A 57671-nucleotide genomic window follows, 5' to 3' on the forward strand; every position below is an offset into this window, starting at 1 on the left:
AGGCGGGGCACACGGACCCCAGGCGGCCCAGACTTCATCACCATGCGGTTCATCCCCGCGCAGGCGGGGCACACGCGGCGAAGGTGACGCGCGTCGCCGGCGACTGCGGTTCATCCCCGCGCAGGCGGGGCACACAGCTCACGGAGAGCGCGGCGAGATCCGCCAGGCGGTTCATCCCCGCGCAGGCGGGGCACACGATGTCGGCATGACGCGCATCTCGGCGCTGGCGGTTCATCCCCGCGCAGGCGGGGCACACCTTCTCGGCGATTTCGGCGAAGCGCTGCAGCTCGGTTCATCCCCGCGCAGGCGGGGCACACTCATCCGAATAAGCATTTGATTCATTGCACGATTTGCAATGTCGAAAAAGCTACCGGTTTTTGCAGTACGCTGACGCTCCGCTTCGCATCTGACGCCACGGGCCCAATCCCGGCCGCAGCGGCGTCATCTCAGGCGATCGGCACGCCCGGGCCTTTCGGCGGCTTGAAGCGCACCAAAGTAAGACCATCGAAGTCGATCGCCTCGCGACGGTTCTCGCCAACGGTCTCGAAGGCAAAGCCTGAATCGGTCGCAGCACTCCAGGCGATGACGGCGTTGCCCTCGCCGATCATCTGGCCGACTTCCTTCCAAATGCGCTCACGCGTCCGCTGGGAATAGACCCCGACATAGACACCGGCGCGCACTTCGGCGAGCCAGAGCGACAGCCGGCCACGCAGGCGTGGCGGCGCGTTCTCAACCACGATGACCATCATCGCCGGCCGCCTCCTTGCGCGGGATCGCGGGATCGGCGGCCTCGGGCGCGTCTTCGGCCTCGTCGGGTGGCGCAAGGCCGCCGGCGCGCAGGATGGCGTCGATGTCGGGAATGACGCGTTCGAGCAGGCCAGACTTGCGGAACAAGTCGCGGCAGGCGATGCGCACCTGGCGTTCCGGCGAGCCCTCGCCGCCCTTGCCCTTGGCGATCTTGGCCGCGGTGGCGAAGGCGGCGGGAACCACGATTTCAAATTTGTAGAGGTCGGCGATGTCGTAGACGAAGCTCTGCGGCTTGCCGCGATGCAGGAAGCCGATCGCCGGGGCATAACCGGAGGCGAGGATCGCCGCTTCGCACAGGCCATAGAGGCAGGCGGTGGCCGAGGACAGGCAGCGATTGGGAATATCGGCCTTGTCCCAGTCGCCCTGATCATAGCGCCGGGCCTTCCAGTCGACGTCGTGGCGCTGGGCCAGCAAGCGATAGATCTCCCGGACCCGCACGCCCTCCATGCCGCGCAACTGGTCGACCGAACGCCGCGCCGGCGGCTCCTCGTCGAAGCGGCGGCGGTACATCTCGCGCACCACGTTCAGCCGCGCCGCTTCGTCGAGGGCGTTGCGCGCCTGGAACAGCAGGCGTTCGGCCCGGGCGCCGCCCGGCTGGCCGGCCGCATAGAGCCGCACGCCACCCTCGCCGACCCAGACCAGCAGGCAGCCGACCTGGGCACAGAGTACGACGGCGGCATGGGAGACACGGGTGCCCGGCTCCAGCATCAGGCAGGCGAGGCCGCCGACCGGGATCTGCACCCGCACCCCGGTCTGGTCGACCAGGACGAAGGCACTGTCGAGCACGTCGAGCTGGCCATATTCCAGAAAGACAATGGCCGAGCGGTCCTTCAGCGGGATCGGGCGCAAGGGCACGAATACCGGCTCGGCCATGATGCGTCAGTCGCCGAGCGGCCTGAGCAGCATGAGCCCGAGCCCATAGGCGCGGCCCTTGCCGATGCCGGCGCGCAGGGTCGTCTCCAGAGCGGCGGAATCCTCGACGGTCAGCACGCCCTCGAAATCGACCACGGTGAACTCGGCCGGATGCGCCGAACCCTTCGCCTTGTCCTTCTCCTTCTTGCGGGAAACCTTAAGCAGATCATAGCGCTTCGCTTGGCAAAGCTCCGGGTCGAAGGTGACGCCCATGCGCTCGCCGCGCGCGGTCAGCCAAGCAAGTGCTGCGGCCTCCCGCTCCTCCGGCGTCAGCGGTCGCCCGACCTGTTTCTTGGCATGCAGCAGCACGTCGCGCACCAGGCTGCGCGCCCGCCCCGGCTGGGACAGGCTGACGGTCGGATTGGCCCGCAGCGAAAAGCCGTAACGCCGCCCCTTCACCGGAGCCGGCTGATAGGGGCGGCTCTTCAGGCTCCAGATGGCTTCCTCGCCCGCCGGCTGGCGTTGCGAGACGACCAGGAAACGCCCCGGCTCGGCCTCGCGGAACAGGAAGTCGCGTTCGGCATCGGGGTTGTCGCCGAACAGCAGCCAGACCAGCCGGTGGGCGCTGTCCTCCACGCTGCTGTCCAGCAGCAGGCGGGCATAGGCCCGCGCCTGCGGCGTATCCCGGCGCAATTCGGCGAGGGTCAGGAAGCTCATGCCGCGGCCTCCCCGGTTTGCGGCGCGGCGAAGATCAGGCTGCCTTCGCGGCGATCGGAAAACTGCCAGAGGCCGCGGTCACGCACGGCGTCGCGCCGCTGGCGGATGGCGCCACCGGCTTTGGCCTGTCGCTCCTCATCGGCAAGCCCGGCATCCCATTCGAACCAGATGGTGCGCTGGCGCTCGACGCGGCGCGTCACGAACCACGGGAAGCGGAGCTTGGCGTCAACATCCGCCTCCAACCCATCATAGGCCGCGAAGGCGGCCTGCAAGCCACCGACATTGACGACATAGGGCCGCGGCGGCCGGCCCAAGGGACAGGCCTTGCGACCGATATAGGGGATGAAGCACGGCTGTTTCAGCGCCCTCGCCAGCACGTCCAGCGAAGCGACCGCATCGCCCTTGCGCCAGAGCGCGACGGTGGCGGCGGCCTCCAGGCGATAAATGCGCTCAGACAGAACGGTGTTGAGTTCGTCCTTGTCTTCGAGCTCCTCCTGGCGGGTGCGCCATTGGCCGTTGCGGCGCGCCCTGGGCGCCTGCGCCGTATGATAGTCGCGCAACGGCCTGCCGGGCACGTCGACACGCACGGCGAAACCGAGGCCGATTTCCAGCGTGAGATGCGCCGCGGTCTCGTCGCGCATGAGGCCGAGCGCACCCGCCACAAGACCGAGGATCGCGGATTTCGACGGAGCGTCCCAGATGCCGCGCCGCTCGCCCACGGCGATGTCGCCGAAGGCGGCCATCGGCCCCGCCAGGCGAAAGACCAGGAAGTCGCGCTCGCTCATGGCCTCAGGCCCCGACAGCCGCGCGGCCAGCGGCGACCAGGTCGGCCAGGCTGCCGTGGCCATCCGCCGCCACCTTCATGTCAGTCACTTGCAGAACTTCATCATAGGCCGAGGCAAAGCCATTCCGCAGATCGGTCAGGCGCTTGTACGAGGCCTCGAAATGATCGTTCTCGCCGGAGCCCGCCCCAACCGGATGCTGGAAGGCCGAGGCGAGGCTGCGCGGCGTCTCCTTGCCGGTTTCGAGCAGCGCGTAGCGGGCCTTGGCCCGGCTGGCGAAAGCGTTCTGCTTGCCGCTGGGGCTGACGGTCGCGGCCGCGCGGATCAAAGCCTCCACCGCATCGGCGGCGAGCGCCTTGTCGCCCGAGAGATTGTCGACCAGCAGATCGGCATTGAGGCAGATATAGAGATAAAAGAGCCCAGCACCGAATTCCTGCACGCCGATGAAACCGGCGCCGCGATCGGCCTCGTCATCAGCATTCTTGATGTCGTCGACGGCGGTGTAATAGTCGTCCTCGACAGTGGCGCGGTGGGTGGTGAAGGCATGGGCCACCTGGACGGCGGCCTCGACATTGAAGCCGGAATTGTCGGCCAGCATCCGGCCGAACATGGCGATGTCGGCGGCGCGCGGCTTGTCCTTCAGCACCAGCACCTCTTTCTTGTCGAGCTCGGCCGAGGCGGCCAACCGGTCGGCAAGGCCGGCGATGGTCGCCAGTTCGTCCGGGCCGAGATGAACGAGCTGTTCGGTCGTCGCCTGCCCCTTCTTCACCTTGCCCAGGCTGTCATGTTCGATCACCGCCTCGGCGCGGGCCTTGGCGTCTTCCTCGCTCAAACCACGCGCGACGAGCGCCGTGACCAGTTCGCGGGCGAAATGCTGCGAGCGCTTGCCGAGTGCGCCCGGCAAGCCCTCGATGAATACATCCGAGGTGCGGAAGGCACGCTTGAGGCTCTGCGAGGAAATCCTGAGGCGTTCGGCGCCGCCGAAATTGAGCGTCTTCGGCCGGCCGGTATCGTCGCGGTTGAGATTGGCGGCGGCATAGGGCGTGAGCAGGTGCAGTTGCAGGAAGCGGGTCATGGAGAGGCAGGCTCCGGCTTGGCGATATCGGTTTCGGTCGGTTCCAGGCCCTCGGTGTCAAGCCCGTAATAGGCGCGCGCCCAGTCGCGGCGCACGCGCGGCACATGCCGCCAAAGCAGCAGCGAGGCGCCGAGTTCGCCGACCGGCGCCTGCCGGTCGAGCAGAGCCGAAAGCCGGCGCGCCTCACTGAACAGATCGCCGGAGGTCGAAACCCGCATCAGCCGCAGGAAACGCACTTCCTTCATCTTGCGCGCATCCTCATCAGGCCCCCCGAGCATGGCGGCCGTCTTGCGCTTGGCGGCATCCTGCCTGATGCGGGCGAGCGTCACTGCGGCGGTGACGAGATCCGCCTCGCAGTCGTCCGGCAGATCTGTGATGGCCCGGATGCGCCGATAGAGCTTGCGAAAGCCATTCTCGCCGAGCGCCAAGGGCACGTTCGGTTCAAGTCCCTGGCCAAAATCCGCCATGTCGAGCCGGCGCAGACGGGCAAGGGCTGCCCGATCCGCCCCGCGGGCGTCATTCTTGCTGTCGGTCAGGTCTTCCCACCAGTCCCGGAAGACCGTCTCGATGAATTGGCGGCGATCGTCGCGCATCAAGCCGGCTCCTTGGCTTTCGTGGCCTTCGGCGCGGGGCTCAAATTGAGCGCGCGGCGAACCTCGGCCTTGGCATGGTCCGAAAAAGCAAAGACGAGTAGCTGGCGCGCCGACAACAGGCGGCGCGGATTGGCATCGGTCATTCCGTTGAGATCGACCGTGTCGTCGAAGATGGACAAGGCGCGATGACGCAAGGTACCGCGCCAATTCTGCTTCAGATCGATGGTGGGAGCAGCGCCGTGCTCGAAATGCAGCGTGAGCCTTCCCAGCAGGTCTCTGAAATCGGCTTCGGTCTCGCGCCAGAACCGTTCGGCGGGTTCCGGCAGAGCATCCAAAGGCAAAGTCTCGGGCAGCCGATAGGAACCGTCCCTGGCCTGGCCGTAGAGCGCGATCTTGACGGCGTAGCGCAGTGTCCGGGCGGCGGCGTCTGCCCCCGCGATGGTTTCGCTCAGGGCCTGGCGCAGGTCGCCATGCGCTTCGTCATGCACCTTCACCCAGGGAAAACGGGCCTCCAGCCATTGCCGGGCCTTCATATTGTCCATGTCGAAACCGAAAGCCTCGATGCCTTCGCCACCGGCGGCCAGCAGATCGTCCACCTCCAGGCGCCGATCGCGCCAAAGGCGCAGCGGTTCCGCCGGTTGGTCCTCCTCGCCCTTCAAGCCCCACCAGGCGATCCAGTCGCCATAGTCCGACGGCCCGGCATGGGGATGCAGCGGCAGCTTTCCAGCCTTCTTGTCGTTCCGATAGGGCGACAGGGAGTGTTGCCAGGAAAGATAGTTGGCGCCGTAATTGAGCGTGCGGTAGCCGACCGCGCCGCGGCCCTCGCTACCGCTCAGGGCGCAGGTCATGTCCTGGGCGAAATCCAGCCGGATGCGTCGTGGGCAGGCGAAGAAGGCTAGCGCCGGGTGACGCCCCTCGGGCGCGACGATCTCGCCCTTGGCCGAAGTCATGGTCGGGCGGAGCCACGGGAAGATCCGCCCGGGATCCGCGGTGCCCGCATCCGGATCGGCGTCTGGCACGTTGGCCCAGATCCGATCCCACAGGGTCGCGACCGCGAGGCGCTTGCGAACCAGGGCCAGCAAGGTCGTCAGCGGGCCACCGCCACGCAACGAAGTACGGTGGCCGGCGCCGCCCGATGGCGCATAGGTCTGCAAGGTGATCAGCGCCGCCGCCGCATAAGGCAGGCTCAGGCCGCTTGCCCCGCCGCGTTTGACGAAGAGATCGGCATTGTTCTTCAGCGTGTTCTCGCCGGGCGCATCGATCAACAGGCCGCTCAGCGGCTTCATCTCCGCCGCTTCCAGTGAATCGAAATCCTGGAAGGCGCGCGGACCGTCACCATCGAAATCGAAAGCCGGGACGAAGAGTGCGAAAGCCGCCCGCAGGCTGTCGGGCGACGGCGGAGCGCGAAAGTGGTCGGCCCACTCGATCTCGTCTCGCGGCGCCATGGCGAGCCAGGTGAGGCCGATGAGCCATTCCGTCAGCGCAGCGTTCCAGTCGGCCCGGGGGAAGTCGAGGGCGACGATCGGGTCGTCGTCGAAACCGTCAGTGACGACGCAGGGCGCGACGACGGCACGCAGGCCGGACGCGCGCCTGACTTCGAGCCAAGCATCTACGATCAAATTGAGTGGCATGGCGAGCTCACAGCTACATCCAATGATTGTTCTTATGGAACGAGCCCACTCACTGCTACGTAATATGACGCTACGGTAGACAAAGGCCGTGGCTCGCGTCAAGCACCCTCAACTCCCTCCTGGGTTAACCTCAAGGTTCAAAATTCTGGATTTTATCGTCCCTGAATTGGCACGGAACTCTCAATCAATCGGAATCAACCTTCAGGAGAAACAATATTATTTATCAATTATTAGGAAGCAAATCGCACCCGAGGTCCTACCTCCAAGCCCGCAACCTGCAAATAGCGTCCCCAAATAACTTCGAGCTCTCCGAGCAACATTCCCCGACACGGCCAGTTGCTCGGCCTAACGGCACGCCACTTCCGTGGCGGTCGCCAGAAGATCATTCCAATCGTTCGGCGGATCACCCTCGTCGAGCCGACGCGCGAAGACGGCATAGGGGTCATTGCGCGCGCCTGCCTTGCGCAAAGTGTTTTCGTCGTCGACCAAGGCATAGATGATGATGCGACCTGCGTGGCCCCCCTCTCCGCTCATGCCGCATCGTCCGCGTGCGCGTCGATCCGTGGATGCACGCTGACGGAGACTTCTACTCTCTGGTCGAAGCGGTTCGGGATCGTCATCAAGCGATCGATGGTGAAGCGATCAAGCTTCGCCTGGCGAATGCGAGAGAAGTCAGCGGCGGCGATAGCGGTCATCTCCTCTGCGCGCCGGACAGTGAGTGCGCGCGTATCGAGAACACCGATGATCTTCGCAGCCAACAGGGACTTCAACTGCTCGGCATCGGCATTGGGATGACCGAGGTCACGGGAAACGTTGCCGCTACCACGCACCAATTCGAAATCGTCCGTCATGACAGCACCTCTTTCAGCCTCTTCAGGGGCTCGCGCGCAACAGATCGATGTCCTGCCTCGGCGTTTCGATACCGCTCTTGGACTTCTTCTGAAAGGCATGGACGACCCAGATGTCCTCGCCGATCTGCACCGCATAGACGACGCGCCGTGCGTCACCTCGATGCTTCAGTGCGGCCTCGAATACATCAGCCCCAAGTCCATGGAGCGGTTTGGCAGCATCCGCTTTCGTTTCATCGGCTGCGATGGTGAGTGCTCGGAGCGCATCTGTTTGCACGATCCCCGGAAAGGCATCGAATGCTTTGCGCGCGGCCTTGATCCAAGAAATCGGGCGCGTCGCGATGTCCATTGGGACGCCTTAGTCAAATTTGACTACACACAAGGCTTCAGCCTTGAGATTTGCATCTAATGGCTCGTCCCGCGCGGACGGGGCACACGGCTCCCCGGTGCTCGACGCGAATTTCAAGATCGGTCTATCCCCGCGCAGGCGGGGCACACCTCGACCCCGGCTCGGCGGGCGGCGGTGAGGGCGGTTCATCCCCGCGCAGGCGGGGCACACTACGGCATCAGACAAGTTTTCGATCCTGGCGTCGGTTCATCCCCGCGCAGGCGGGGCACACGGCAAGCTGAATGTGAGGCTCCGGCTGGCGCTCGGTTCATCCCCGCGCAGGCGGGGCACACGTGCCATCATCCTCGATGACGACGGTCAGATGCGGTTCATCCCCGCGCAGGCGGGGCACACACGATAACGCTTCGCATCGCTCGACTGGCTGGCGGTTCATCCCCGCGCAGGCGGGGCACACGGCCGTCGTTGCCGCACTATAGACGGCCAATTGCGGTTCATCCCCGCGCAGGCGGGGCACACGACCAGACCCATTGCGTCGTCTGGAATTTGATCGGTTCATCCCCGCGCAGGCGGGGCACACTTCATCAGCAAAACCAATGAGTTGCGAGAAAGCGGTTCATCCCCGCGCAGGCGGGGCACACCGCGTAATGACGCCGTCATTGACGTCGGTGGCCGGTTCATCCCCGCGCAGGCGGGGCACACCGATCGGTCGAGAGACAGGACGACGTTGGCTGCGGTTCATCCCCGCGCAGGCGGGGCACACGCGATCACGGCGCCGGCGATCTCTTTGCCTGCCGGTTCATCCCCGCGCAGGCGGGGCACACTCGGCGCGCGCCGTTGACGCATTCTCCAGGATCGGTTCATCCCCGCGCAGGCGGGGCACACGGAATTCGTGTTCAGCCCGAGACCAAAGAGGCCGGTTCATCCCCGCGCAGGCGGGGCACACATGGCGCCGCCCAGTCCCTACGACGGTGTCACCGGTTCATCCCCGCGCAGGCGGGGCACACGTGAGCACCAAGACCATCGGGTTGAACGTCGTCGGTTCATCCCCGCGCAGGCGGGGCACACGCGCGGCCACGGGGGTGGTTGAGCGTGATGAACGGTTCATCCCCGCGCAGGCGGGGCACACCTCGCTCGCTGCAATGCAGCGAGACAATGATCCGGTTCATCCCCGCGCAGGCGGGGCACACCATTTCCACACGACGCTTCAGCTCGAGGAGGGCGGTTCATCCCCGCGCAGGCGGGGCACACCACAGCTCGGGACAGGCTTGGCTGCAACCGCGCGGTTCATCCCCGCGCAGGCGGGGCACACGGTCGCGGTCGCCAGGTCGCCGACAATTTTTCCGGTTCATCCCCGCGCAGGCGGGGCACACGTAATCAGAGTCTGAATGCCGTCTGCCGTGCCCGGTTCATCCCCGCGCAGGCGGGGCACACGCATCGACGCCAAGGATGCGCTCGCCCTGCAACGGTTCATCCCCGCGCAGGCGGGGCACACTCGAGATCGATCTCGTTGGTCGAGCCCGGCGGCGGTTCATCCCCGCGCAGGCGGGGCACACCGCAGCGCCGGCGGCGGGGCGGTCAGTAGCTCCGGTTCATCCCCGCGCAGGCGGGGCACACATGGCCAGGACGACATATTACGTGATGCAGCCCGGTTCATCCCCGCGCAGGCGGGGCACACGCGCAGACCGACCAGCACGGCCCGCATGCGTCCGGTTCATCCCCGCGCAGGCGGGGCACACTCATCCCGATAAGCGTTTGATTCATTGCATGATTTGCAACCTCGAAAAAGCTACCGAATTTTCGCGGAGATCCCAGGGAGCCCGCGCGGGCCCTGTCGCGCGACAACTGCCGAGCGCCCATCAGCCAAATGCGCGAGGGTGAGCCGGCTTGTTCTATCCGATGGATCGCGGCGCGCGATTAGTCCCACATGCGCAAGGTCAGCCGCTATCCGACGGTCTCAAGACCGGTGGCGCGGGAATAACGCACGGCTTGTCGCCGCCCCCGCGCATCGGTCCAGGCGCCGTCCCAGGTCCCGGGTGAAGCCCCAGGCGTCAAAGCCAGAATGGGCGGTGGATCGAAACGGCCTGCCCAGCTCTGCTGCGCCGCAGTGATCGCGGCGGCGGCCAGATCCGGCGCTTCCGTTTCGGCAACTCGGTTCGCCCGCACGGCAATCTCCGACAAGCGCCAGGATCGCATCTCCGTCTCGGCTTCGCTCCAGGGCCGCAAGCTGCCATCGGCCCAGCGGGCGAGACGCAACGTGCGGGTATCCTCGCCGAGACGCGTCGGCGTCTTGTCGTCGCTGTCCCACGCGCCGGCCTCGCGATGGAAGCGATCAACTTTCAGGACATTGAGATTGCCGATGGCCCGCTCCGCCTGACGCTTGGCCTCGGCGCGCAACGCGCTGTCGTCGAGACCAGGTGGATAGGCGACCGCTTCGGCGCCAAAGACGGATTCGATCAGGTCGCGCGGCGAACCGCTCGCCAGCGGCAGGCCCCCCTTGTCGGCCAAGACACGCATGGTGCGCCAGAGCTGGCCGGCATCGGGATAGACGAAGCATGCGTGGGGAAACGGGCCCGCATACCAGTCCGGTCCGGCATTCTCGGTCGCCTCGGGCCCGACGACCCAGAGCTCCGGCGGCGGGCGCCAGGGTCGATGACCATGGCGCTGCAGCCGGCCCGCCCGCTGGATCATCAGGTCGATCGGGCAGAGATCGGTTGCCAGATAGTCGAAATCGAGATCAAGGCTCTGCTCGACGACCTGGGTCGCCACCAGGATCCGCCCGCGCCTGGCCCGCGGACTACCGTCGCGGCCGAAACGGGCCAGCGCCTCGCCTTCCCGCTCCATTCGGTCGCCAAGGGCGAAACGCCCGTGGAACAGATCCACCGTCACATCCTCGCCGGCAATTGCCCTCAAATGATCGAAGGCCGCCACCGCATCCTTCACGGTGTTCCTGACATAGGCACAGCAGGCGCCGCCACGCGCCGCCTCGACCAATGCGGCCATGACCTCACCCGGCCGGTCGAAGCGGCGCATGGGCAAGTCGCGGCGCGTGCCGCGGGCGGCCGCGAGCGGCGTCTCGGCGAGGCCGGCCGCGCCGACCTCGGTGACCAGCGGAAAGGCCAGGCTGCGCGCCGCGATCGCAGGCGAGCCGGCATAGATCGCCGCAAGCCTCTGACGCTGCGCCAGCGTCAAGGTTGCCGACAGGACGATGGCCGAGCCGCCCAGCGCATGGTGGAACCTGAGCAGCTGTTCCAAGCCGGCCGCCATATAGGGATCGTAGCTATGGGCCTCGTCGACGACCAGGACCCGCCGCGACAGGGCGGCCAGCCGGAGCGATTGGTGGCGGCTCGGCAGAATCGCGAGAAGCGCCTGGTCGAGCGTGCCGATGCCGATCTGGGCCAGAAAGGTCTTGCGGCGGTCGTCGGCGACGAAGGCCGCGCAGGCCGCCTCGCCGCTGATCGCCTCGGCCCCCTCGCCGCCATAGGACCGGATCTGGTCGCGCCCGATGGAAGCCTGGAAGCCGTCGTTCAAATCGCGGGCGCTATGGGCCAGGACCAGCGACGGCACGATGCCGTCGGTCGCGAAAAGCTTGCGATAGATGCGCTCCAGCCGGGCGTGAAGGCCATTGGCCGTCGCCATGCTGGGCAAGGCCCAATACAGGCCTTCGGCCGCGGTCGCCTGCATCAGCCGATGGGCCAGGATGAGCGCCGCCTCGGTCTTGCCGGAGCCGGTCAGATCTTCGATGAGGTATAGCCGCGGCCCGCTACCCGGCCTTTGCCGCTCGGCCCAGGCCTGCAGGGGCGAGGCGACGGCATCCGTGCCCAGCAGCGTCTTGAGATCGACGTGTGTCGCACTCGCCGCTTCCTCGAGGCGCGCTTGCGTCACCGCCACCTCGGCGCGCTGTCGGGCGAGAGCCCAATAGGCTTCGAGCTCATGGACCGGCGGCTCAAAGGCGAACCACTGCTGGTTCGAGCCGATCCAGTCGGCCAGGATCATCAGGCCGGCGACGCGCCAGGTCTCGGCATGATTGCCGACACGCTGCGCATCGGGCGCGCCGATCAGTGTCACCACGGCGTCGATGAAAGCTTGGGCATCAGCCTGTGCGTCGTTCGACATGGCGTTGCGCGCCCCCGTCGACTGCGCGACCGGGGCGCCATGATGGGCGAAGGCTGCCGCCATCCAGCGCCGCAGCGCGCTGAAGCGCCGGTCGTTCAGTTCATACCAGAGCACCGCTCCCATCTCGCCGTGCCCCCGCCGGTCATCGGCGGCGAAGGCGCCGGGCATCAGCTCCTGGTGCAGGGCCGGCGCCTTCTGCTGAAAATTCTCGGCGAACTTGCCGAGATCGTGCAGGGCGGCGGCGAGGATTAGCCGGCGGCGCGTCTCCGCAACAGACAAATCCGATGCGCCCGCGATCGCCGCGAGCCAATGTGGACGCAGCTCGAGCAAGGCGCCCATGGCCGCCGCGACGTCGAGGCTGTGATAGGCCAGGGGATGCCACGGAAACGCCCCTTCAAGCGGGCGGGCCTTGCCCCAGTACCGCGCCAGGTATCGCGGCATCCCGACATCTGCCCTCGTCGCCTGCATCAGGTGCACCCTGCGCTTTCCGCTATCGGTCGCTGAACGGACCGTCTCTGCCTGCTCGATTCATGTCTTGATCGTCGCATTCAAAACGATGCCGTCAATGCGACAGAATACTCCTTCGAACAGTGATGACCTGGGGCGCTCTCGGCGCGAGCGACAACGGCCCGGAGCCCGGCAGGAACGGCCCGCGCACACCGCTCACATTCCCGTTCAGCGCGCCGGAACGACTTGGGCGCGCGGCGCATCTCCTATAGGAAGGCTGCTGCACGTCCGGGTGATGTGCCGGAGCCTGCGACGAGACCGTTCGAGACCATGACCGCCCAGCCCAGTCTGTCGGAGGCCGAAACCGCGGCCGATGCGCCGGCCCCGCCCGACCGATTGCTCGACCATCAGGGCTTTGTGCTGTTCTGGGTTGCCCGCGTGCTGTCGGCGCTCGGCTACCAGATCGCCGCCGTGGCCATCGGCTGGCACGTCTATGCCAAGACCGGCAGCGCCTATGCTCTCGGCCTCATCGGCCTTGCCCAATTCGTGCCGATGGTGCTGCTGACCTTCGTGGTCGGCCATGTCGCCGATCGGTTCGACCGGCGGCGCATCGTCATGCTGTGCCAGGTCATCGAGGCGGCGACGCTTGGCGTCGTCACCCTCGGCGTGATCGGCGACTGGCTGACGGTTCCGGCCATCTTCGCGGCGGTCGCCGTGCTCGGCGCCGCCCGCTCGTTCGAAAGCCCGACCTTCTCGGCGCTGCTGCCGGCGCTGCTGCCGACCGACCTGTTGTCGCGGGCGCTTGCGATCTCGTCCTCGGCAATGCAGACGGCGACGATCATCGGACCGTCCGTCGGCGGCCTGCTCTATGCGCTGGGCGCCGGCCTGCCATTGGGGCTGGCGGCGATCTGCCTTGGCGCGGCGGCCATCGCCACGGCGCTGATCAAGGTGGAGCGCACGGCGCCGAGCCGGGAGCCGATCACCTTGCATTCGGTGTTCTCGGGCGTCCTGTTCATTCGCAGCCGGCCGCTGATCCTCGGCACCATTTCGCTCGACCTGTTCGCCGTGCTGCTCGGCGGGGTCACCGCGCTCCTGCCGATCTTTGCCCATGACGTGCTGCAGACCGGCCCCTGGGGCCTCGGGCTCCTGCGCTCGGCTCCCGCCGTCGGCGCGATCCTGATGTCGATCGTGCTGATGCGGCTGTCGATGCACAGCCGGGTCGGCCTGAAGATGTTCGCGGCCGTCATCACCTTCGGGCTCGCCACGATCGTCTTTTCAGCCTCGACCCATCTCATCCTCTCGCTGGCCGCGCTGGCGGTGATGGGGGCTGCCGACAATGTCAGCGTGGTGATCCGCAATTCGCTGGTGCTGCTGTCGACGCCGGACGAGATGCGCGGCCGGGTCAACGCCGTCAACTCGCTGTTCATCGGCACCTCGAACCAGCTCGGCGAATTCGAATCCGGCATGGTCGCCGGGCTGATCGGCGCGGTGCCCGCCGGCATCATCGGCGGGGTCGGCACCGTGCTGGTGGCGCTCGTCTGGATGAGGCTGTTCCCGGCGGTGCGCCGGGCCGAGACGCTGACCGGCTAGAGCTCAGCCCGGCACTCCGGCCCGATTGACCTTGTCGCGGGAAAAGCCGGCGACCTGCTTGTAGCGCGCCGCGATGGCCTCCAGCTCCTCGCGGCTGATGACCTCGTTGATATCGGCGAAACCGCCGGGGGCGCGCTGCTCGGCCAGTTGCATCACCTGTTCCGGGCCGTTGCCGCGATTGGCCAGCACGATCGCCGAGGTCGGCGGCCGGCGCTCGGCTTCATAGGCCGCCAATGCCTCGGGGGTCGGTCCCTGCGAGGCCAGGGCCGCGGCAAGCGCCTCGGCATCCAGGATCGCCTGGGAGGCGCCGTTGGAACCGATCGGATACATCGGATGGGCGGCATCCCCCATCAGCGTGACGCGGCCGAACGACCAGCGCTCCAGCGGATCGCGGTCGACCAGCGGATATTCGTAAATCGTCGTGGCGCCGGCCATGAGGGCGGGAACATCGAGCCAGTCAAAGCGCCAGCCGGCGAAGGAGGGAGCGATGTCCTCGAGCCGGGCGGTGCGATCCCAGTCCTCGGCGCGCCACCCCTTGGAGCGGTCGAATGACAGCTCGGCGATCCAGTTGACCCGCACCGGCCCGGCGCCATCCGGGCTGGTGGTCAAGGGATAGCAGACGAATTTGCGGTCCTGGTGGCCTGCCATGATCATGGTGCGGCCGGACAGGAACGGCACGGCGGCCTCGGTGATCGCCCGCCACAGGACGCGCCCGTTCCAGATCGGGGCCCCCTCCGCCGGGTAGAGCCTAGCCCTGACCGCCGAATGGATGCCGTCGGCACCAATGAGGATGTCGCCCTGCAGCCGGCTTGCCAGCTGGCCGGCGCGGCCGGCGAAAGACGCCTCGATCCCGCCACCAGGCATGTCGGCGACATCGACGAAGCGCTCGCCGAGCCGAAGACTGCCGGATCCCAGCCGCGCCACCACCTCATCCCGCAGAATGGCCTGCAAGGTCCCGCGATGAATGGAGAACTGCGGATAGTCGTAGCCGGCATCGAGGCCGCGCGGCTCGCTCCAGATCAGCTGGCCGTGCCTGTTGAAATAGCTCAACTCCTTGGTGCGGACGGCCGCGGCGGCAAGCTTGTCCTGCAGGCCGAGCCCGGTCAGCACGCGCACCGCATGGGGCAGCAGGTTGATGCCGACACCGAGCGGACGGATCTCGCCGACCTGCTCGTGCACGGTAGCCGCGATGTCTCTTTGATGCAGCGCGAGCGCGGTGATCAGGCCGCCAATGCCGCCGCCGGCAATGATGATGGACAAGCGATATCTCCCATTCCGCGATGCCGCGCCGGTTTTCCGTCGCGTTCGGCCCTGACCCGCTGTTAATATATCCCTCGTATGGTCGATAGTCCCGATGAGGGATTGTCTTGCCGGCAGAGTGCCCGATATGCGAGCGGAGGGGTGACGCTCGCTGCGGGCTGCGAAAGCGAAGTCATGACAGTTGACGTTCCGACGCTCTACATCGTCATCCTGACCAATTGCGTGGCGATCGGCCTGGTCTGGCTGTTCGTCATCCGCGCCCATCCGAGCCTGATCGCCGGACGCATCTGGATGGCCGGCGCCTTCATCGGCGCGGCCGGAGCCGGAGCCTCCATGCTGCGCATCGGGGCCGCGCCGCTCCTCGCCATTCTCGTCGGCAACGGCCTGCTGATCCTGGCCTCCTGCCTGAGCTGGATCGGCACACGCCAGTTTCTCGGCGAAAGGCTGCCCTGGCGCGCAACCGCCGCCGTCACCCTCGGCTCGCTGCCGGCGCTGGCCATGTTCACCCTCTGGCACGACGATATCGCCGCGCGGATCGTCGTCTATTCGGTCGGCCAGTGCATTCCGCTCGGCTTCGCCATGGCGGATCTGCTGAGCCGGCGCGAGGGACGGCGCACGCCCGGCATGATGCTCGCGGCCACCGCCATGGGCTTCGTGGTCGTCGGCGACGTGCTTCGCGCGGTGCTGGCGACGACCGGCACGGGCGGTCCGTTGAGCTTCCTGAACTTCAACAGCGTCCAGTCGGCCTTCCTGCTGACCACCCTGTTCGGCGCCATGGTGTGGAATTTCGGCTTCCTGCTGATGACCATCGATCGGCTGAGAAACGAAATCATCCACCTCGCCGTGCTCGACGACCTCACCGGCATCGCCAACCGACGCCGGTTCATCCAGCGGCTCGACGAGGAATGTTCGCGCTCCTGCCGGACCGGCCAGCCCTTCGCCCTGCTCGCCATCGACCTGGACGGCTTCAAGGGCATCAACGATCGCTACGGCCATCAGGCCGGCGACGCCTGCCTGCGCCAGTTCACAGACGGGGCGCTGTTGCGCCTGCGGGGACACGATCTCCTGGCCCGCACCGGCGGCGACGAGTTCTGCGTCATTCTGCCCGCCACGGGTCTGAAGGCCGCCGAGGCCGTCGCCCGCTCGCTGGTCGAAAGCGCGCGCGAGCAATGGCTCGACTGGGAGGGCGAAGCCGTGCGCACCACGGTCAGCATCGGGCTCGCCGAGTGGTCGAAGCGCATCGGCCGCGATACCGGCCTCTTGATGGCCTTGGCCGACGAGGCGCTCTACGAGGCCAAGCGGGCCGGTCGCGACACCTTCGTCGCGGCCCGGCGCGACCGCTTGTTCAAGATGCTCGACGCCCAGAACAAGCCGGCGACAGCCGCCGGCATTTGACGGCCCACGGAAAACACCGGCCGCAGGGCGCTGCCACGGATTTGCGCACCGCCCGGCAAACGCCTTCAGGAACAGGCTCTTAACACATGCCTTGTATTGCTGATGCCAGACAAATGCTGCGTCGGCGGAATGCATGGCATTCGTGACGGCGCAGCCGCGCGCAGCGGGGCGGGAAGCGGTGCCATGATGACGGTCGACGTTCCGACACTGTGTATCATTACCGTCGCCAATGGGTTGGGGCTCGCGCTCGTCTGGCTGTTCGCCAGCCGGGCCTATCCGAACCTCGCGGCCGCCCGGACCTGGATGGTGGCGGTGCTTCTCGGGGCCACCGGCGCCGCGACCGTCGCGCTGCTGCGCGAGGCCATTCCGCCCCTGCCGGCCATTCTCCTCGGTACCGGCCTGTTGAATCTCTCCCTGTGCCTGACCTGGGCCGGCACGCGGCAGTTCCTCGGCGAGAAACTGCCCTGGAAGGCTTGCCTGGCGATCACCACCACCGTTCTGGTCGTGCTCGGCACGTTCACGCTCTGGCGCGACGATATCGCGACCAGGATCGCGTTGTTCTCGATCGGCCAGTGCGTTCCGCTCGGCCTGGCCATTTCCGACCTCATGAGCCGGCGCGACGGGCGGCGCACGCCAGGCATGGTGCTGGCGGCTTTCGCCATGGGCTTCGTGGCCCTGGCCAATTTGCTGCGGGGTGGGCTGGCGCTCGCCGGCATCGGCGGCGAGGTGAGTTTCGTCACGCTCAACGCACCGCAGTCCGGCGCGCTTCTGGCCGCCCTGTTCGGGGCCATGGTGTGGAATTTCGGCTTCCTGCTGATGTCGATCGACCGGCTCAGGAACGAGATCATCCACCTGGCCGTGCTCGACGACCTGACCGGCATCGCCAATCGGCGCCGGTTCATCGAGCGGCTCGACGAGGAATGCCAGCGCGCCAGCCGCACCGGCCAGTCCTTTGCGCTCATCGCCATCGACCTCGACGACTTCAAGGGCATCAACGATCGCCACGGCCACCAGGCGGGGGATGCCTGCCTGCGTCAATTCGCGACCGGGGCCTTGGCGCGGCTGCGCGGCCACGACCTGCTGGCGCGCATCGGCGGCGACGAATTCTGCGCCATCCTGCCCGCAGCCACGCCGGAAGCGGCCGAGGCGGTCGCCCGGTCGCTGGTCGAGACCGTGCGCGATCAACGCCTGGACTGGGAAGGCCAGACGCTGCGCGCCACCATCAGCATCGGTATCGCGACATGGTCGAAGCGCGTCGGCCACGATTCCCGCCTTCTGCTGGCGCAGGCCGACGAGGCGCTCTACGACGCCAAGCGCGCCGGACGCGACACCTATGCGGCCGCCCGGCGCGAACGTCCATTCGAGCTCATGGACGTGCGGCGGAGCCCGGCGGAGGCGACCGCAGCCTGACTTAATCCAGCGACGACAGGGGCCGGCTGACCTCCTCCAGCGACTTGCGCTCGGCCGCCACCCCGAAGCGCAGCATGACCAGGGCCGCGGCCATCATCAGCACCGCGCCGAGCAGATAGCCCGCCGTCAAGGACAGCCGCGAGCCGGTATCGATCAGCGCCCCGAACAGCCAGGGCCCGGCAACGCCGCCGATGCCGGTGCCGAAGGCGTAGAAGATGGCGATGGCAACCGCCCGAAGCTCGAGCGGGAAGGTTTCGCTCACTGTCAGGTAGGCGGAACTGGCGGCTGCCGAGGCAAAGAAGAAGATCACCATCCAGGCCACCGTCTGGGTCGCCGCAGTCAGCCAGCCCACCGCGAACAGAGCCCCTGACAGCGCCAAAAGCAAGCCCGACATGGCATAGGTGAAGGCGACCATCGGCTTGCGGCCGACGGTGTCGAACAGGCGCCCGAGCAGCAGCGGCCCCAGCACATTGCCGGCCGCAAAAGGCAGGATGTACCAGCCGACGTGGTGTGACGCGATGCCGTAGAAATCGGTCAGAACCAGCGCATAAGTGAAGAAGATGGCGTTGTAGAAGAAGGCCTGGGCGGCCATCAGCACCAGACCGACGACGGTACGCCGGCGATGCCGATGCAAGAGCGTATGCGTGATCTCGGCAAAGGCCGTCGAGCGGCGCGTGACCAGCCTGACCCGCGGCAAGGGCCCTTCGGGGATGACGTGGCCTTCGGCGCGCAATTGCCGCTCGATACCGCCGACGATCGCCTCGGCCTCGGCGATCCGGCCATGGGTCATCAGCCAGCGCGGGCTTTCAGGCAGCCACAGGCGCATGAAAACGATGACCAGCGCCAGGGCCGCGCCGGTCAGGAAGGCCGCCCGCCACCCCCATTCCGGATCGATCACGGCCGGGTCGAGCAGCATGATGGCGCCAAAAGCGCCGAGCGCCGCGCCGATCCAGAAGCTGCCATTGATCACGAGGTCGGTCCAGCCGCGGACGCGCGCCGGGATCAATTCCTGGATGGTCGAGTTGATCGCGGCATATTCGCCGCCGATGCCAGCGCCGGTGAGAAACCGGAACAGCATGAAACTCCAGAGATTCCAGGAGAATGCAGTGGCCGCGGTCGCCGCCAGATAGACGCCGAGCGTGATGAAGAACAGCTTCTTGCGTCCGAGCCGGTCGGTCAGCCAGCCGAAAAACAGGGCGCCGATGACCGCCCCGGCGAGATAGGCGCTGCCGACCAGGCCGATATCGCTGTTGGTGAACTGCAGGACGGGGCTCGCCTTGAGCGCCCCAGACAAGGTACCGGCAAGCGTGACCTCGAGGCCGTCCAGGATCCAGGTAATGCCGAGCGCCACCACCACGAGGGTGTGAAAACGCCCCCAAGGCAGGCGGTCGAGCCGCGCCGGAATATCCGTTTCGACGATGTCGCCGGCCCTGGCCGGCGGCCCGGATGATCTATGCACGCGCTTGGCTCCTCGGCCGACAACGCGCGAGCTCGTCAGAAGTTCACGCAGGCCCGCCCGGCGCGCCGGGATGCGGCCCAGGACCGTCATGCGGGTTCCCTCGGTGACGCCGCGGGGCCATAATCACGGCTACGACAGCGCCCGCGATGACGCCTTCGCGGGATAGCCACGCGATGAACCTCGAGCGCGCACACCATGCATTTTCCGCTTCCCGCCCTGATCTGCGATGTCGGCGGCACCAATGTCCGGGTCGCCCGGCTGGACCAGCCAGGTGCGGCCCCCATTCCCATCGGCCATGCCGCGACCCAGGGCGCCGGCGGCTTCGCCGAAACCGTCGCCGCCATGGACGGTACGGCTCTGGCCCGCTCGATGATCGTTTGCGCCGCCGGACCCTTGCATGGACGCAGCGTGAAGCTGACCAATGCCGCCTGGTCTTTCGACGGGCCGACGGTCGCCGATGCGCTCGGGCTCGAGCAGGGCCTGCTGCTGCAGGATTTCGAGGCACTGGCCCTGTCGATCCCCAGCTTCGACGCCGCTCGCCTCCGGGTGATCGGCCCGCCGTTCGGCACGCCGCCTGGCCAGCCGGCAGGTCCGCGCCTGATTCTCGGGCCGGGCACCGGGCTCGGGGCTGCGGCACTGATCACCGTCGACGGCCGTTACCTGGCGATCGCCAGCGAAGCCGGCCATGTCGAGTTCGGCGCAGCCGGCGAAGGCGAAATGGCGTTCTGGCCTTATCTCGAGCCCGTCTGCGGCCGGATCACCAGCGAAAGCATCTTGTCGGGCGACGGCCTCTCGCGCCTGCACCACGCCCGCCTCCAGGCGGCCGGCATCGGCGCGACATCGGTCGACCAGGCCGCCATCGTCGCCCGAGCGCTCGCCGACCCGGGCGGGCCGGAGAGCGACAGCGTGCGTCTGTTCTGGCGGCTGACCGCGCGCTTTGCCGGCGATCTCGCGCTGATCTACCTCGCGACCGGCGGCGTGACGCTGGCGGGCGGCATCCTGCCCCGGATCAGCCCGCTCATCGACGACAAGGCGTTCCGCAGCGCCTTCGAGGCCAAGGCTCCGATGGAGCCGCTGATGCGCGACATGCCGACCAGCCTGCTGACCCAGCCGCAGGCGGTGCTGGCGGGCATGGCGGCGATCGTCACCGATCCCAGCCGCTTCCTGATCGACTACGCCGCGCGCGCCTGGCGCCGCTGACGGCCGGGCCCCCCGTGACGCCGGTCCGGAGACCAGGTCACGCTCAGAGCCCCTTGCCCGCCTCGAAGTCGGCGACCTTCTGGCGCTTTCTCAACCGGGACGCATCGAGCAGGATCTGGCCGGCCCAGCGGTAGACATTGCGCTCGCGGACATGCGCGCGCATCAGGTGCATGCGCTCGCGCCGCTCGGCCTCCGGCATGGACAGCGCGCGGTGCACGGCGTCGGACATGCCGTGAATATCGTAGGGATTGATGATCAGCGCCTCGCCCAATTCGCTCGAGGCGCCGGCGAAGCGCGACAACACCAGCACGCCGCCCTCGTCGTCACGAGAGGCGACGAACTCCTTGGCCACCAGATTCATCCCGTCGTGCAAGCTGGAAACCACGCAGATATCGGCGGCCCGGAACAGCTCGTAGACCTCGTCCGGCTCATGGTGCCGGATCACCAGGAGGATCGGCTGATAGGCCTCGCCGCCATGGCGTTCGTTGATTTCCGCCGTCAGCCGGATCGCATCGTCCTGCAGCGTCGCGTAGCTCGCCAGCTTCGAGCGGGTCGGCGCCACCACCTGGATGAACACCAGTTTGCCGAGCCATTCGGGATAGCGGGTCAAGAGATCGTCCATGGCCCGCAGCCGGTCGAGAATGCCCTTGGTGTAGTCGAAGCGCTCGATACCGATGCCGATGCGGATATCCGCCGGCAGGCGATAGCGGGCGATGACCGCCTCGCGGCAGGCGGCGACCGGCGCTTGTCCCTCCATGGCCGCCGGCGGCCACTCGATCGAGATCGGATAGGGCCGGACCATGGTTTCGTGGCCGCCAAAGGTGACCGACGCCTGTTCGCGATCGATCCGGCTTTCCATGTAGCGGTCGACCGTGTCGAAGAAATTGTTGCAATGCGAGCGCGTGTGGAAGCCAAGCACGGTGCTACCAAGCAGCCCCTCGATGATCTCCTCCTTCCACGGACAGATGCCGAAGGCTTCGGCATTCGGCCAGGGAATGTGCCAGAAGGTCAGGATCGTCGCCTTGGGCAATTGCTCGCGGATCATCCGCGGCACCAGCGCGAAATGGTAATCTTGCACCATCACGACGGGATCAGGGCGTGTCGCCTCGCGCACCACCGCATCGGCGAAGCGCTGGTTGATCGCGACATATTGCTGCCAGTCGCTCTCGCGAAAGATCGGCCGGACATAGGCGATGTGGCAGAGCGGCCAGAGGCCTTCATTGGCCAGGCCGTAATAGTAGCCTTCCTGCTCGTCATCGGTCATCCAGACGCGCCGCAACCGGTAGGCCGGATTGCCGGGCGGCACCTGGACATGATCGAAGCCGTCGACGGTGTCGCGATCGGCGGTGCCGCTGCCATGGGCGATCCAGGTGCCGCCGCAGGCCCGCATCACCGGCTCGAGCGCCGAGACGAGGCCGCTGGCCGGCCGCTGGACGACGATGCCGCCCTCCGCATGGTTGTGAATATAGGGCTCGCGGTTGGAGACCACGAAGACCTCGGTGTCGGGCAATTCATTGTCCAGGAGGTCGTGCAGGGTCTTCGGCGACCACTCGACGGGACTGCCGTCTTCCAGCCGGATCTTTTCGCGGAAATCGCGCAGCAGGCTGCGAATCTCGGTGGTGACCGGCGGCGGCGGCACGATCGGCTTGGCCAGGCTGCGCGGCTGGCCCTCGCGCAGATCGTTGATGGTGGCGAGCACCGAATTCATCAACCGCCGCTGCAGCAGGATGACGGTGAGCGCGGCCAGCGTCCCGGCGAGCAGGATCAAGGCCAGCGCGCCGGCGATCAGATACCAGCGCGCCTCCAGGACACGGTCGGCGACGAAGCGCAATTCATGGACGATCAGGAGGCGGCCCTTCGGCGTGCCGTTGCCGACCGGAAAGCCCCCGACGATGACGCGGTTGCCGCTGTTGTTGAAGACCGCGAAGCGCACCGGCCGGGCCGGCGCCCCGCCGACATCGCCGACCGCCGCGCAGGAGATGACCTTGGGCATGTGCCCGGTGGCGACCACCATCTGGCCGCCGGCATCGCACAGGCCGAGCGCCAGGATGCGCTCGTCGCTGGTAAAGCGCTCGAACAGCGGCGCCAGATCCGTCGGCGTGCCAGCCATAGCCTGCTCGACCCGATCACGGATCGACCGGAACACCAGGCCCGAGCGCAGCTCCAGATCGCGCTGCGACCAGCGCTCGATCAGGCCTTGCGACAACGGCACGAAGGCGACGACAAGGCCGGCCAGCACGATCGTCACGATGGTGATGATGACGGCGACACGGGGCAATCTCTTCATGGGCATTCGGGCTTTCCGGACATTCAGGCGTGCAATGCGGGATGACAGGGACATCGCTTCGCCAGGCTCATGATCGAGGCGATGCCGGTCGCGGGGGGTCCTTTCGTCGATCGAGAAGAGCGCCAGGATCGAGCGTCGTGCCGGGAGCACGGCCTGATCGTGCCCCTGGCAATAACGTCGGCCCTGGCTAGTGGATCCATTCGCGCGACAGCCGCATGGCTGTCACGATGATGCCGACCATCGAATAGGTCTGGGGAAAATTGCCCCACAGTTCGCCAGTCACGGGGTCGATGTCTTCCGACAGCAGGCCCACGTGATTGCGCCTGGCGAGCAGGGCCTCGAACAGTTGCCGCGCCTCGTCGCGCCGGCCGATCGCGACCAGGGCGTCGGCCAGCCAGAAGCTGCAGATATTGAAGGAGGTCTCGGGTGCGCCGAAATCGTCGTTCTCGTCATAACGCATGAGGAAGCCGGAACGGGTCAGCCGGCGCTGCAGCGTTTCGACGGTGCGGACGTAGCGCTGGTCGGTTGCCTCGACGACGCCGAGCTCGGCCAGCAGCAACGTACTGGCATCGGCCCCGCTGCCGTCGAAACGCGAGGCGAACAGGCCCTCTTTCTCATTCCAGGCACGCGTCAATATGGCTTCGCGGATGCGCGCGGCATGGCCCTGCCAATAGGTCTCCCGTTCGGTCAAGGAGAGCTTGTGGGCGATCCGGGCCAGGCGGTCGCAGGCGGCAAAACACATGGCGGCCGAATGCGTGTGGATCGCCTTGCGGCCACGATATTCCCAAATGCCGGCGTCCGGCTCGAAGGCCATGGCCGCGGCCGTCTCGCCGAGCGCCTCCAGCTCACGGAACAGCGTGGCATCGCCCATCTTGGGCAACCGGCTGTCGTAGAACATGTGCGAGGCCGCGAGGATCAGGCTGCCGGTGACGTCGTGCTGGACCTGTTCGGCGGCGGCGTTGCCGATCCGGACCGGCCCGTCGCCATTAAAGCCCGGCAGCGATTCTGCGATCCACTCCTCGAGCGACTGCTCCGGCACGATGGCATAAACCGGCTTCAGTTGCGGCCCGGTCTCGGTGGCGATGACGGTACGCACATAGTCGAGGAACCCCTCCATGGTCAGCGTCGCGCCGAGCTTGTTCAACGCGTGAACGGTGAAATAGGCATCGCGCAGCCAGCAGAACCGGTAATCCCAGTTGCGCCCGGAGCGCGGCGCTTCGGGCAGCGACGTGGTGAGCGCCGCGACCACCGCGCCGGTTTCCTCGCAGGAACAGAGCTTCAGCGTGATGGCGGCGCGGATCACCGCGTCCTGCCATTCGTAGGGCACCGACAGGTAGCGCACCCAGTCCAGCCAATATTGCCGGGTCTGACGCAGGAACGACCACCAGATCTCCTCGATCGAATTCGGGAAGGTCTCGTCGGCGTGAACGATGAGCGTCACCGGCTTGGTCGGCGAAAACTTGGCTTCGGCCGACAGATAGGCCACGGGAATATCCGAAGTCAGGCGCACCGAACCCGCCTCCGAGACATAGCGCACGTGATTGCTGCCCGGCACCACCGTCCCGTCGAGCCGGCCATAAGCGAAGGTCGGCCGCATCAGCACGCGAATTCGCGGATTGCCGGCCACCGGTTCGATCCGGCGCATCAGCATGGGCGGCCGGAAAACCCGGTCGAACTGCTTGAAGCGCGGCGCGAAATCGGTGATGCGCACCGCCGATCCATCAGCCGCGGTCAGCAGCGTGGTGAGCACCGCCGTGTTGCGCTCGTAGACCTGGCGCGTCGCGACGACACCATTGAGCTCGACCGACATCAGGCCGCGCTGCGGCTCGGGCCCGCCGAGCAGCGCCGAGAACAAAGGATCGCTGTCGATCCGCGGCCAGCAGGTCCAGAGGATCCGCGCCTTGTCGTCGACGAGCGCGGCAATGGCGCTGTTGCCGATCACGGCGAGCTGGGGAGGTGCGATATCGGTCATTGGGCAAGCCCTGCATTGAGGTCCGCGATCCAGGACCGCACATGGGCGGCGCTGCGGAACGCTGCGCCGGCGGCGCCGAAATGTTCGCCTGCCACTGTCAGCCCGAAACCACCGGCGGCGCGCGCCACCGCAAAGGCGTCCTCGTCGGCATGATCGTCGCCGATCATGATGGGGCAGCGCCCGGCGAACGGCGTTGCCGCCATGATCCGCGCAATAGCCGTACCCTTGGATGTGCCGTCGGGAATCAACTCGGCCACCGCCCGCCCCCGCTTCAGGTGATAGCCCTCGCCATGATCGGCCAGCAGGACGGCAAGAGCGGCTTCGACCCTGCCGCCGACGGTCGGGACCTGCCGATAATGGACCGTGAGGATCGGCCCCTTCTGCTCCAGCCGAAGGCCCGGAATGCTGGCGGCGAGCCGGACCACCCCGTCGAGCAGGCCTTGAGGCAGTTGCGCCGCCGACCACTCGCGGCAGGGCGACGCGACGCCGTCGAAGGCCGGGCCTTCGCCGTCGTCCACCGGCAGGTCGAGATCCGGAACGTCGCCTCGCGCGGCGCCGGGTCGCCCGGCTTCGGGCACCGGCGTTGCGCAGCCGTGGACTTCAAGGTCGAGAGATTCAAGGCTCTGGGCTTCAGCCCCTCCGGTTTGGAAACCTTGGAATTCGAGACCGTGCATGCCTGAGCCGACGACCTCCGCAGGTGCGAGCAGGAGCTCGACATCAGCCAGCCGCCGACCCGTGACCACGGCGACCGCTCCACCGAGCCACCGTCGCACACCGGCCAGGTCGCCGGCGAGGTCGGTCGGGGCCGACACCAGCTCCGGCGTCTCGGCGATATCGACCAGCGTGCCGTCGACATCGAAGTAGAGCGCGTAGTCGGTCGGCCTGGCGGCGATCAGCCAGGCCAGATCAGCGACCGAGGGAGCGGCCGGCCAATCCGCCCGAAAGGCGTCCAAAAGGGTGTCGGCGGGCCGGGAGGGAGGGAAATCGAACATCATCAAACCTGCTGCAGCACGAAACGGCCCGCGCCACGGTTGCGCCGCAACGAAAAATGCGCCGCACCGCAGATGCGGCCCGGCGTCACATTGGACGGGAGGTGGTGGCAATTTTCAGACAAGCGGTATGGCGGATCGCGGTTGCGGGAATAGAGAATGGAAAACCCGCCAGGGCCCAAAAGGTTCCGGCCACACCGAAATAATTCCGGCGGCGGCGGGCCAAACCTGGCCCGCCACGCATTCCGATCGGTCAGGGTTGGTAGGCGAGCACCAATTCCGGCGGACCGCCGCTGACGGTGCACGGCACGCCGTCGAGCAAGGTCGAGATATGACCCGCTTCCTCGGGCAGGAGAAACTGGCGAACTGCCCGGTCGCCCATGCTCAGCGACAGTGAACCGCCAACTTCATCGACTTCCTGGCGGCACAAATTGACCAATGTCATCAGATCAAGCCGAGCCCAACCTGTCAGGTCGACAACAACCCTGCCCCGCCTGAAATGTTGAGCCGCCTCATGAAAAGCACTATAGGCTTGTTCTACATCAACCATTTTCGGTCTCCGCGCCCGATAATTCTCAAATTCTGCGCACTACTGAATGAATTGCGGCTGCCCCACAGTCATAACGGCGCTTCGTTTATACGCAGGTGGAGACGAAAATGTGACCACTCTCGCTGCTCGCGGGAACGTGAGCGAACCGCGGCAAACGCGATCCAGGCGGCCGCGGGCCGGCCTCAGAGGCGCGATGCCCGCTCCGTGGCCCAGGCGGCGGCGCCAAGGACTCCGGCGTCCTGTCCGGTCGCGGCCAGCGCGACGGTCGTCCGCGCCAGCAGGAAGGGCCAGGTGAAGTCCGGCAGATGGCGCAATACGCGATCCCGAAAGGGCGGGCCCGCCGCCGCGATCCCGCCCGCCAGCAGGCAGGCCTCGAGGTTAATGAGGTTGATCATGCTGCCGCAAGCCTGCGCGATCCGCCGGCAAGTCACATCGAGCGCCAGGTCGGCAGCGGCTTCGCCCATGGCCGCTCGCGCGAAAATGTCCTCCGGCGGCACGCCGGCGCCACCTCCGGCATCGCGATAGGCCGCCGAAAAGCCCGCCGCGCAGGCGAAGGCCTCGAATGTGCCCGATGGCCCGGAGGCATCAAGCACCATTGCGCCGATCTCGGGCGGCTCGTCTTCGCTGCCGTGGATGACACGGCCACCAATGACGACGCCACCGCCGACGCCGGTTCCGAAGGTGATCAGCACGAAACGGGAAAGGCCTTGTCCGGCGCCATGACGCAGTTCGCCATAGGCGGCGGCGGCGCCGTCATTCAGTGTCACGACCGGGACATCCCACCGCATCCTGAGCGCGGCGGCCAATGATCGCTCGCGCAGCAGCGGCACATTCGACGTGCCGTCGATCATCAATCCATCGCCGGGGCGAGCGTGTCCGGGCGCGGCGATGCCGACGGCCCCGATGCTCCCACCCGCCTCGACCGCCATGGCCTCGATGGCGTCGACAAGCGCCTCGGTCAGATCGTCGAAGCTCGCCATGGCGACATAGGCGAGCCGGCGCCGGGCCAAGATATGCCCGGCGCCGCTCACCAGCCCCAGCTTGATCGCCGTGCCGCCAATATCGATACCGATCGCCACTGCCCCGGTCATGGCCGCGCGTCGGTCTTGATGGCGAGCTCGGCGGAGAGCGCGCCATGACGCATCACCTCCGGCTTCAAACCGCGTGCCTGGGCGAGTGCCACGGCCAGCCATTGAAACGGCACGGTAAGGCCAAGCGCACCCCAGGCGGTCGCCGGCAGGGCGACACCAGGCAACCAGGACGATCCGGCGGGGTTCAGCACCAGCACCCGACAGCCGCGCCGCGCCATCGCGGCAGCGACCGCCTCAGCCTCCGCCACCTCCTCGGCTCCCTCGGCGATCAGGATGGCGAGACTGCGTGCGGTCAGGCCGTGCAGCCGGCCATGCAGCAATTCCTCGGTGGGCACCGCGCTGGTCGGCAATCCCGCCATCTCGGCGATCTTCAGCGTCGCTTCCAGCGCCACGCCGTAATGGCCACGCCTGCCGGCGACGATCAGCATGTCCGCCGTCACGAGATCGGCGGCGAGACGCTCCGCGGCGACGCGCGACGGCTCGATCAGGGGCGCGAGTCCCGAGCCGCTCAGCCGCGGGCCCGGCGGCGCCCCCAGCGCCTCGGCGAGAACCAGCAGCATGGCGACCGAGCCGAGAAAGCCCTTGGTCTTCGGCCCGACGGGCTCGTCGCCAACCGGCATGATCAACATCCCGGCACCACTCGTGCCGAGCGGCGCCTGCGCCGAGGCCGTGATCGCAAGCGTCGAAAGGCCGGCCTCGACCGCGGCGCGCGCCGCGGCGATCGAGGTCGCGCTGGCGCCGCTTTGCGAGAGAACGAAGACCAGCGGCCGACGGCCGGCACGATGGCCGATCTCGGCGATGAAGTCCTGCGGTTCATGGACGAGCACGGCCCCGCGCCGAGCCGCGACGAAACGCGGACGGACAACCGTCAGGGCATTGAACGACGAGCCGCTGCCGACCAGCGCGATGCCGTCGAAAAGCGGCGGCCTCCAGGTCTCGGCGAAATGGTCCGCGGCGGCGATCGACCGGTCGAGAGCATCGGGCTGTTCGCGAATATAGGTGGGAATCGGCATGGTCAGGTCATCCTTTGATGCCGCCTTCGGTCAATCCGCTGCGGTAGAGCCGCTGGATCAGCGCAAAAGGCACGGCAATCGGAATGCTCAGCAGCACGGCGGCGGCCATCAGCCGCCCATAGTCGATCTGGTGCTGGCCGAGCAGATAGAACATCAGCACCGGCGCGGTCTGCGCCCGTTCCGACGTCGTATAGAGCAGAGCGAAGATATATTCCTGCCAGGACAGGACGAAGGCGAAGATGCCGGCGGTGACGACGCCGGGCATGGCGATCGGCAGAATGATCCGGCGGATCATGCCGAGATCGCCGCAGCCGTCGATACGGGCCGCCTCCTCGATCTCGACCGGAATGTCGCGCAGCGACGTGGCGATCATCCAGGTGCAGATCGGCAAGGTCACCGAGAGATAGGCGAAGACCAGGCCGCTCAGCGTATTCAGCAGGCCGACCGTCTGCAGGATGATGTAGAACGGGACGAAGAACACCATTGGCGGAAAGAACTGCGAGGCCAGGATGCCGATCAGCATCGGACGGCTGCCGCGCCGGGCAAGCCGGGTCAGGCCGTAAGCCGCGGGAATGGACAAGGCGAGACTGACGCCGGTGACGACCAGCGACACCACCGCGCTGTTGAACAGCGAACGCAGGAAGCGCGGATCGGCGAGAACGGCGGCGTAGTTGTCGAGGGTCGGGCGGGAGGGCCACCAGATGATCGGGGAGGAGACGACATCGGCAACCGGCTTGATGCTGGTCACCACCATCCAGGCATAGGGAAAGAGCACGAAGACGGCGGTGCCGACGAGCGTCAGATGTGCGGCGAGACGGGCAAGCCGGGAGCGGGGCATCGCTTAGTCCTCCCGGCCGCGGGCGGGATCGGCGACACGCAGATAGGCAAGCGTAATCGCCAGGATCAGCGCGAACAGCACCATGGAAGCCGCCGCGGCGAGACCGAAGTCGAATGCATCGAAGGCCACCTTGTAGATGTAGAGGCCGATCACCTCGGTCGCGCGCAACGGCCCGCCACCGGTCATGATGATCGACAGGGTGAAAGCATTGAAGGCCCATATCGTCGACAGAAGCACGGCCGTCGCGATCGACGGCGCGAGCATCGGCACGGTGACGTAACGCAGCGTCTGCCAGCGCCCGGCACCGTCGATGGTCGCGGCCTCGTTGAGCTCGCGCGGGATCGCTTGCAGGCCGGTGAACAGCGTGATCGCCACCAGCGGGAAGAACTTCCAGGTATTGGCGAGGATCAGCGAGAACTGGGCGAGCCCAGGCGAGGCGAGCCACGCCACCGGCTGATCGATCACGCCGAGCCGCGTCAGCACGTCGTTCATGACGCCGAGGTCCGGGTGATAGAGCCAGAGGAAGACCACGGCGACAATGACGAAGGACGACACCCAGGGCACCATGACGATGGCGCTGTACAGCGCTCGGAAATGGGTCACGGTGTTCAGCGCCAGCGCCACGGCGAGACCGAGCGCCAGCTGCAGGCCGACATTGCCGACGACCCAGATGCCGGTCACCGCCATGGCGTTCCAGAAAGCCGGCGCATCGATCAGCGCGGCGAAATTGGCGCCCCCGACGAAGCGCCAGTTGTCGCGCATGGCGTCATAACGCCAGAAGGCGAGGCCGGCATTGTAGAGCGCCGGCAGCACCACGGCCGCCGCGAGCACGGCCAGAAGCGGCGCGGCGAACAGGTAGCCGCGCAGCGTCGGATGATTTGCCAGCGCACGCATCACGCGGCGATCGGCTGCCAGGTTCCGGTCGAGGCGGACCTGTAGGCCGCGTCCATGACCCGGTTGACCACCACGCCGTCGGCAAAGGTCACTTTCGGCCGGCTGCCGGTTCGAATGCAGTCGATGAAGTGGCGGATCTGATCGAAATAGCCATAACGCCAATATTCATCGACGGTGGGGAACAGCCAGCCGCGGTCGTTCTCCAGCTTCTCGCTGAAATAGCGTTCGGTCTTCGACCGGGTGAACACCTTGATCGGCTGGGTGATGCCGGCGCGGTCATAGCTGATCATGCCGTCCTCCCCGTTGATCTCAAGGGTGACCTGCATGCCGCCGCGCTGGATCCAGGATGCCTCGCACTGCCCCATGGCGCCGCCGGGATAGCGCATCAGGGCAATCGCATGATCTTCGCAGTCGGTATCGTGGAACAGCGTCGGCGTGTGGGCCAGGACCGCCTCGGGCGCCTTGCCGAGCAGCATGTTGAAGACGGCGATCAGGTGGCAGCCCATATCCATCAGCGCTCCGCCGCCGGACAGTTCCTTCTGCCAGAACCAGGGCGAATGCGGACCGAAATGAGCCTCCTTGCCGCGCAGCCAAAGCGGCTTGCCGATCACCCCCTGATCGACAATGTCGAGAATCTCGCGGAAGTCCGGGGCATAGATCATGTTCTCGCCATAGGCATGAACGACGCCGGCCTTTTCCACCGCATCGAACATTTGCAGCGCTTCCGCTTCGGTGCGGCCGAGCGGCTTCTCGCACAGGATGTGCTTGCCGGCGGCGGCCGCGAGCAGTCCATAGTCGCGATGGCAGTGGTTCGGCAGGCAGAGGTCGACCGCGTCGAACTCCGGGCCGGCCATCAGTTCGTCCCAACTCGTCGCGCAATGGCCGATCCGCGTCCGGCCGGCGAAGGCCTCCGCCTTCGTCCGGTCGCGGCCGAGCACCGAGACCACCCTGGCATTGTCGAGACGCGCGTAAACCTGGGCCCGGAATTCGGCGATGAAACCGGTTCCGAGCATGGCCACCCGCACAGGTGAAGAGTTCATCGGGGCATGTCCTGTCGATTATGCAATGAGGCCGTCGATGCGCTTGCTGGCATCGGCCGCGGCGGCTTCGGCCGTCGCCCGGCCGGCAAGGACCTGCTGCACGGCATCGCCGACCACATCGGCGATCTCGGTGAACCTGGCGGTGACCGTGAAGGGAATGGCTTGCGGGACGGCCGCCAGCCAGGGCGCGTAGGCGGGCGTCGCGAAGCGGGCATCCCGCGCTGCCGATCTGCGCGCCGGCAAGGTCACCACGCTTTTGGCCATGTTCTCCGGCTTCAGCAGGAACTCGACGAACCGGAAGGCCTCGGCCTGGTTCCGCCCGCCCTTGAACATCGCGTAATACCAGGACGAGGTCAGGTAGCGCGGCGACTTGCCGGCCGCCGGCGGCAATTGCGCCACCGCCCATTGCAGGTTCGGCGCCTGCTCGCGCAAGGAGCCGCCGCGCCACGGACCGTCGATGATCATGGCCGCGCGACCGGTCAGGAACAGCTGGTTGACGTCGTTCAGGCCATTGGCCATGGCCGAAGGCTGCGCCGCCTTATGCTTGACCAGCAGGTCGGTATAGAAGCGCAGGGCAGCGATCGATTCCGGTTGGGCGAAAGCGGACTTCCGGCCGTCCGGCGTCAGGAGATCGCCGTGGAAGGCGTAGAGGAAATTGATATAGCGGCTGATCAGGCTCGCATCCTTGGCGCCGAGCAGACCCCAGCCATAGACTCCGCCGCCGGTCAGCTTTTTCGCCGCCTCGGCAAGCTCTTCCATGGTCTTCGGGAAGGCCGCGATGCCGGCCTTCTGGAACAGTTCGGTATTGTAATAGACCATCCACGGGTCGACCCGATCCGGCACGGCGAACAGCCGCTGGTTCAACGCGGCCCCGCGCCAAGGCTCCTCATACCAGTCGGCGCGGTCGAGCTTGCCGACCTCGGCGGTGATGTCCTGAAGCAGACCCGGAGCGGCCATTTCCGGCACCCAGCGGCCATCGCAATAGGCGATATCCGGCGGATCGCCGGCACGCGCCGAAACCACCAGGCGCTGGCGCAGAACCGGGAACGGCAAGGAAATCAGCTCGATCTTCACATTCGGATTGAGCCGTTCGTAATCGGCGAAAATACCGGTCACCGCCTTCTGCTGTTCGGTGCTGTCCCAGGCGGGATAGGCGATCTTCAACGTCACCGCCGTTTGCGCCCGGGCCCTGCCGGCAAGCCCACCGGTCGCCAGTCCGCCCATTGCCAATCCACCGAGCGTGGTGCGCCGCGTCAAACCCCTCATGCCATCCTCCTCCGTCCTTGCGCGCAAGCCGTCCTGCCTGCTCTCGCCTTGTTATTTCAGCCTGGGCCGCGCAACCGGCGGCACGTAGTCCTCGAGATCGGGATCCGGCAGGGCGACGGTCCGCCCGAGTTCGGCCGACCGGTAGAGCGCCATCAGCATCTCGACCACCGCGACGCCATCGGCAAAAGTCTCCATCGGCATGCGACGCGCCCGGAAACAGTCGACGAAATGGCGGTTCTCCAGGGTGTAGCCGTAGATGCCGGCCTCATCGTCCAGCACGGGCATCAAGCCCTGCTCGGCATTCTGTTTCTCCACCAGATCCTCGCCCGCGCTGCCGCTGACCTCGCGGGAAAGGAAGACCTTCAGGCCCGTGGAGAGCGAATTGAACTCCATGGAATATTCGGGCCCGAGCAATTCCAGCGTGATACGCAAGCCTGGGCCGACATAGGCCCAGGACGTCGTCGCCTCGATCACCGCTTCGTTGCCGTCAGGGTCCTGCAGGGTCAGGAGGCCGCGGGCGAAATCCTCGGCCGGCCGGTTCGCATAATCGATCTCGCCGCCGGTGCGCAGGCGCAATTGCTCCGCATAGGCCGGGCGGCGCCATTTCAGGGTCGACACCATGGCATTGGCGCTGGTGAGCCGCAGCGTGTCTCGCCGCTCGCCGGGCGCGGTGAGCAGATAGCGGGCAACCTCGACCGAATGGCACATCATGTCGGCGAGAACGCCACCGCCCTGCCGCTCGCCGTCCCAGAACCACGGTTCATGCGGGCCGGAATGTTCTTCCGTCGCGCGGGCGAGATAGGGCCTTCCGGCGTTGGGCACGGCCCGGCGCCAGATGATGTCGTGGCCCCGCTGCACCGCGGTCGAGAACAACTGGTTTTCCAGATAGCCGTGCAGCAGCCCGGCATCCTCGGCGAGCCGCAGCATTTCACGGGCTTCGCCGAGCGTGCGCGCCAGGGGCTTCTCGCAGGCCACGGCGTAGACCGAGGTCCGGCCGGCCTTGCGCGCGGCATGGATCGACCGCATCACCTCGAGCCTGGTGTGGTTGGGGCTGACGATCCAGATGGCATCGACCGCGCCCGATTCCAGCATGGCGTCGAGGCTCGGATAGGGCGTGCAGGAACCAAGTCCCGCGGCACTGGCTTCGATCGCGAAGGCTTCGCGCCGGGCCGCCGTTTTCGCCACGACGCCAGTCAAAACCACGTTGCGCACGCCGATCAGGGCACGCAGATGGAACCGCGCCATGAAGCCGGCGCCGACCATGCCCAACCGCAGCGGGCCCTCTTTCTCGACCGCGTTCATTTTGCCAGAAGCTCTTTCCAGAAAACCGTCGAATGATTATTCAATCAAATTGATTTAATCATTGAGCCGACGGCATGGCAACAGGGTTCGGACGCAATGGCGACATCTTCGGGAGGCGGCACCAATCTCGGCCACGCGCGGGCCTTCAACCGCCGCGTCGTCCTGGAAACCATCCGCTTGCATGGCCCCCTGTCGCGCGCCGACATCACCCGCCGCACCGGCCTTTCGGTACAGACCATCTCGAACATCGCCGAAGAGCTGGCGGCAGCCGGGATGCTGCGCGAGGAAGGCCGGCGCCAGGGCGGCCGCGGCGCTCCCGCGCTGGACCTGGCACTCGATCCCGATGGCGGCTTCACCTTCGGCCTGTCGATCGACCATCGTCGACTGGTGGTGCTGCTGGTCGACATTGCCGGCCGCCAACGCCGTCAGGCGAGCCTCGCCATCGATGGCCTGACGCCCGACGCGGTCCTGCCGATCATCGCCAGGACGGCCCGCGCGATGGCAGCCGAGGAGGGCGCGGCGCGGGAGCGCATCTGGGGGGCCGGCGTCGCCATGCCCATGGTGTTCGAGGACGGCGCACCGGTCGCCTTCGGGCCGAGCTCCATGCCGGCCTGGCAGGATTTCCCGATTGTCGCCCGGCTCGGCGACAGCCTCGACATGCCGGTGCTGGTGGAAAATGATGCCACCGCGGCAGCCGTCGGCGAACAGCTCTACGGCGTGGGCCGGCGGCTGCGCGACTTCTTCTACGTCTATGTCGGCGTCGGCGTCGGTGGCGGCATGATCCTGTCGGGCCACCCCTATCGCGGCAGCGCGGGACGTGCCGGCGAGCTCGGCCATGTGGTGGTCGATCCAGGCGGCCGCCCCTGCTCCTGCGGCAATCGCGGTTGCCTGGAGCGCTATGCCTCCCTGTCGGCGGCGCAGGCGGCTCTCGGCGGCCTCGCCGAGGGCGAAGCCCAGGTCGATGTCCAGGCGCTGACGGCCGGCGCCGCGGCACTGGACGGCTGGATGGACATCGCGGCACGCCATCTGCGCACCGCCTCGGTGATCGTCTCGAACCTTCTCGACCCGCAGGCGATCGTCATCGGCGGCATCATTCCGGAACCGCTGCTCACCGGCCTGATGCGCCGCCTGGACAGCGATGGAACACGGAGACCAGGGCAGCGGCCGATCCCGATTCTGCAGGCCGAGGTGGACCTCGAAACACCTGCGCTCGGTGGCGCGGCGCTACCGCTGTTTGCCGGCCTCGCGCCGGCCCTGTCACTGATGTCCAAACCCACGGGTTAGGCCAGCCGCGCCATGACCGGCGCGGCCGCGGGGCAGTACCGGTCGGACGGGCGACACTGCCGGCGGTGCGGCGCGCATCTTTCGGGTGGCCGGCGCCGCTGCGGCCGGCGATGATCATGGCCGAAAATCGCCAGACGGGTCATGATCGCCATGCGCGTCATGCCGCTTGCCCGGAGCCCTTCGCCTTGCCCCAGCAGACCTTTCTTCGCGAACTGATCGAGACGCCGACCGGCCGCATGCTCGTCATCACCGACGAGGACGGCCGCTTGCGGGCCGCCGACTGGCAGGACCATCAAGACCGCATGTTCCAGTTGGTCCGGCGCTATTATGGCGCGAACAGCATTCGGCTCGGCGAAGCGCCCGGGCCGACCCCGCCCGGTCGGGCCCTCATCGCCTATTTCGCCGGCGATCTGGGCGCCATCGACGGAATTCCTATTGCGACCAGCACCACGGACTTCCAGGCCGCGGTCTGGTCGGCGCTGCGCCGGATTCCGGCCGGAAAGACCATGAGCTACGGCGCGCTCGCCGCCCAGCTCGGCCGCCCGAACGCGGCGCGCGCGGTCGGCCACGCCAACGGCTCCAATCCGATCTCGATCGTCGTGCCCTGCCACCGGCTGATCGGCGCCAATGCCGCACTGACGGGCTATGGCGGCGGCATCGAGCGCAAGCGCTGGCTGCTGAACCATGAAGGCGCGCTCGCCCCGATGCCGGTTCTCGATCCGACCTGACGGGCGGCCCCACCCGCCGGACCGGCTGGCGGCGAACCGCGTCCACGCCGCCGCCGATCCGTGAAACTGTGAACTGCTGTCACAATCTCTTTACAGAGCGATTTCACGGGCCTATCGCCGATTGTGACGTCGTGTCGACGCGCTCGCGAGGCCCCCTATGCTCGGCTGGTTCCAGGCCCTGTTGCCGAAGGAAGAGAAGTTCTACGACCTGTTCGAGCAGCATGCCGAGACGCTGGTGGCGGGCGCCATGGCGCTCGACAAACTGCTGAGCGGCCAAGGCGACATCAGGGCCGAGATCGCCCGGATCATGGCCGAGGAGCAAAAGGCCGACGACATCGCTCGCGACGTCATGCTGGCGGTGCGGCGCACCTTCATCACCCCGTTCGACCGGGGCGACATCAAGACGCTGATTTCGGCAATGGACGACGCCATCGACCAGATGCGCAAGACCGTCAAGGCGATCACCCTGTTCGAAGTCGACCGGTTCGAGCCGGCGATGCAGGAATTGGGCGGAACCGTCGTGCAGGCCGCCGGCAAGGTGCGCGACCTGCTGCCGTTGCTGCGCGCGATGAACCAGAATTCGGCCCGGATCAACGCGATCGTCGAAGAGATCAGCGAGATCGAGGAAAAGTCGGACGAGATCCACGTGCAGGGCCTGAAGGCGCTGTTCAACAGCCATCGCACCGGGGATACAATGGGCTATATCGTCGGCGCCGAGATCTATGACCACTTGGAAAAAGTGGTGGACCGGTTCGAGGATGTCGCCAGGAGCATCTCCGGCATCGTCATCGAACATCTCTAACGAGACGGGGCCCGCCTTGGACTTGATCGCCACCGCGCCGTTCCTTCTCGTTCTGATCGCAGTCGCGCTTCTTTTCGACTTCCTCAATGGCCTGCACGACGCGGCGAACTCGATCGCCACCATCGTATCGACGCGCGTGCTGGCGCCGCGCTACGCGGTCTTCTGGGCGGCCTTCTTCAATTTCATCGCATTCCTGTTCTTCGGACTGCACGTGGCGCAAACCGTCGGCTCAGGCATCGTCTCGACGGCCATCGTCGACGATCGGGTGATCTTCGGTGCGCTGATGGGCGCCATCGCCTGGAACGTCATCACCTGGATCGCCGGTATTCCGTCGAGTTCGTCGCACGCCCTGATCGGCGGCCTGGTCGGTGCCGGCGTCGCCAAGGCCGGCGCCAGCGCGGTCGTCTGGTCCGGCCTGATCAAGACCGGCGCCGCGATCTTCCTGTCACCGGCTTTCGGTTTCTTCCTGGCGCTGCTGCTGGTGCTGATCGTCTCCTGGCTGTTCGTCAGGGTCACGCCGCTGCGCGTCGACGGCACGTTTCGCAGCCTGCAATTCGTCTCAGCCTCGCTCTATTCGCTTGGCCATGGCGGCAACGATGCGCAGAAGACCATGGGCATCATCGCGGTGCTCCTGTATTCCCACGGCATGATGGGCGACACATTCGACGTACCTTTCTGGGTGGTGATCAGTTGCCAGGCGGCAATGGCGCTCGGCACGCTGTTCGGCGGCTGGCGCATCGTGCACACCATGGGATCGAAGATCACCCGGCTGACGCCGCAACAGGGCTTCTGCGCCGAGACCGGTGGCGCCATCACCCTGTTCCTGGCGACCTATCTCGGCATTCCCGTCTCGACCACCCACACCATCACCGGCGCCATTGTCGGCGTCGGCGCGGCAAGGCGGGTCTCGGCGGTGCGCTGGGGCGTCGCGCGCCAGATCGTGTTCGCCTGGGTCGTGACCATGCCGATGGCGGCCTTGATCGCGGCGTGCGTCTACTGGCTGACAGGCCTTCTGCCGTGAAGGGGCCGAAGCCGACAAAGCCGGAGATCTCCCCGGTCAAGCCGCGCGTCCGCCGGCAATATGGCGTGCTGCCCTATCGGCTGGATCCCAGGCTCGAGGTCCTGCTGCTGACCTCTCGCGAAACCAGGCGCTGGGTCATCCCGAAGGGCTGGCCGATGAAAGGCAAGAAGCCGCACCAGAGCGCCGCGCGCGAGGCGCTGGAAGAGGCCGGCGTCACCGGCAAGACCGGCAACAAGGCACTCGGCGCCTATTCATACGTGAAACTCCTGAAAAACGGCCAGCTCGCGCCGTGCAAGGTCAAGGTGTTTCCTTTGCAGGTCCGGCGCCAGCGTGAGACCTGGCCCGAGCAGGAACAGCGCGACACCCGCTGGTTCGCGCCGGAGGAAGCCGCCGATGCGGTGCAGGAGCCGGAGCTGGCGCTGATCATCCGCGCCTTTGCCGCCGCCCGCAGCTGACACGCCCCGGCCCGCCGGCGGTGCATAGGCCGCCCGCCGTCAGACCTCCGGCGCCACCGCCTTTTCGCCGGTCGCCGGTGTGTGCGCCGAACCGCCCTCCCAGACGGCGTTCAGCCCCTTGGTGCCGAACAGCATCCAGATCGCCGCCGCCAAGGCGATCCCGGCCGACAGCGCAAACGGCGCCTGCGTGCCGAAGCGGCCGGCAATGGCGGTTCCAGCCGATGCCAGGACCAGCATGGAAACATTGCTGATGCAGAGGAAGGTGCTGAGTTCGGTCGCGGCACGCCGCGGATTGCAGATGCCGAGAACCAGGCTTCGGCTCGTGGCGAAATAGGCAAAGCTGATCAGCGAGGCACAGAGCACGAAGGCCACGGCGACCGCCGGGGTCGGATCGCCAAGGGTCATCGCAAGCCACGCATTGAGCAGGCAGGACAGCGCGAGCAAGGCGATCAGAACGCGCCGCGCGCCAATGCGTGCGACGATGGGCGCGGCCAGCGCCGCCCCGACCAGCCCGGCAAGATTGCCGCCGAAGACCCCGACGACGCCGATGCTCGCCATGCTCATCCCGGCATCGACCTGGACGATCGGTTTCATGCCTTGGGCAAGCAGAAGGCCGGTTTCGATGAACAGCAGGACGCCCAGCAGGCCACGCACCTCCGGCCGCCGGAACATCGAGAAACTGGCAAAAGGAGAGCCGGGTTCGCCGCCGGCCGGTTCGCCCCGATCGAACGGCACCAGGAACAGCACGCCGAAGCCGACGACCGTCAGCACGAGGAACAGCTCCACCACGGGGCGCCAGCCGAGATCGCCGGCGACGTAGAGCAACCCGCCGACGACAAGGCCGGCGAGGCCGGCACTGGCAGCCTGAATGCTCGCCCCGGCCACCCGCGCGGCCGGCCGGAGCGCCGTCACCATATAGCCGCCGGTCGCAGTGCCCTGCGTCGCCAGCGCGACGACCAGCAAGGCCGACGAGGCGATGACCGGCAGCGCCCCGTCGGCCGGATCGACCAGCAGCAGAAGCCCGACGCAAAACGCCGCGGCGACCTGGGCCAACACGATCCAGGACCGGCGGCGGCCCATCCTGGTCCAGCCGTAACGATCGATCAGCGGCGCCCAGATGAACCGAAAGGCATAGGGAAGGAAAGCCAGGAAGATGAGCCCGACGATCTCCGGCGGATAGCCCGCCTTGCGCAGGAAGCTCGGCACGACATGCAGGACGAACTGGAGGGCCATCGACTGGATGAGAAACGCGACCGCGATCGAGGTGAGCGGCGAGTGTCGCAGGAGCATTCCAGAGCTGTTCAGCATGACATGCCCGCCGGCAACCCCACGTGTTCGAGCCGGCGGGTCGATGCAATGCTCACATCGGCCCGTCCAGGCGCTCGGCCGCCGGGCCGGCCGGCAAGGCGACGGTTTCGCCTGCCCGCCGACCGTGTCGCATCTCGCCGGGAGAAAGGCCATAGGCCGCGCGAAAGCCGCGATGAAAAGTCGACAGGCTTTCGAAGCCGCAGGCATAGGCGACCTGGGTGATCGATTGAGCCGGTTGGATGATCAGCATGCGCCGGGCGCGCGCCAGCCGCTGGGCGAAGACGTAGCGGCTGAAGCTCTGGCCCGTCGGCTCGAACAATTGGTGCAGGCGCCGCACCGACAGGCCCAGCATCCCCGCGACGAACGCCGGCGACAGGTCCGGGCGGTGCAGATGGCTGCCGACGAGGTCGCGCGCGCCCTGCAAGACCCCTTCACTGATCGCGGCGCGGGTGTCTTCGCCCGGCGCACCGTCGTCGCCGCGCGCCGCAAGCGCGAGCTGAAGCAGCGTCTCGACCGCGAGATCGGCCGATGGGCCGGTGAGGTGCGGCGCCTGCGCCACGAACGAGTCGAAATAGGCATTCACGAGGCTGTTCAATCCAGGCGCCCGGTGCAGCGGCCTGGCCTCGAGATCCTTCCTGCCGGAGAAACGCCGGTAGGCCGCGAAAGGAACCTTGATGAACTGGCAACGGAAGCCAAGTCCGGGAGCCGACAGGTTGGCATAGGGCAGATCCGTATGGCCCATGGCCAAGGTGCCGGCCGATACGTCGCTGTCGCACCGGCCGGCCTTCAGCTGGCCCGCGCCGTCGATGAGCCGCCAGATGCAGAACGAATCGATGGGCACGCTGGCGATGTCGGCCTCTGTCCGCGCGACCCGGTAGGAGGCCTCCAGCCGGCCGACACGCATGTCGGCGAAGCTTGCCGGGCCGACCGAATGGAGGTCGACCGTGGCGCGGAAGTCTTTCCGGCTGGCGGGGTCGAGCTCGATGGTGACGCCAAAGGCAGCCTTGCCACGCTCCTCGCGCCAATGTGCGAACCGATGTTCGGCCGGAAGATCGTCGGTTGAAATCCTCAGCATGCGACGCTCCCCATGGCAATCGCCACCCGGCTCCAAAATGCCGCATCTCTTTCATATCGCAAAGCCTTGGCCACCGGACGCCCGATGCCCAGGGGTTTCGTCCAGACGCAGGCGCGGCGGTCCCCGCCACGACCGAAACAGGCGGCGGCCTCCGGCATGATCGATTGCCGAAACGGCGGCGAGCGCGACCACCCTACCCTTGCACCCCATCGGAGGCATGGCACGCAAGGGTGATTGCAGATGCGGCGGTTATCTGCTCACACTGCGAATAACAAAAATGGGCCGCGTGAAAGCGACAGGCCTTCCAGGGAGGATGACCGCCAATGACAGCCGTTGGTTCCGCGGCCGTGTCTCCAGGCGAGTCCCGCGCGGCGCTGCTCGCCGTCAGGGATATCTCCGTGCGTTTCGGCGGCATCATCGCGCTGAACGGCATCTCGTTCGACGTGCTGCCCGGTGACGTCGTCGGATTGATCGGCCCCAACGGCGCCGGCAAGACCACCTTGTTCAATTGCCTGAGCCGCCTCTACATCCCCAACAGCGGCGACATCCTGTTCGAGGGCCGGTCGATCATGACCGCGCCGCGCCATGCCATCGCTGCCATCGGCATGGGCCGCACCTTTCAGAACGTCGCCTTGTTCGACCGCATGTCGGTCCTGGACAACGTCAAGGTCGGCTGCCACAGCCAGACCTCCCAGGGGTTCCTGGCGAGCTTCCTGCGTACCGGCGGCGTCCATGCCGAGGAGCGCCGCATCGAGGAGCGGGCACGCGATCTGATCGCCTTCATGGGCCTCGACGCCTATGCCCAGATGCCGGCCGGCCCCCTGCCCTTTCCGATCCGCAAGCGTGTCGAGCTCGCCCGCGCGCTCGCCGCCCGCCCGAAGCTCCTGCTGCTCGACGAGCCGGCGGCCGGCCTCAACCACGACGAGATCGAGGTCCTGAAGGACCAGATCCGCCGGGTGCGCGAATATCAGAAGGTCACCACGCTGCTGGTCGAGCACCACATGAGCCTTGTGATGTCCGTCTCTGACAAGGTCGTGGCCATCGATTTCGGCCGCAAGATCGCCGATGGCACGCCGGCCGAGGTGCAGCGCAACCCCGAGGTCATCAGGGCCTATCTCGGAACGGAGGCGGCCTGACATGCAGCTCCGGACGCAGCCCCAAAGCCAGGCCGACACTGCACCGCTTCTGGAGATCGGCGGGCTGAAGGCCTTCTACGGCGCAACCCAGGCGCTGCACGGCGTCGATTTCACGCTGGCGCGCGGCGGCATCACAACGCTGCTCGGCGCCAATGGCGCCGGCAAGACGACGACCCTGCGCGCGATCTGCGGCATGGTCCGGCGCGAGGGGCGGCTCCTGTTCGATGGCCAGCCGATCGACAAGCTGGCGACCGAGGACATCGTGCGCCTGGGCGTCGCGCACGTGCCGGAGGGGCGCGGCACCTTCACCGGCCTGTCGGTCGAAGAGAACCTGAAGATCGCCACCTTCGGCCGGCGCGACAAGACCAGCGTCAAGCGCGACCTCGACCTGGTCTTCACCTATTTCCCGCGGCTGAAGGAACGCATCGCCCAGCAGGCCGGCACCTTGTCCGGCGGCGAACAGCAGATGCTGGCGATCAGCCGCGCGTTGATGCTGGGCCCGCGCCTGATGCTGCTCGACGAACCGTCCTTCGGGCTCGCGCCGCTAATCGTGCAGGAGATCTTCCACATCATGCGGCGGATCAACGCCGAGGCCGGCGTCGCCATGCTGCTGGTCGAGCAGAACGCGGCGCTGGCGCTGAACCTCGCCGACACCGTCTACGTCCTGGAAACCGGCCATGTCGTCATGTCCGGCGCATCCGAGGAGATGAAGAACAACGAGGGCATTCGCCGGTCCTATCTCGGCTACTAGACGCAAGCCACGCTGGTCAATCTTCGCTTCATTGCGAGCGGAGCCGACAACAACAACGGAGCGGCAAACGTTCCGGCCAACCAGAGGCAGTCCATGGAGCAGCTCATCCAGCAGATCGCATCCGGCCTTGCCAGCGGCGCCATCTACGCGCTCGTGGCGCTGGCCCTCGTGATGATCTTCACCGCGACCGACCACCTGAACTTCTCGCAAGGGGAACTGGCGATGTTCTCCACCTATCTCTGCTGGCAGCTGATCCAGTGGGGCATGGGCTTCTGGACCGCGCTCGGCCTCACCATCGCCCTGTCCTTCATCCTCGGCGTGCTGATCGAGCGCATCATCCTGCGGCCGCTGCACAATGCCTCGGTGCTGTCGGTCGTCGTGGTGTTCATCGGTCTCCTGGCGATCTTCCACTCGCTCGCCGGTGCCATCTGGAGCCACACGATCAAGAATTTCCCCTCGCCCTTCCCGGACATCTCCTTTCCCGGATCCGGCTATATCAGCTCCCACCAGATCGGCATGATCGGCGTCTCCGTCGTCATGCTGTTCGCGCTGTTCGCCTTCTTCCGCTTCACACCGCTCGGGCTTGCCATGCGGGCCGCGGCGCAGAACCCGGTATCGGCCCGGCTGGTCGGCATCAGGGTCGACTGGATGCTGGCGCTCGGCTGGGGCCTTGCCGCCTCGATCGGCGCGGTCGCCGGCGCCATGGTCGCGCCGGTCGTCTATCTCGAGCCGAACATGATGGCGTCGATCCTGCTCTATGGGTTCGCCGGCGCGCTGGTCGGCGGCATTTCCAGCCCGGGCGGCGCGGTGTTCGGCGGCTTCTTCGTCGGCGTGCTCGAAAACCTCGTCGCCTATCTCGGCAATCTCACCGAAAAGAGCTTCGGCATCTACATCATCGGCAATGGCGAAAAACTGACGGTCGCGCTGATCATCGTCATCACCATCCTGACCCTGAAGCCGGCCGGCCTGTTCGGCCGCGCCACAGTCAAGCGGGTGTAGCCACGTGACCACCATCACCACGACCGACCGCGTTACGCCCCAGGCTCCGGGCCATCTCGGCCGCTATCTGCTCTACGGCCTCATCGTATTGGCCGCGGCCTTGCCGTTCATCGGCGGCAAGACCGGGCTGATCAGCAATTTCACCTTCCTGCAGCTGAGCCTGATGATCGTCTATGCGATCGCGGTCCTCGGCCTCAATCTGCTGACCGGTTTCAACGGCCAGATCTCGCTCGGCCACGGCGCGTTCTTCGCCGCCGGCGCCTATGTCGCCGCCATCCTGATGGACCAGTACAACGTCAATTACTGGCTGACCTTGCCGGTGGCGGCGCTGTTCTGCTTCTGCGTCGGTTATCTCTTCGGCCTGCCGGCGCTCCGGCTCGAAGGCCACTACCTGGCGCTCGCCACCTTCGGCCTGGCCATCGCCGTGCCGCAAATGCTGAAATATCGCCACCTGGAGCCGTTCACCAACGGCGTCATGGGCATCAACCTGATCAAGCCCGACGCACCTTTCGGCTTGCCGCTGTCGGCGGACCAGTGGATGTATCTGGTGGTTCTGGGTGTCGCCGTCCTGATGTTCTGGTTCGCCCACAACCTGATCGACAGCCGGCCCGGCCGTGCGATCCGCGCGATCCGCGACCATCCCATGGCCGCCGGCACGATGGGCATCGATACGGCGCGCTACAAGGCCACCGTCTTCGGCATATCGGCGCTCTACACCGGTGTCGCCGGCGCGCTGCACGCGATCATCTTCGAATTCGTCGCACCCGACAGCTTCCGCTTCGAATTGTCGATCGCCATCCTGGTCGGCGCGGTGGTCGGCGGGGTCGCTTCGCTACCGGGCGCGGTGATCGGCGGCATCTTCGTCCAGGTCATCGAGAAATATGCCGATGCCGCGACCAAGGCGATGACGTCGGCCTTCCATCTGCCGATCGAACTCGAACCTTGGACCTTCTACGGCATCACGCTCATCGTCCTGATCTATGTCATGCCGACCGGTATCGCGGGCGGCCTGGCATCGCTTTTCGCCCGCTTCAAACGAAGCTGAACACCGTCCCGATCGAGGCCTATACTGTCCGAAAGACAAGGCAGGCCAACCAAGGCAGACCAATAATGAAACATGCGGCCGGAACCGGCCGCGCCAAGAAAACAACAACCGGAGGAAATGCCCATGACCACGATCAAGCGTCGAACTCTCATTTCCGGCCTCGGAGCCATGGCCCTGGCTCCCGTCTTTTCACCCGCCATCGCCCAGAAGCGCTACGACGACGGCGCCTCCGATACTGAAATCAAGATCGGCAACATCATGCCCTATTCGGGCAATGCCTCGGCCTATGGCGTGATCGGCCGCACGTCCGAAGCCTTCATGAAGAAGATCAATGACGACGGCGGCATCAACGGCCGCAAGGTCAATTTCATCACCTATGACGACGGCTACTCGCCGCCGAAAGCGGTCGAAATGGTGCGCAAGCTGGTCGAAGAGGACAAGGTCCTCCTGGTCTTCAACCCGCTCGGCACGCCGTCCAACACCGCCATCCAGCGCTACATGAACACCCGCAAGGTGCCTCAGCTGTTCGTCGCCACCGGCGCGTCGAAATGGGGCAATCCGGCCCAGTTCCCCTGGACCATGGGCTGGCAGCCCGACTACGCCACCGAAGCGGCGATCTACGCCAAGCATATCCTGGCGACCATTCCCAATGCCAAGATCGGCGTGCTCATGCAGAACGACGATTACGGCAAGGACTATTTCAACGGCTTCAAGGCCGGCTTGGGCAAGGACAACGAGCGCGCCATTGTCCAGATGTCGACCTATGAGGTGACCGACCCGACGGTCGACAGCCAGATGATCCAGCTGAAGAACTCCGGCGCCGGCGTGTTCTTCAACATCACCACGCCGAAATTCGCCGCCCAGGCGATCCGCAAGGCCCATGAGATCAACTGGAAGCCGGTCCACTACCTGAACAACGTCTCCTCGTCCTTCGGCTCGGTGCTGAAGCCGGCGGGGCTGGAGGCCTCGCAGGGCATCATCATCGCGCTGTACCGGAAGGACGCCAACGACCCGCAATGGGCCAATGCAGCCGACGTGCTGGCATGGCGCGCCTTCATGGCCAAATACATGCCCAATGCCGACCTGCGCGACGACGGGCACAATTTCGGCTACTCCGTCGCCAATACGCTGGTCCAGGTGCTGAAAGCCGCGGGGGACAACCTGACCCGCGAGAACGTCATGAAACAGGCGGCGAGCATCCGCGACTACGAAGCGCCGCTGCTGCTGCCCGGCATCAAGGTCAATACCAGCGCCACCGACTACTACCCGATCCAGTCGGTGCAACTGGCGCGTGTCAAGGGCGAGACCTTCGAGCTGTTCGGCAACGTCTTGTCGAACGAAAGCGTCTGAGGCGCGGAACCGCCAAGACCACGGGTGGGCGCGGCCCGCCCGTGGCACCGGCGCGCCGGCGAGACCGCGCGCCACTCCGGCGACACCACGGGAGCCTTTCGATGTTTGCAGGCAAGCATGTCCGCGAGCGGGCCGATCAGCCGGCCTATATCATGGCGGAGAGCCGCGAGCAGGTGACCTATGCCGAATTCGAGGCCCGCACAAACCGGCTGGCGCATCTGTTCAGGGCCCAGGGTCTCGAACGCCTCGACCACTTCGCGATCTTCATGGAGAACAATGTCCGCTATCTCGAATGCTGCGGGGCCGGCGAGCGGTCCGGGCTCTATTGCACCTGCATCAACTCCTATCTGCTGGCCGACGAGCTCGCCTATATCCTCAACAACAGCGAAGCCAAGGTGCTGATCACCTCGCGGGCGCGGCAGGCGGTGGCGGCCGAGGCGCTCAAGCAATGCCCCGATATCAGGCTGTGCCTGATCGTCGATGGCGCGACCGAGGCAGCCTTCGTCAATCTCGACGAGGCCACATCGGGTCTTCCCGCCACGCCGATCGCGGATGAATGGCTGGGCACGCCGATGCTCTACTCCTCCGGCACGACCGGCCGGCCGAAAGGCATCCTGAGGCCTCTGCCCGACAATCCACCGTCGCAGCCGCTGCCGCTCTACGACTTCCTCAACAAGCTCTGGCATTACCGTGAAGGCATGATCTACCTGTCGCCGGCGCCGCTCTATCACTCGGCGCCGCAGGCGGCCGTGGCGCTCGCCATTCGCAACGGCGCGACGATCATCATCATGGAGCATTTCGACCCCGAGCTTTACCTGTCGCTGGTCGAGGAATTCCGGGTGACGCACAGCCAGCTCGTGCCGACCATGTTCAGCCGCATGCTGAAGCTGCCGGACGAGGCCCGCGGACGACATGACCTGTCGTCGCTGGAGATCGCGGTTCATGCGGCCGCCCCCTGCCCGCCCCAGGTCAAGGCCGAGATGATCGACTGGTGGGGACCGATCATCCACGAATATTACGGGGCGACCGAGGGCATGGGCTTCACCGCCTGCGACAGCCAGCAATGGCTCGCGCATCCAGGCACGGTCGGGCGCGTGCTGCTCGGCGACCTGCATGTGCTCGACGAGGACATGCAGCCCTGCCCCAAGGGCCAGCCGGGCGGCCTCTGGTTCAAGACGGCGACGCCTTTCGTCTATTTCAACGATCCCGAACGGACCGCCCAGTCGCGCTCGGCCGACGGCACCATGTCGACCGTCGGCGATGTCGGTTATGTCGACGATGACGGCTTTCTCTACCTGACCGACCGCTCGACCTTCATGATCATTTCAGGCGGCGTGAACATCTATCCGCAGGAATGCGAGAACCTGCTGATCACCCATCCGAAAGTGGCCGACGCGGCGGTGTTCGGCGTACCCAATGCCGACTATGGCGAGGAGGTGAAGGCGGTGATCCAGCCCATGCCCGAGACGCGCTGCGGGCCGGAACTGGAGCAGGAGCTCATCGCCTTTTGCCGACAGCATCTGTCGCCACAGAAATGCCCGCGCTCGGTCGATTTCGACCCCCAGCTGCCGCGCCTGCCGACCGGCAAGCTCTACAAGAAGGGCCTGCGTGACCGCTATTGGGCCAACAAGGCCAGCCGCATCCTGTGACAGGATGCTGCCGGCCCTGAAAGAGGCCGCGGCGGGCGGCAAATAGCGCCGCCGCCGTTCCGGCTCAGGCGACCAAGGTCTTGAGCGCCCCGATATTCTCGATCGTCCTGGCGCAGGCGGCGGCTGCCTCCCTGCCCTTGACGACAAAATGGTCGCGGAAGAACTTCAGATGCTCGTCGTGCTCATGAAAATGCTGAGGTGTCAGCACAGCGGAGATGACCGGCACATCGGTGTCCATCTGCGCGCGCATCAGCCCGCTGATCACCGCGTCGGCGACGAATTCATGCCGGTAGATGCCGCCATCGACCACGAAACCCGCCGCGACAATGGCGGCATAGCGGCCGGTCCGGGCGAGCAGCTTGGCCTGCAGCGGGATTTCGAAGGCACCCGGCACTTCGAAGACGTCGATCGACGTCTCGGCAATACCGCGGCGTTCGAGTTCGGCGACAAATGCCGTGCGGCATTGGTCGACGATGTCCTTGTGCCAGCAGGCCTGGACAAAGGCGATACGGACGACCTCGGCCGAGACGGCCGGGCCGGCGCTGCTACCGGGAGAGTTCAGGAAAGTCTGATTCATGGTTGTCCTCAAAAGGTGAGACCAGAACCAGGACGTACGGGCGCCGCGCAAAAACGCGCCGCCGGAGCGGAGCGCCATCACGCGGATATCCCGTTCTCTTTCATCCGGACTGTGACCGTCGGCCTCGGAATCACACCGAGTCTGCTGACCTCGCAGATCTTCGACCTGCGAGCGCTCGCGGGCTTCGGCACATAAGGTGCCATTACCGCCGGTGGGGACTTTCACCCCGCCCTGAGAACGTTTCGCCGCCCCGTGACACGAGACGACGCGGCATCATCCTGCCGAGCGCGAGCACGTCCCGTCAAGAGGCACCGATGCCCGCTGCGCCGCAACAACGACAGCGCCAGATCTCCTCTTGTCTTTTCTTGCATCGCAGCGACCGCTCTGCAGCAAACATCAGAAGACAAGACAACAGAGAGCCCGAAATCGGCGGGTAGTTCGCGCGAAAACTTTCTGCCATACTAGCATACAGACCCATGAAAACATGGGCGCGAATAAAACTGGGAGGATATCATCGTGAAGCGCAGGCACGTTCTCGTCGGCCTCGGAGCGACATCCGCGGCCCTTATCACAAGCCCCATCATCTTGCGGGCCCAGGGTCCGATCACCCTCAATGGCGCCGTTCAATTCAATGACGACCACGCCTTCACCAAGGCGCTCCAGCGCTTTGAGGAGCGCGTCAAGGCGCTCTACGGCAAGCCGATCAACTTCGTGCTGCACAAGAATTCGTCGCTCGGCCTGGAGAAGCAGTATTTCGAATACATGGCCCAGGGCCGCGCGGTCGATTACGGCATCGTCTCGCCGGCGCACATGTCGACCTTCGCGCGTGCCGCGCCGTTCATCGACGCGCCCTTCGTGTTCCGCGACATCGCCCATATGGACGATGTGGTGAAGCAGGACCTGCTGAAGCCGATCGCCGACGAGGTCGAGCAGCGCGCCGAGGTCCGGCTGATCGGCCATGCCGGCGGCGGCATCCGCAACATCTTCGCCAACAGGCCGGCGAAGAACCTCGCCGAGATCCGCGGGCTGAAGGTGCGCGTCCAGGGCGCGCCGATCTGGTCACGGGCCTTCGCCGCGGTCGGCATGTCGCCCACCGTCATCGCCTATAACGAGGTCTACAACGCCATCCAGAACGGCGTCATCCAGGCCGGCGAGAACGAGGCCGCCGGTGTCGAGGCCATGAAATTCTACGAGGTGGCACCCCATCTCATCCTGACCCAGCATGCCGTATCAATCCGGCCGATCTGCTTTTCGGTGAAAACCCTGAAGGCCTTGCCCAGGGACTTGCAGGACGCGGTCATCGCGGCAGGCAAGGAAGCGGGAGATTTCGGCCGTCAGCTCGAGTCGAGCGAGGAGGTCGTGAAACTCGACGCGCTGGAAGCGGCCGGCAAGCTGAAGCGCGTGGCATTCCAGGAACGTGAGGCGATGAAACGGCTCGTCGATCCCGTCATGGCGACCTACGCCAAGGAGATCGGCGCCGACGGCATCTTCAGCAAGGTCAACGCGGTCTGACCCGACAGCCCACCTGCCGCGTCGTCACGCCCTTGCGTGGCGGGGCGGCAGGCGTTCGCGCCCATGCCCAGGCGTCCAGCAGCCCCATCCGAAAGCGTCCCATGAACCCGACAGACATCGTATCGACGAGCCGCTGGCGGCGGCTTACGGCGGCCTATGCCGCGCTCCTCTCCCATCTCCTGGTTCTATCCGTCGCCATCCTGATCATCCCGGTCACCCTGCAGATCTTCTCCCGCCACACCGACCTGATCCCGTCCTATATCTGGACCGAGGAGATGGCGCGCTTCCTGTTCATCTGGACCATCATGATCGGCGCCATGATCGGCGTGCGGGAATCAACTCATTTCGAGGTCGACCTGCTTCCGCAAATGGGTCCTCGCGGCGAAGCGGTCGCCCGCCTGCTCGGCCGCCTCGGCGTGCTGGCTCTGGCGCTGGTCTTCGTCTGGGCCGGCATCCAGTTCACTCGCTTCGGCTGGCATCGCATATCCGAACTCGCGGAACTGCCGCTTTGGCTCATCCACATCGCCTGGCCGATCACCGGGCTCACCTGGCTGATCTTTCTCGGCGAGCAATTCGTCGACGATTTCAGAACCGCCGCCGGCAGGAGCACCCGATCATGACCGGCTCCGTCCTATCGGCCGGCCAGGCCGCCTTCGTCCTGTTCGGCGGCTTTTTCGGCCTGCTGTTCCTGCGCGTCCCGGTTGCCTTCGCGCTCGGGCTTGCCTGCCTGCCGATCCTGGCGATCGAGCCAAGGCTCGATTCCATGACCTTGATGTCGGAGACCTTCAACGCCTTCAATTCCTTCATCCTGCTGGCGGTGCCGTTCTTCCTGCTGACTGCAAACCTGATGAATGTCGGCGGCATCACCGACCGCCTGATGAAACTGTCCCGCACCATGGTCGGCCACTGGCCGGGGGGGCTTGCCCAGATCAATGTGGTGCTGTCGATCTTCTTCGCCGGCATCTCCGGTTCGTCGACGGCGGATGCGGCGAGCCAGTCGAAGATCTTCATCGAAGCGCAAAGGCGCGAGGGGTATGACGACAGTTTCTCGGTCGCCATCACCGCCGTGTCCGCGGTGCTGGCGGTGATTATCCCGCCCTCGATCCTGATGATCGTCTGGGGCGGCATCCTGACCACGTCGATCGGCGCATTGTTCCTGGCCGGCATCGTTCCCGGCCTGCTGATCGGGGTCGCGCAAATGGCGACGGTCCATGTCTATGCGACCAAGCGCGGCTATCCGACCTATCCGCGCGCGGCGTGGCGCGAGTTCTTCTGCGCCTCGGCCCATTCCTTCCTGGCGCTGATGACACCCGGCATCATCATCGGCGGCAAGATCTTCGGCTGGTTCACCGCAACGGAATCCGCGGCCATCGCCGTGCTTTATGCCGGCGTCCTGTCGCTGCTGGTCTATCGCGAGATGGATTTCAAAGGGCTCTACTCGGCTCTGCTCGACACCGGCAAGCTCGCCGGCATCGCGCTATTCTGCGTCGGCACGGCGAGCTGCTTCGGCTGGCTGCTCGCCTATTACAAGATCCCCGAGGCGATCCTCACCGGCGTGTCGGCCTGGAACATGGGCTTCATGGCCACCGGCTTCTTCATTGCCTTCGTCTTCCTGGTGGTCGGCTGCTTCCTCGACGCCATCCCGGCGATCATCATCTGCGGACCGATCCTCGCGCCGCTCGCCAAGGCCGTGCAGATGGACCCGGTGCATTTCGCCATGATCGGCATCGTCAGCCTGGCCTTCGGGCTGGTCACCCCGCCCTACGGTCTCTGTCTGATGATCGCCTGCACCGTGGCGGGCCTGAGGATCCGCGACGCCATCAAGGACACCATGATCATGCTGATCCCGATGCTCCTGGTGCTGGCGCTGGTCATCGTCTGGCCGTCGGTGTCGCTGTTCCTGCCGAGCCTGATCTCACCGGACTTCCTCCGGTGAGATCAGCCCGGCCGGCGTCCAGGCTCAGACGCGCGACCTGTCGTTCAGCCCACAGGCGACGAAGCCGCCATCGACCGCCAGGATCTGGCCGGTGATGTAGCTCGACCGCTTGCCGTCGACGAGGAAAGCCACGGCCTCGCCGATCTCGGCCGGCGTGCCGTAACGTTCGAGCAGCACCTTGTCGTTCCACTGCTCGCGGATCGCCGCGGTATGGATCTCGGCCACCATCGGGGTCTCGATCGGGCCCGGCGCGACGCTGTTGACCCGGATGCCGTAGCGGGCGAGCTCGACCGCCATGATGCGGGTCAGATTGACGACCGCGCCCTTGGACGAACCATAGGCGGCGCGGCCGATATTGCCGGTGAGACCGGACACCGAGGCAATGGTGACGATGGCGCCGCCGCCCGAGGCGCGCATGGCCGCGGCCGCCGCGCGCGCGATGTTGAAGGTGCCGACCACGTTGATCTCGTGGATCATGCGGAACATCTCCGCCGTGGTCTCCAGGAAAGGCACGTCGCGGCCGATGCCGGCCGAGGTCACCAGTCCCTTGAGCGGGCCGACATCGCGCTCGGTCTCCTGAACCAGCCGTTCCATGGCGCCCGCATCGGTGACGTCGCCCTGGACCATGCGGAAGCGCCCGGCATGGGCCGCCAGCGCCTTCTCGGCGGCGGCGAGCGCCTTGGCGTCGCGGTCGGTGCCGACCACGTCCCAGCCCTGCTCCAGCAGGATCGACGTGGTCGCAAGCCCGATCCCCGACGCGCCGCCGGTGACGATCGCCACCCGCTTCTCCGATGATGCCGACATGGTGGTTTCCTTCCTTGAGCGTTGTTGTTGTGTTTGACGAAACTGATCGGCCTATCGAGGATCGGCGCTCGATGACGCCCGCTGGCCACGAGGCAAAAAACGCTTACAAATCAACCCTCTCCCATAGGGAGAGGGTGCCTGCGTCAGCAGGCGGGTGAGGGGTTGTCCATCTCCGGATGAGGTGGCGGGCCGGACGCGGACTTCGCAATGCACGTCACCTGCAGCCGCTATTCTCAACCCCGACGCCCCTCACCCGGCGCCTGACGGCGCCAGCCTCTCCCTATGGGAGAGGGTTAAGACCCTCACATCGCCTCGAGCACCAATTCCATCGTCATCAGGATGGGGTTGTCGCCGCGTTTCAGCCGGCCCTCGGCGAGGCCGCCGGTATAGTCGACCAGCACGACGTCGAGCTCCGCCTGGAGCTTGCCGTCTGCCCCGGGCGCGACGATGCCGCTGCGCACCGCCACTTCGGTGGCGAAGGGCTCGACGATGCGGCCATCGTCGAAACGGGCGCCGATCGTGCTGCCGACGCCGCCGTGGAGCCGCGCCCTGGCGATGCCGTGGTCGCGGCAGAACTCTTCGAGCAGCCCGGCCATGTCGCGGTTCGGCCTCAGCCGCATCGCGAAGACCCGCTGGCGGGCCGCAGTCGGGCCGGCCGGCCGGGCCACAGGCCCGAACAGCTTGAAGTTGGTCTCCGGGTCCGGCTCGGCGGTGAAGGCCGCGCCGTCGAGCCCGATCGCCGCGACGCGAAAGCGCTCGGCAATCACGGTCTCGTCCGGCAGGATATGGCCGCCATTCAGACGCCCGTCGGCTTCCCGCCACAGCGCATGGCAGTGGAAGAACGGCTGGTCGTCGCGGCTGCCGAAGGTCATCGCGACCGTGGTCAGCCGGGTGACACCCTCGGGGCGGAAAATCTCGCTGTAGAAGGCCGCATGGTCCGGCGTCTCCGACAGCGCCGGCATGACATAGGCGAAGGGCGACAAGGCGCCGCCCGAGGCCGTCAGCACGCCGCTGTCATACCCCCTGGCGGCAAAACCCCGGCGCACGGCCTCGAGCAGCGGCACTCCGGCTTCGCAGTCGAAGCCGAAGCTTTCGCCCCGGGCTTCGACCCATTGGATCGGCTCGGCTTGCGCCGGGCCCGGCTGGGTGACCTGCCGCATGGCCTGAGCGCTCATTGCCCGGCCCTCTTGGCGATCTGGTCGAGCAGGCCGCGCGCCTCCAGCTCGTCGCGCACCAGGCGCTTCGGCACCTTGCCGTAACCGGATTTCGGCAATTGCTCCCAGAAGAAGAAGCGCTTCGGCATCTTGTAGCGCGGGATCTTGGCCGCCAGGAATTCGGCAAGTTCGGCTTCCGAGACGGCATGCGCCTCGCGCGCCACGCAGACCGCCACGCCGACCTCGCCCCAGACCGGATCCGGCACGCCCAGCACGGCGACTTCGCCGATCGCCGGATGGGTCAGGATCTTCTCCTCGACCTCGCGCGGATAGATGTTCGAGCCGCCGGAAATGTACATGTCGGAGGCACGTCCAGTGATATAGACGAAGCCTTCATTGTCCATGTGGCCGAGATCGCCGGTACGGAACCAGCCGTCGCGGAACGACTTGGCATTGGCCTCGGCGTTCTCGTAATAGCCGGCAAAGACCGCCGGGCCGATGACGCAGATCTCGCCGGTCTGGAACGCTTCGAGCTCGTGACCGTCATCGCCCTGGATCGCCACCTGCATGCCGGTGCGCTCGAAACCGCAAGTGCCGATGCGGGCGTGCGGGCCGTCTTGCGGGTCATGCAGCGCCGGCGGCAGCACCGTGATGTTGCCCGTGACCTCGCCGAGCCCGAAATATTGCACCAGCACCTTGCCGAGCTTGGCGAGCGCCGCCTTCTGGTCCTCGCGATACATCGGCGCGCCGGCATAGATGATGTAGCGCAGCGATGAATGGTCGTGCTTGTCGACAGCGGGATGCTCGACCAGCATTTTCAGGATGGTCGGGACGGTGAAGATATTGGTGACCCGGTAGGCCGCGATCAGGCGGAAGGCCTCGTCGACATCGAAACGCTCGGTCGGCAAGAGGATCGTCGGCACGCCACGCGCGGCCTGCACCAGCTGATGCACGCCGGCGCCATGCGACAGGGGCGCCACCACCAGCGATGCATCGTTCTCGGTGGTGCCGGGCATCAGGTCGCAGAGATGGTTGGTGATGACGAAGGCCATCTGGCCATGGGTCAGCACCGCCGCCTTGGACCGGCCTGTCGTGCCCGAGGTGAAGAAGAACCAGCAGGGATCGTCGGCTTCCACCGCCTCGTTGGCGACATGGGCGCCGCCATGGGCCGCGATCACGTCCCCAAGGCTGGTCTCGCCGAAAATCCCGCCGCCGATCGTCCAGGTGAAGTCCAGCACCTGGCTCTCGGCCTTGACCGCAGCGGCATGGTCGGGGAAATCGCCGTGGCAGAGGAAGGCCTTGGCGCCCGACGAGGTCGCGAGATAGGCGACCTCGTCGGGCATCAGGCGGAAATTGGTCGGCACCCAGACGGCGCCGAGCCGAAAGGCGGCGAACATCGACCAGAACATCTCGGCACAGTTCTTCGAATGCACCAGGATGCGGTCGCCCTTGACGATGCCGCGAGCGGCAAGGCCCGCGGCGAGCGCCGAGACGGCGGCGTCGATTTCCGTCCAGCTCCATTGCCTGTCAGCCCAGATGAAACCGGGCCGGTCGCCGTGGCGGCGGGCATTCTGGGTCAGGATATGGGCGAGGTTCATCACCCGGCGGCTCATCGGAGCAACGCCGCCGGCCGGCGCGGTCTCAGTCTTGCCGCTCACTTGGAACGCTCCAGGATCGAGACGTAGTTGGCGACCGCGGCGCCGCCCATGTTGAAGACGCCGGCAAGCGAAGCGCCGGGCAATTGCATGTCGCCCGCCTCGCCCATCAACTGCATTGCCGCCATGACGTGCTGGGAGACGCCGGTGGCGCCGAGCGGATGGCCGCGCGACTTGAGGCCGCCGGAGAGATTGACCGGCAGCCGGCCGCCGCGCGAGCTCTGGCCCTCGCGCGCCACCCGCCAGCCCTGGCCGGGTTCCGCGAGGCCCATCGCTTCATATTCGATCATTTCGGCAACGGTGAAGCAGTCATGGGTCTCGACCAGATCGAGATCGTCGATGACGATGCCGGCATCCTCGCGCGCCTTGGTCCAGGCGCGGCGGGCGCCCTCGAAGGCCACCGGGTCGCGGCGCGACAGGGGCAGCATGTCGTTGACGTGGCGGCGGGCGCGGAACGAGATGGCGCGCTGCAGCGTCTGGGCGGTCTCCTCGTCGGCGACCACCAGGGCAGCGGCGCCGTCCGACACCAGCGAGCAGTCGGTGCGCCGCAGCGGGCCGGCGACCAGGGGGTTTTTCTCCGACACGGTGTTGCAGAAGTCGAAGCCGAAATCCTTGCGCATATGGGCGAGCGGATTGGCCAGTCCATGCACATGGTTCTTGGCGGCGATCATGGCCAGTTCTTCGCTGCGGTCGCCGTAGCGCTGGAAATAGGTCTGGGCGATGCGGCCGAAAATGCCGGCGAAACCAGCGTCGCCCGCCTCTTCCTTGCGGTAGCAGGCGGTGAGCAGGATATCGCCGAGCTCGGCCGACGAGGTGGCGGTCATCTTCTCGGCGCCGACCACCAGGGCGATGCGGCCGCGGCCGCTTTCGATGAAGTCGAGCGCGGAATAGAGCGCGGCCGAGCCGGTGGCGCAGGCATTCTCCAGATGGGTGGCCGGCACATAGGCGAGTTCCGGCATGTTGAGCGCGACCAGCGAGCCCTCGAAGGCCTGTTTGGCGAAGCCGTTATTGTAGACGCCGACCGTGATGGCATCGACATCGGCCGGGCCGACGCCGGCATGGTTGAGCGCATCGGCGGCCACCCGGCTGATCAGGCTCTCGACATCGGGATCCTCGAGCTTGCCGAAGGGGGTGTGGGCCCAGCCCACGATCGCGGCACGTTGAGCCATGATGGTCATTTCCTCTCGTTGGAGCGGCGCTGCGTGGCATTGGCCACGGGCATCGTCGCGGTTCTTGTTTCGCCGATGGTCGCAAATTCTCGCAACCGCGCTTCCAGGCGCCTGACCTCGGTTTGCAGCAGCTGAATGAGATAGGGCTCGCGGTCCGGCTGCATGCGGCTTTCGATCGCCGCGAGCGACAGGCAGCCGTCCGGCCGTCCCTGGGCGTCGCGCACGACCATGCCGATGCCCCAGGAGCCCGGAAACAACAGGCCGCGGTTGAAGCCGTATCCCTTGTCGCGCGCCTCCGCGATGAGCCCGTCGATGACCGGCCGGGTCAGCACCGGATAGCGCTCGGCAAGCCAGGCGGCATTGGTGGCGAGCGCCTGCTCGACTTCGGCATCGGGCAAGGCCGCGATCAGGGCGATGCCGCCGGCGCCGGCGCCGAGCGGGTGGCGGTCGCCGGCGGCCAGCACGTGCGAGCGGATCGGATAGGGCCCATCCTCGCGATGCAGGCAGACCGCGGTCCAGTCGCGCCGGATCTGGATGAAGGCGGCGTCGCCGGTTTCCTGCGCCAGCCGCGTCACCCCCTCCAGGGCCAGGCGGTGTATGCCGAAGCGGTCGGCCGCCAAAGTGCCCAGCACATAGGTCTCGGCGCCCAGAAAATAGCGCCGGGTCACCGGATCCTGCTCGGCGAGCCCGGCCTCGATCAGGGCGATCAAGATCCGCCGGCAGGTCGGCTTGGTCAGCCCCGAGGCCTCGACCAGCGTGGCCAGGCCCGCCCCGGCCGCGCCATGGCCGGCGACCAGGCGCAGGACGGCGACCGCCCGCCCAATGCTTTGGGTGCCGGTCGCCTCGCCCTCGGTTTCGGCGCGCAGATTTTCCACACGAGCCATATTGTGGACCTGATGTCTCGCTAATTCCCGTTGACAAGTCTGCGATTAGGCGGCAACCGTCAACTGGAAAAATAAGATGGACATTCAGGTCCAATATATGGACCTTTTTGGCCACGCAGAAATCGCTGCCTGACAGGCGAATGAAAAGGGTTGACGGCGGCAATGCCTCGGTCCCTCGTCATCAGGCAGATTTCAAGCAGGGACCGCCTTGGTCAATGGCGGTTACCGACATCCTGGGAGGATGAAGACGATGACGACGATCTCTCGCCGCACCTTCGCGGCCGGCACCAGCGCGCTTGCCGTATCGACTTTTGCCATCGGCAATGCCCGCGCCGCCGAATTCACCTACAAATTCGCCAATAACCTGCCGATCAGCCATCCCTTGAACATCCGGGCGCAGGAAGCTGCCGCCAAGATCAAGGAAGAGACCAGCGGCCGGTTCGAGCTACAGATCTATCCGTCCAGCCAGCTCGGCTCGGACACCGACACGCTCGGCCAGATCCGTTCCGGCGCGGTCGACTTCTTCACGCTGTCCGGCCTGATCCTGTCGACCTTCGTGCCGGCCGCCTCGATCAACGGCGTCGGCTTCGCCTTCAAGGACTACGAC

General features: G+C 66.5%; 51 protein-coding genes, 2 CRISPR repeat arrays and 1 riboswitch (1 of these 54 running past the window's edge). Of the genes, 19 read left to right on the top strand and 32 right to left on the bottom strand.

The window, feature by feature from the left end; all coding sequences use genetic code 11:
* Window positions 1–45: 45 nt before the first annotated feature.
* Window positions 46–317: a CRISPR direct-repeat array (repeat unit 29 nt; unit sequence CGGTTCATCCCCGCGCAGGCGGGGCACAC).
* A gap of 129 nt (window positions 318–446) precedes the next feature.
* From cas2e to cas3, 11 genes are all read right to left on the bottom strand, one after another.
* Window positions 447–749 (bottom strand): type I-E CRISPR-associated endoribonuclease Cas2e, encoded by a 303-nt coding sequence (gene cas2e / locus AC07WJ_RS21830; RefSeq protein ID WP_494936747.1) that lies wholly within the window; start codon window positions 747–749, stop codon window positions 447–449.
* On the bottom strand, window positions 730–1680 hold the full coding sequence (gene cas1e, locus AC07WJ_RS21835; protein ID WP_494936748.1) for a type I-E CRISPR-associated endonuclease Cas1e: 951 nt from the start codon (window positions 1678–1680) through the stop codon (window positions 730–732). Before cas1e ends, cas2e begins: the two co-directional genes overlap by 20 nt.
* Window positions 1681–1686: 6 nt before the next feature.
* Window positions 1687–2376, bottom strand: coding sequence for a type I-E CRISPR-associated protein Cas6/Cse3/CasE (gene cas6e, locus AC07WJ_RS21840; protein ID WP_494936749.1), 690 nt, complete (start codon window positions 2374–2376; stop codon window positions 1687–1689).
* Window positions 2373–3224 carry a type I-E CRISPR-associated protein Cas5/CasD gene (cas5e, locus tag AC07WJ_RS21845; RefSeq protein WP_494936750.1) on the bottom strand — a complete coding sequence of 284 codons (852 nt, stop codon included), beginning with the start codon at window positions 3222–3224 and terminating at the stop codon, window positions 2373–2375. The genes cas6e and cas5e overlap by 4 nt, the downstream gene beginning before the upstream one ends.
* Window positions 3166–4233 carry a type I-E CRISPR-associated protein Cas7/Cse4/CasC gene (gene cas7e / locus AC07WJ_RS21850; RefSeq protein ID WP_494936751.1) on the bottom strand — a complete coding sequence of 356 codons (1068 nt, stop codon included), beginning with the start codon at window positions 4231–4233 and terminating at the stop codon, window positions 3166–3168. The genes cas5e and cas7e overlap by 59 nt, the downstream gene beginning before the upstream one ends.
* Entirely contained in the window at window positions 4230–4826 is a 597-nt protein-coding gene (casB, locus tag AC07WJ_RS21855; RefSeq protein WP_494936752.1) for a type I-E CRISPR-associated protein Cse2/CasB, read from the bottom strand. Before casB ends, cas7e begins: the two co-directional genes overlap by 4 nt.
* Entirely contained in the window at window positions 4826–6559 is a 1734-nt protein-coding gene (gene casA / locus AC07WJ_RS21860) for a type I-E CRISPR-associated protein Cse1/CasA (RefSeq protein ID WP_494936753.1), read from the bottom strand. Before casA ends, casB begins: the two co-directional genes overlap by 1 nt.
* A gap of 243 nt (window positions 6560–6802) precedes the next feature.
* The gene (locus tag AC07WJ_RS21865; protein WP_494936754.1) at window positions 6803–6991 is read right to left on the bottom strand and encodes a type II toxin-antitoxin system YhaV family toxin; all 189 of its coding nucleotides are present in this window, start codon (window positions 6989–6991) and stop codon (window positions 6803–6805) included.
* On the bottom strand, window positions 6988–7308 hold the full coding sequence (locus AC07WJ_RS21870) for a helix-turn-helix domain-containing protein (protein WP_494936755.1): 321 nt from the start codon (window positions 7306–7308) through the stop codon (window positions 6988–6990). The genes AC07WJ_RS21865 and AC07WJ_RS21870 overlap by 4 nt, the downstream gene beginning before the upstream one ends.
* 22 nt (window positions 7309–7330) lie before the next feature.
* The gene (locus tag AC07WJ_RS21875; protein WP_494936756.1) at window positions 7331–7654 is read right to left on the bottom strand and encodes a type II toxin-antitoxin system RelE/ParE family toxin; all 324 of its coding nucleotides are present in this window, start codon (window positions 7652–7654) and stop codon (window positions 7331–7333) included.
* A 120-nt stretch (window positions 7655–7774) separates the two neighbouring features.
* Window positions 7775–9390: a CRISPR direct-repeat array (repeat unit 29 nt; unit sequence CGGTTCATCCCCGCGCAGGCGGGGCACAC).
* 205 nt (window positions 9391–9595) lie between these two features.
* A complete protein-coding gene (cas3, locus tag AC07WJ_RS21880; protein ID WP_494936757.1) occupies window positions 9596–12208 on the bottom strand; it encodes a CRISPR-associated helicase Cas3' in 2613 nt (870 codons plus the stop codon).
* A gap of 336 nt (window positions 12209–12544) precedes the next feature.
* On the opposite strand from cas3, the gene AC07WJ_RS21885 reads away from it, so the two are divergent.
* Window positions 12545–13804 (top strand): MFS transporter, encoded by a 1260-nt coding sequence (locus AC07WJ_RS21885; protein WP_494936758.1) that lies wholly within the window; start codon window positions 12545–12547, stop codon window positions 13802–13804.
* A gap of 3 nt (window positions 13805–13807) precedes the next feature.
* Here the strand turns inward: AC07WJ_RS21885 and AC07WJ_RS21890 are convergent, their stop codons facing one another.
* Window positions 13808–15064: a flavin-dependent oxidoreductase gene (locus tag AC07WJ_RS21890; protein ID WP_494936759.1), complete on the bottom strand. Its 1257-nt coding sequence runs from the start codon at window positions 15062–15064 to the stop codon at window positions 13808–13810.
* Between the two features lie 174 nt (window positions 15065–15238).
* Between AC07WJ_RS21890 and AC07WJ_RS21895 the strand changes: the two genes are divergently transcribed.
* Together AC07WJ_RS21895 and AC07WJ_RS21900 are read left to right on the top strand one after the other, a co-directional pair.
* A complete protein-coding gene (locus AC07WJ_RS21895; RefSeq protein ID WP_494936760.1) occupies window positions 15239–16459 on the top strand; it encodes a GGDEF domain-containing protein in 1221 nt (406 codons plus the stop codon).
* Between the two features lie 183 nt (window positions 16460–16642).
* The gene (locus tag AC07WJ_RS21900; protein ID WP_494936761.1) at window positions 16643–17869 is read left to right on the top strand and encodes a GGDEF domain-containing protein; all 1227 of its coding nucleotides are present in this window, start codon (window positions 16643–16645) and stop codon (window positions 17867–17869) included.
* A 1-nt stretch (window position 17870) separates the two neighbouring features.
* On the opposite strand, the gene AC07WJ_RS21905 is transcribed toward AC07WJ_RS21900, so the two are convergent.
* On the bottom strand, window positions 17871–19328 hold the full coding sequence (locus AC07WJ_RS21905; protein ID WP_494936762.1) for an MFS transporter: 1458 nt from the start codon (window positions 19326–19328) through the stop codon (window positions 17871–17873).
* 195 nt (window positions 19329–19523) lie between these two features.
* Here AC07WJ_RS21905 and AC07WJ_RS21910 point away from each other — a divergent pair, with 195 nt between their 5' ends.
* Window positions 19524–20528 carry a glucokinase gene (locus tag AC07WJ_RS21910; protein ID WP_494936763.1) on the top strand — a complete coding sequence of 335 codons (1005 nt, stop codon included), beginning with the start codon at window positions 19524–19526 and terminating at the stop codon, window positions 20526–20528.
* Window positions 20529–20571: 43 nt separating this feature from the next.
* Here the strand turns inward: AC07WJ_RS21910 and AC07WJ_RS21915 are convergent, their stop codons facing one another.
* The 11 genes from AC07WJ_RS21915 to AC07WJ_RS21965 form a co-directional block, all read right to left on the bottom strand.
* Window positions 20572–22821, bottom strand: a complete 2250-nt coding sequence (locus AC07WJ_RS21915; RefSeq protein ID WP_494936764.1) for an alpha,alpha-trehalose-phosphate synthase (UDP-forming) — start codon at window positions 22819–22821, stop codon at window positions 20572–20574.
* A 181-nt stretch (window positions 22822–23002) separates the two neighbouring features.
* Window positions 23003–24787, bottom strand: a complete 1785-nt coding sequence (locus AC07WJ_RS21920) for a glycoside hydrolase family 15 protein (protein WP_494936765.1) — start codon at window positions 24785–24787, stop codon at window positions 23003–23005.
* Entirely contained in the window at window positions 24784–25782 is a 999-nt protein-coding gene (locus AC07WJ_RS21925; protein ID WP_494936766.1) for a trehalose-phosphatase, read from the bottom strand. Before AC07WJ_RS21925 ends, AC07WJ_RS21920 begins: the two co-directional genes overlap by 4 nt.
* Window positions 25783–26029: 247 nt before the next feature.
* A complete protein-coding gene (locus AC07WJ_RS21930) occupies window positions 26030–26326 on the bottom strand; it encodes a hypothetical protein (protein WP_494936767.1) in 297 nt (98 codons plus the stop codon).
* A gap of 182 nt (window positions 26327–26508) precedes the next feature.
* Window positions 26509–27519, bottom strand: a complete 1011-nt coding sequence (locus AC07WJ_RS21935) for an ROK family protein (protein WP_494936768.1) — start codon at window positions 27517–27519, stop codon at window positions 26509–26511.
* Window positions 27414–28430, bottom strand: a complete 1017-nt coding sequence (locus AC07WJ_RS21940) for an SIS domain-containing protein (protein WP_494936769.1) — start codon at window positions 28428–28430, stop codon at window positions 27414–27416. Before AC07WJ_RS21940 ends, AC07WJ_RS21935 begins: the two co-directional genes overlap by 106 nt.
* A 7-nt stretch (window positions 28431–28437) precedes the next feature.
* The gene (locus AC07WJ_RS21945; RefSeq protein WP_494936770.1) at window positions 28438–29268 is read right to left on the bottom strand and encodes a carbohydrate ABC transporter permease; all 831 of its coding nucleotides are present in this window, start codon (window positions 29266–29268) and stop codon (window positions 28438–28440) included.
* Between the two features lie 3 nt (window positions 29269–29271).
* Window positions 29272–30162, bottom strand: coding sequence for a carbohydrate ABC transporter permease (locus AC07WJ_RS21950; RefSeq protein ID WP_494936771.1), 891 nt, complete (start codon window positions 30160–30162; stop codon window positions 29272–29274).
* Window positions 30162–31202, bottom strand: coding sequence for a Gfo/Idh/MocA family protein (locus AC07WJ_RS21955; RefSeq protein ID WP_494936772.1), 1041 nt, complete (start codon window positions 31200–31202; stop codon window positions 30162–30164). The genes AC07WJ_RS21950 and AC07WJ_RS21955 overlap by 1 nt, the downstream gene beginning before the upstream one ends.
* Before the next feature lie 18 nt (window positions 31203–31220).
* The gene (locus tag AC07WJ_RS21960; protein WP_494936773.1) at window positions 31221–32468 is read right to left on the bottom strand and encodes an ABC transporter substrate-binding protein; all 1248 of its coding nucleotides are present in this window, start codon (window positions 32466–32468) and stop codon (window positions 31221–31223) included.
* A gap of 51 nt (window positions 32469–32519) precedes the next feature.
* Entirely contained in the window at window positions 32520–33770 is a 1251-nt protein-coding gene (locus AC07WJ_RS21965; RefSeq protein ID WP_494936774.1) for a Gfo/Idh/MocA family protein, read from the bottom strand.
* A gap of 96 nt (window positions 33771–33866) precedes the next feature.
* On the opposite strand from AC07WJ_RS21965, the gene AC07WJ_RS21970 reads away from it, so the two are divergent.
* The 5 genes from AC07WJ_RS21970 (at window position 33867) to AC07WJ_RS21990 (ending at window position 38060) form a co-directional block, all read left to right on the top strand.
* Window positions 33867–35054, top strand: a complete 1188-nt coding sequence (locus tag AC07WJ_RS21970) for an ROK family transcriptional regulator (protein ID WP_494936775.1) — start codon at window positions 33867–33869, stop codon at window positions 35052–35054.
* Between the two features lie 185 nt (window positions 35055–35239).
* Window positions 35240–35782, top strand: coding sequence for a methylated-DNA--[protein]-cysteine S-methyltransferase (gene ogt / locus AC07WJ_RS21975; protein ID WP_494936776.1), 543 nt, complete (start codon window positions 35240–35242; stop codon window positions 35780–35782).
* Window positions 35783–35939: 157 nt separating this feature from the next.
* Window positions 35940–36584 (top strand): DUF47 domain-containing protein, encoded by a 645-nt coding sequence (locus AC07WJ_RS21980; protein ID WP_494936777.1) that lies wholly within the window; start codon window positions 35940–35942, stop codon window positions 36582–36584.
* A 16-nt stretch (window positions 36585–36600) separates the two neighbouring features.
* Window positions 36601–37605, top strand: coding sequence for an inorganic phosphate transporter (locus AC07WJ_RS21985; protein WP_494936778.1), 1005 nt, complete (start codon window positions 36601–36603; stop codon window positions 37603–37605).
* A complete protein-coding gene (locus AC07WJ_RS21990) occupies window positions 37602–38060 on the top strand; it encodes an NUDIX hydrolase (protein ID WP_494936779.1) in 459 nt (152 codons plus the stop codon). Before AC07WJ_RS21985 ends, AC07WJ_RS21990 begins: the two co-directional genes overlap by 4 nt.
* 39 nt (window positions 38061–38099) lie before the next feature.
* Here AC07WJ_RS21990 and AC07WJ_RS21995 read toward each other — a convergent pair whose 3' ends face one another.
* Window positions 38100–39350 (bottom strand): MFS transporter, encoded by a 1251-nt coding sequence (locus AC07WJ_RS21995; RefSeq protein ID WP_494936780.1) that lies wholly within the window; start codon window positions 39348–39350, stop codon window positions 38100–38102.
* Window positions 39351–39420: 70 nt separating this feature from the next.
* Window positions 39421–40443: an AraC family transcriptional regulator gene (locus AC07WJ_RS22000; protein WP_494936781.1), complete on the bottom strand. Its 1023-nt coding sequence runs from the start codon at window positions 40441–40443 to the stop codon at window positions 39421–39423.
* A 323-nt stretch (window positions 40444–40766) separates the two neighbouring features.
* Between AC07WJ_RS22000 and AC07WJ_RS22005 the strand changes: the two genes are divergently transcribed.
* From AC07WJ_RS22005 to AC07WJ_RS22030, 6 genes are all read left to right on the top strand, one after another.
* Window positions 40767–41579 carry an ABC transporter ATP-binding protein gene (locus AC07WJ_RS22005; protein WP_494936782.1) on the top strand — a complete coding sequence of 271 codons (813 nt, stop codon included), beginning with the start codon at window positions 40767–40769 and terminating at the stop codon, window positions 41577–41579.
* Window position 41580: 1 nt separating this feature from the next.
* A complete protein-coding gene (locus AC07WJ_RS22010) occupies window positions 41581–42330 on the top strand; it encodes an ABC transporter ATP-binding protein (RefSeq protein WP_494936783.1) in 750 nt (249 codons plus the stop codon).
* 93 nt (window positions 42331–42423) lie between these two features.
* Window positions 42424–43329: a branched-chain amino acid ABC transporter permease gene (locus tag AC07WJ_RS22015; RefSeq protein ID WP_494936784.1), complete on the top strand. Its 906-nt coding sequence runs from the start codon at window positions 42424–42426 to the stop codon at window positions 43327–43329.
* A 4-nt stretch (window positions 43330–43333) separates the two neighbouring features.
* Window positions 43334–44374, top strand: a complete 1041-nt coding sequence (locus tag AC07WJ_RS22020; RefSeq protein WP_494936785.1) for a branched-chain amino acid ABC transporter permease — start codon at window positions 43334–43336, stop codon at window positions 44372–44374.
* Window positions 44375–44497: 123 nt separating this feature from the next.
* Window positions 44498–45724 carry an ABC transporter substrate-binding protein gene (locus tag AC07WJ_RS22025; protein WP_494936786.1) on the top strand — a complete coding sequence of 409 codons (1227 nt, stop codon included), beginning with the start codon at window positions 44498–44500 and terminating at the stop codon, window positions 45722–45724.
* 101 nt (window positions 45725–45825) lie between these two features.
* Window positions 45826–47373: an AMP-binding protein gene (locus AC07WJ_RS22030; protein ID WP_494936787.1), complete on the top strand. Its 1548-nt coding sequence runs from the start codon at window positions 45826–45828 to the stop codon at window positions 47371–47373.
* Window positions 47374–47437: 64 nt separating this feature from the next.
* Here the strand turns inward: AC07WJ_RS22030 and AC07WJ_RS22035 are convergent, their stop codons facing one another.
* Entirely contained in the window at window positions 47438–47950 is a 513-nt protein-coding gene (locus AC07WJ_RS22035; protein WP_494936788.1) for a 6,7-dimethyl-8-ribityllumazine synthase, read from the bottom strand.
* Between the two features lie 88 nt (window positions 47951–48038).
* Window positions 48039–48193: riboswitch (FMN riboswitch) on the bottom strand.
* A gap of 342 nt (window positions 48194–48535) precedes the next feature.
* On the opposite strand from AC07WJ_RS22035, the gene AC07WJ_RS22040 reads away from it, so the two are divergent.
* The 3 genes from AC07WJ_RS22040 (at window position 48536) to AC07WJ_RS22050 (ending at window position 51398) form a co-directional block, all read left to right on the top strand.
* Window positions 48536–49462 (top strand): TRAP transporter substrate-binding protein, encoded by a 927-nt coding sequence (locus AC07WJ_RS22040; protein WP_494936789.1) that lies wholly within the window; start codon window positions 48536–48538, stop codon window positions 49460–49462.
* Between the two features lie 101 nt (window positions 49463–49563).
* Entirely contained in the window at window positions 49564–50082 is a 519-nt protein-coding gene (locus AC07WJ_RS22045; protein WP_494936790.1) for a TRAP transporter small permease, read from the top strand.
* Window positions 50079–51398: a TRAP transporter large permease gene (locus AC07WJ_RS22050; RefSeq protein ID WP_494936791.1), complete on the top strand. Its 1320-nt coding sequence runs from the start codon at window positions 50079–50081 to the stop codon at window positions 51396–51398. Before AC07WJ_RS22045 ends, AC07WJ_RS22050 begins: the two co-directional genes overlap by 4 nt.
* 24 nt (window positions 51399–51422) lie before the next feature.
* On the opposite strand, the gene AC07WJ_RS22055 is transcribed toward AC07WJ_RS22050, so the two are convergent.
* The 5 genes from AC07WJ_RS22055 to AC07WJ_RS22075 form a co-directional block, all read right to left on the bottom strand.
* Entirely contained in the window at window positions 51423–52202 is a 780-nt protein-coding gene (locus AC07WJ_RS22055) for an SDR family NAD(P)-dependent oxidoreductase (protein WP_494936792.1), read from the bottom strand.
* A 302-nt stretch (window positions 52203–52504) separates the two neighbouring features.
* Window positions 52505–53362 carry a PCC domain-containing protein gene (locus AC07WJ_RS22060; protein WP_494936832.1) on the bottom strand — a complete coding sequence of 286 codons (858 nt, stop codon included), beginning with the start codon at window positions 53360–53362 and terminating at the stop codon, window positions 52505–52507.
* Window positions 53363–53373: 11 nt separating this feature from the next.
* Window positions 53374–55014 carry an acyl-CoA synthetase gene (locus AC07WJ_RS22065; RefSeq protein ID WP_494936793.1) on the bottom strand — a complete coding sequence of 547 codons (1641 nt, stop codon included), beginning with the start codon at window positions 55012–55014 and terminating at the stop codon, window positions 53374–53376.
* Complete coding sequence (locus AC07WJ_RS22070; protein WP_494936794.1) at window positions 55011–56180, bottom strand: acetyl-CoA acetyltransferase; 1170 nt, start codon at window positions 56178–56180, stop codon at window positions 55011–55013. The genes AC07WJ_RS22065 and AC07WJ_RS22070 overlap by 4 nt, the downstream gene beginning before the upstream one ends.
* Window positions 56181–56185: 5 nt before the next feature.
* Window positions 56186–57064 (bottom strand): IclR family transcriptional regulator, encoded by an 879-nt coding sequence (locus tag AC07WJ_RS22075; protein WP_494936795.1) that lies wholly within the window; start codon window positions 57062–57064, stop codon window positions 56186–56188.
* A 250-nt stretch (window positions 57065–57314) separates the two neighbouring features.
* Here AC07WJ_RS22075 and AC07WJ_RS22080 point away from each other — a divergent pair, with 250 nt between their 5' ends.
* A protein-coding gene (locus AC07WJ_RS22080) for a TRAP transporter substrate-binding protein (RefSeq protein WP_494936796.1) crosses the window boundary here: on the top strand, window positions 57315–57671 show its beginning. The gene runs 657 nt beyond the window's last position; only the first 357 of its 1014 coding nucleotides appear in the window; the start codon lies at window positions 57315–57317; the stop codon falls past the right edge of the window.

The sequence above is a fragment of the Phreatobacter sp. GW821-FHT04C01 genome, from assembly GCF_059420385.1.

Coding starts and splice junctions, on each gene's coding strand:
- cas3 (WP_494936757.1), bottom strand. CDS start 12,208: ATGCCGCGATACCTGGCGCGGTACTGGGGCAAGGCCCGCCCGCTTGAA.
- AC07WJ_RS21900 (WP_494936761.1), top strand. CDS start 16,643: ATGATGACGGTCGACGTTCCGACACTGTGTATCATTACCGTCGCCAAT.
- AC07WJ_RS21940 (WP_494936769.1), bottom strand. CDS start 28,430: ATGCCGATTCCCACCTATATTCGCGAACAGCCCGATGCTCTCGACCGG.
- AC07WJ_RS21895 (WP_494936760.1), top strand. CDS start 15,239: ATGACAGTTGACGTTCCGACGCTCTACATCGTCATCCTGACCAATTGC.
- AC07WJ_RS22070 (WP_494936794.1), bottom strand. CDS start 56,180: ATGGCTCAACGTGCCGCGATCGTGGGCTGGGCCCACACCCCCTTCGGC.
- AC07WJ_RS21875 (WP_494936756.1), bottom strand. CDS start 7,654: ATGGACATCGCGACGCGCCCGATTTCTTGGATCAAGGCCGCGCGCAAA.
- AC07WJ_RS22025 (WP_494936786.1), top strand. CDS start 44,498: ATGACCACGATCAAGCGTCGAACTCTCATTTCCGGCCTCGGAGCCATG.
- AC07WJ_RS22005 (WP_494936782.1), top strand. CDS start 40,767: ATGACAGCCGTTGGTTCCGCGGCCGTGTCTCCAGGCGAGTCCCGCGCG.
- AC07WJ_RS22050 (WP_494936791.1), top strand. CDS start 50,079: ATGACCGGCTCCGTCCTATCGGCCGGCCAGGCCGCCTTCGTCCTGTTC.
- cas2e (WP_494936747.1), bottom strand. CDS start 749: ATGATGGTCATCGTGGTTGAGAACGCGCCGCCACGCCTGCGTGGCCGG.
- AC07WJ_RS21995 (WP_494936780.1), bottom strand. CDS start 39,350: ATGCTCCTGCGACACTCGCCGCTCACCTCGATCGCGGTCGCGTTTCTC.
- AC07WJ_RS21915 (WP_494936764.1), bottom strand. CDS start 22,821: ATGCCCATGAAGAGATTGCCCCGTGTCGCCGTCATCATCACCATCGTG.
- AC07WJ_RS22010 (WP_494936783.1), top strand. CDS start 41,581: ATGCAGCTCCGGACGCAGCCCCAAAGCCAGGCCGACACTGCACCGCTT.
- cas5e (WP_494936750.1), bottom strand. CDS start 3,224: ATGGCCACGGCAGCCTGGCCGACCTGGTCGCCGCTGGCCGCGCGGCTG.
- AC07WJ_RS21870 (WP_494936755.1), bottom strand. CDS start 7,308: ATGACGGACGATTTCGAATTGGTGCGTGGTAGCGGCAACGTTTCCCGT.
- AC07WJ_RS21965 (WP_494936774.1), bottom strand. CDS start 33,770: ATGAACGCGGTCGAGAAAGAGGGCCCGCTGCGGTTGGGCATGGTCGGC.
- AC07WJ_RS21950 (WP_494936771.1), bottom strand. CDS start 30,162: ATGCGTGCGCTGGCAAATCATCCGACGCTGCGCGGCTACCTGTTCGCC.
- AC07WJ_RS21930 (WP_494936767.1), bottom strand. CDS start 26,326: ATGGTTGATGTAGAACAAGCCTATAGTGCTTTTCATGAGGCGGCTCAA.
- AC07WJ_RS22055 (WP_494936792.1), bottom strand. CDS start 52,202: ATGTCGGCATCATCGGAGAAGCGGGTGGCGATCGTCACCGGCGGCGCG.
- AC07WJ_RS21970 (WP_494936775.1), top strand. CDS start 33,867: ATGGCGACATCTTCGGGAGGCGGCACCAATCTCGGCCACGCGCGGGCC.
- AC07WJ_RS22060 (WP_494936832.1), bottom strand. CDS start 53,362: ATGCGGCAGGTCACCCAGCCGGGCCCGGCGCAAGCCGAGCCGATCCAA.
- cas7e (WP_494936751.1), bottom strand. CDS start 4,233: ATGACCCGCTTCCTGCAACTGCACCTGCTCACGCCCTATGCCGCCGCC.
- AC07WJ_RS21980 (WP_494936777.1), top strand. CDS start 35,940: ATGCTCGGCTGGTTCCAGGCCCTGTTGCCGAAGGAAGAGAAGTTCTAC.
- casB (WP_494936752.1), bottom strand. CDS start 4,826: ATGCGCGACGATCGCCGCCAATTCATCGAGACGGTCTTCCGGGACTGG.
- AC07WJ_RS21885 (WP_494936758.1), top strand. CDS start 12,545: ATGACCGCCCAGCCCAGTCTGTCGGAGGCCGAAACCGCGGCCGATGCG.
- AC07WJ_RS21920 (WP_494936765.1), bottom strand. CDS start 24,787: ATGACCGATATCGCACCTCCCCAGCTCGCCGTGATCGGCAACAGCGCC.
- AC07WJ_RS21865 (WP_494936754.1), bottom strand. CDS start 6,991: ATGAGCGGAGAGGGGGGCCACGCAGGTCGCATCATCATCTATGCCTTG.
- AC07WJ_RS22000 (WP_494936781.1), bottom strand. CDS start 40,443: ATGCTGAGGATTTCAACCGACGATCTTCCGGCCGAACATCGGTTCGCA.
- AC07WJ_RS21960 (WP_494936773.1), bottom strand. CDS start 32,468: ATGAGGGGTTTGACGCGGCGCACCACGCTCGGTGGATTGGCAATGGGC.
- AC07WJ_RS22015 (WP_494936784.1), top strand. CDS start 42,424: ATGGAGCAGCTCATCCAGCAGATCGCATCCGGCCTTGCCAGCGGCGCC.
- cas1e (WP_494936748.1), bottom strand. CDS start 1,680: ATGGCCGAGCCGGTATTCGTGCCCTTGCGCCCGATCCCGCTGAAGGAC.
- AC07WJ_RS21955 (WP_494936772.1), bottom strand. CDS start 31,202: ATGAACTCTTCACCTGTGCGGGTGGCCATGCTCGGAACCGGTTTCATC.
- AC07WJ_RS21935 (WP_494936768.1), bottom strand. CDS start 27,519: ATGGCTGGCCGTGGCACTCGCCCAGGCACGCGGTTTGAAGCCGGAGGT.
- AC07WJ_RS21910 (WP_494936763.1), top strand. CDS start 19,524: ATGCATTTTCCGCTTCCCGCCCTGATCTGCGATGTCGGCGGCACCAAT.
- AC07WJ_RS22035 (WP_494936788.1), bottom strand. CDS start 47,950: ATGAATCAGACTTTCCTGAACTCTCCCGGTAGCAGCGCCGGCCCGGCC.
- cas6e (WP_494936749.1), bottom strand. CDS start 2,376: ATGAGCTTCCTGACCCTCGCCGAATTGCGCCGGGATACGCCGCAGGCG.
- AC07WJ_RS22075 (WP_494936795.1), bottom strand. CDS start 57,064: ATGGCTCGTGTGGAAAATCTGCGCGCCGAAACCGAGGGCGAGGCGACC.
- AC07WJ_RS21925 (WP_494936766.1), bottom strand. CDS start 25,782: ATGATGTTCGATTTCCCTCCCTCCCGGCCCGCCGACACCCTTTTGGAC.
- AC07WJ_RS22045 (WP_494936790.1), top strand. CDS start 49,564: ATGAACCCGACAGACATCGTATCGACGAGCCGCTGGCGGCGGCTTACG.
- AC07WJ_RS22030 (WP_494936787.1), top strand. CDS start 45,826: ATGTTTGCAGGCAAGCATGTCCGCGAGCGGGCCGATCAGCCGGCCTAT.
- AC07WJ_RS21945 (WP_494936770.1), bottom strand. CDS start 29,268: ATGCCCCGCTCCCGGCTTGCCCGTCTCGCCGCACATCTGACGCTCGTC.